Here is a 57,158-nt window from a genome sequence, read left to right as displayed (position 1 = left end):
CCCCGGGCATGTCGCCGGATGGCGTTGAAGAGGAATTGTTCGGGCGGGAAAACGAGGACGGGAGCGTCAAGCATGTCGGTCTGCTGGAACGCGCGCATGGGGGCACGCTCTTTCTTGACGAGATCGCCGATATGCCGCGCGATACCCAGAGCAAGCTCCTGCGCCTTTTGGTCGAGCAACGCTTTCGCCGGATCGGCGGTGCGGCAGATGTCCAGGTCAATGTGCGGGTCATCTCGTCAACGGCCCAGGATCTGGCAAGCCGGATCCAGAGTGGCCTGTTCCGCGAAGACCTCTATCACCGGCTGGCGGTCGTGCCGGTACAGGTGCCGGCTTTGGCGGATCGCCGTGAAGACATCCCGCCGCTGGTCGCCCATTTTGTCGAACGCCTGACGGCTTCGGCCGGCTTGCCGCGACGCAAGTTCGGCGACGACGTCATGGCCGCCCTCCAGGCGCATGGCTGGCCGGGCAATGTCAGGCAGCTGAGGAACAATATCGAACGCCTCCTGATCCTCGCGACAGGTTCGCTCGACGAGCCGATTACGCTGGAATCCCTGCCGTCCGAAGTTGTCACGCGGGACAATCAGGATGTCGGCTATGATGCCGAGAAAATGATCGCCTTGTCCTTGCGCGAAGCCCGTGAAAACTTTGAACGGGAGTATTTGAAGGCACAGATCGACCGGTTTGGCGGCAATATCTCCCGCACGGCGGCGTTCATCGGCATGGAACGCTCCGCCTTGCATCGGAAACTCAAATCGCTCGGGGTCGGAAGTCCCCAACGCGAAGGCGCGGCCTAGCGCTCAACGGATGGATCGAACATGAAAGCGATAGTCTGCGGAGCAGGGCAGGTCGGCGTCGGGATCGCGCGGGCCCTCGCACGTGAGGGCAATGCGGTCACGGTCGTCGACTGGTCGACCGAGTTGATCGACAATGTGGTCACGGATCTCGACGTGCAGGGTGTGGTCGGTCACGGCTCGCACCCCGATGTGCTGGAGCGAGCAGGCGCGCGTCAGGCCGACCTGCTGGTCGCTGTCACACACTCGGACGAGACCAACATGGTCGCCTGCCAGGTGGCCCATTCGCTGTTCCATACGCCGACACGGATCGCGCGGGTGAGGGCGCAGAATTACCTCGACCCGGCCTGGGGTGACCTGTTCTCGACCGGGAACATGCCGGTCGACGTGGTCATTTCGCCGGAGCTTGAAGTGGGGCGGGCCATCCTGCAACGGGTCGAGACGCCCGGCGCCTTCAATACCGCGGTGTTTTCCGGCGGCCGGGTCCAGTTGCTCGGATTGCGGCTGGACGAGAACTCTCCCGTCGCCGGATCAACCACCGAGCAGGTGATGGAATTGTTTCCGGACCTTCGACTGGCGGTGGTCGGCGTCCAGCGAGAACAGACCCTTTTCATCCCCAAAATGCACGACCCGCTGCTCGCTGGCGACGATGTCTATGTTGTCACGGAAAGCCGGCAGGTCCGCCGGATTCTGGACATTTTCGGCCGCAGTTCGGAGCAGATTCGCCGGGTGGTCGTCGTTGGCGCGGGCAATATCGGGGTTTATGTGGCCCGGGCACTGGAGCGGGCTGGCGGGGTCAAGGTCCGACTGATCGAGGCCGACAAGACACGCGCCGAGGCGGCTGCAGAAAGCCTCAAGAAAACGGTCGTTCTTCATGGCGACGGGCTCGACGCCAAGCTGATGCATGAAGCCGGCGTCCGTGAGGCTGAACTGGTGGTTTGTGTGACCAATGACGACAAGGTCAACATGCTGTCGGCTGTGATGGCCAAGCGGGAAGGGGCGGAACGCGCCCTTTCGTTGATCAATGATCGCGGGTTTGAAGGATTGCGGGACGCATTGGGGATCGACGTGTTGATCGACCCGCGGGCGACCACGGTCTCCACCATCCTCCAGCATATCCGTCGCGGCCGGATCACCGGACTTCAGAGCCTGGGTGGCGGCCAGGCCGAGGCCCTTGAAGGGATTGCCCTGTCGACCTCACCGCTGGTCGGCAAGACCCTGGACGAGCTGGAATTGCCCGACGGCGTGGCGCTGGGCGCCGTGGTCCGCGGGGACAGGGTCATCCTGCCCTGTGACGAAGGTCGCATCCGGGAGAATGACCGGGTCCTGTTGTTCTGCAACACCGCCTTGATCCCGAAGGTTGAACACCTTTTCCGCGTCAGCCTCGAATATTTCTGATCCATGACGCCTGTCGCCTTCCTCCGGCCGCTTGGCGCCTTGTGGGTCCTTCTGGCCGGCGTGGCGCTGATTGCGGCCTTCGTCGCCGCCGCGATCGGAGAGCCCCATCTGGCGCCGCTGTTCGGGACAACGGCGCTGGTGGCCTTCATTCCTGGCATCTTCATTCTATCGGCAACACGCGGCTTGCGTTCCAAAGCGAGTGCGCTCGACGCCTTGGGACTGGCTTTGCTCTCCTGGATCACGGCGCCTGCCATGGCCGCCCTGCCGTTCTGGCTGACAGGCTATTTCGCTCCGATCGATGCCGTCTTCGAAGCCTATTCCGCAGTCACGACGACCGGCGCGACCCTTCTGCCGGCTGATGACCTGCCACGCTCGCTGATCTTCTGGCGCGCCATCCTTGCCTGGTTGGGCGGCTACGCGACGCTGCTGTTGGCGATCGGAATTTTTGCGGCCCTGGACAGGGACGTGCCGGCAATCCGCAAATCCGCCCTGCTGACCCTGCAATCCGACGATGTTTTCTCGCACCTTCCGCTGGCCGCCAAACGGGTCGGAATCATCTACGCCACCCTGACATCCCTGATCTGGCTGGGGCTGTTGTTCGCCGGCAACGGGCTGTTTGCGTCGACCGTCCTGTCGATGAGCGCAATATCGACCAGCGGCTACACGGTCGCCGACGGCGGGCTGTTGGCGACTATCGGCCCGATATCCACCCTCTGGATCGTGGTGGGGTGCCTGATCGGCTCGCTGAACATCGCCCTGTTCTGGGACGTATTGCGTGACCGGACGGTGCTTCGCGACCCGGACATTGCCGGGATTGGCGCATTGATTATCGGACTGGCGGCATTCTTCGTCCTGGGGCGGCCGGGCACACCGTTTTCAGATGTTATTGATGCCGCCTTCATCGTCTCGACCAGCGGCTTCTCAGCCGGCGGAGGCGTCATCCCGGCGCTTGCCGCAACCATTTTCGTAGTCCTGATCGGCGGTTCAGCGGCGTCCACCACCGGCGGGATCAAGGTGTCCCGGATCCTGTTGCTGTGGAAGCGGATGGGGGCGGAGCTGGCGGTCCTGTCCGACCCCCGCAGCGTGGTGCCGGTCAGTTTCCGCGGTCGCCGTGTCCGCGAAACGGCACTTGTCGGTGTCTGGTCTTATGTGTTGGCCTTCGTGGCTGCGATCGGCTTCGGCACCATGGCGCTGACCGCGACAGGCCTGGATTTCGAAACGGCCTTTCTGGCCATGGCGGCATCCCTCGCCAATATCGGTCCCTTGCTCGACCAGTCCGCTCCACTCGCCAGCTGGACCCAATTGCCAGACCAGTCGAAGCCCATTCTTATTTCGGCCATGATCTTGGGGCGATTGGAGGTTCTCGCGGCGGTCGCAGCCGTCTGGGCCCTCTTTATCCGGAAGTAACAATTCACCATGCGCTATGCCTATGTAAACGGTCATTATTGTCGACACGGCGACGCTGCCGTTCATGTTGAGGACCGGGGCTTCCAGTTTGCCGACGCGGTTTATGAAGTCTGGGGCGTGCGCTATGGCGGTCTACTGGACGCGGAGGGCCATTTTCAGCGCCTCGCCAGATCATTGCAGGAATTGCGGATCGAGCCGCCCTGTACACGGCCAGCGCTGATGCGGATCATCACCGAATTGCTGCGCCGGAACCGGGTCCGCCACGGGCTGGTCTACCTTCAGATTTCCCGTGGCCAGGCGCGCCGTGACCATGCCTTTCCCAAAAAGCCCGTGCCGCCGACCATCGTGCTGACCTGCAAACGGCTTGACTTCGCGGCGGCGGATACGCGCGCCGAGCACGGAATTGCGGTCATCACGGTCCCGGACCAGCGTTGGGGCCGTTGTGACATCAAAACAGTGAACCTGTTGCCCAATGTCCTCGCCAAGCAGGCCGCGCAGGATGCGGGCGCGACAGAAGCGTGGCTTGTCGACGACAACGGGTATGTCACAGAAGGCAGTTCGACCAATGCCTGGATCGTCACAAAGGCCGGTAAACTGGTGACGCGGCAGGCCGACAATGCCATTCTCCACGGCATCACCCGAGCCAGAATATTCGAGTGTGCCCAATCACTTGGACTGGAAGTCGAAGAGCGGGCCTTCACCCCGCAGGAGGCGGCCACGGCGCGTGAAGCCTTTTTGACCTCCGCCACCTCCTTCGTCATGCCGGTCGTCGCCATTGACGACAAAACGATCGCCAACGGGAAGCCGGGATCGCTCGCAACATCCCTGCGCCAGACCTATCTCTCGCAAGTCTATGTGAGCGGGCCAGCTTCCCACGCAAAATGAAGAGGTTGCAGGGCATGGCCGGGCCTGTATACCCTATCTACGAATCGCTGATCAAAGCGACGCATGCGGAGCCGACATGTCGCACGATAAAAAACAAAATCTCCAGGATGTCTTCCTGAATTCTGTGCGTAAGACCAAGACGCCCCTGACCATTTTCCTCGTCAACGGGGTCAAGTTGCAGGGCGTTGTCACCTGGTTCGACAATTTCTGTGTCCTGTTGCGCCGGGACGGCCTGTCCCAGCTCGTCTACAAACACGCCATCTCGACCATCATGCCGGCAGCGCCGGTTTCATTGTTCGAGGATGACAAGGCGGACGAGGACGCAGTCGAAGAGAGCGCCACCGATTGATAGAGCGCGAGGCGCCGGTTTCGCGCGCCCTTGTCATCCATCCTGCCAGCCGCGCTGATCTGAGCCGCGCCAACGCGCGCCTGGAAGAAGCCACCGGACTGGCTGAAGCCCTCGACCTTGAAGTCGGGGACGCCTTCATCGTGCAGACCCGCAAGATTGATAGCGGCCGCTATTTCGGACGTGGCAAGCTGGATGAGCTTGGCGCGATGATGACTGATCTCGAGGTCAATGTTGCCGTCATCGACACGGCATTGTCCCCGATCCAGCAACGCAATCTGGAAAAGACCTGGAATGTGAAGGTGATCGACCGGACCGGTCTGATCCTGGAAATATTCGGCCAGCGGGCGCGCACCAAGGAAGGCGTGCTGCAGGTCGAACTGGCCCGACTGGCCTATGAGCGGTCACGGCTCGTGCGCACCTGGACCCACCTGGAGCGTCAGCGCGGCGGCCGCGGATTTCTGGCCGGGCCAGGCGAAACCCAGATCGAGACCGACCGCCGCCTCCTCAACGAGAAAATGTCCAAGCTGCGTCGACAGCTCGACGAGGTCCGCCGGACCCGGTCGCTGCACCGCTCCCAGCGCCAGGACGTGCCATTTCCAACAGTTGCCCTGGTGGGTTACACCAATGCCGGAAAATCAACATTATTCAATAAGTTGACTGGAGCCGGCGTGTTCGCTCAGGACATGCCGTTTGCAACACTCGACCCGACGGTGAGGGCGGTCGACCTGCCTGGCGGGACCCGCATACTTCTGTCGGATACCGTTGGTTTCATTACCGATTTGCCGACCGAGCTGATCGCCGCCTTCCGGGCCACGCTGGAAGAAGTCCGCGAGGCGGATCTACTGGTTCACATCATTGACGCCTCGGATCCGGACCGGGATGGGCGTATCCAGGATGTGGAGAGCGTGCTCGACGCCATCGAGGCGGGGCCGTCGCACGAGCAGGCAATGATTGAGGCGTGGAACAAGTCAGACCGACTGGACGATGAAGCCACGGAAGATCTCGCCATCACCGTGCAAATGGCCAATCTGAAGGCCGGCAAGCCGGTCAAACTGCCCGTGTCTGCCGTGACCGGGCAGGGCGTCGATATCCTGATTGATGCCATCGAACGCGCCTTGTCGAGTGAAAACGAGCGCCTCGAGATCCTCATTCCACCGCAGGATGCCCGGGCCCTGGCCTGGTTGCACGCCCATGGCGACGTCCTGGCCAGCACAATCGACACGGCCACTGGCGCAACGACCCTGCAAGTCCGGCTTCATCCGGTCGAGGCCGGTCGCTTCCGGTCGCAGTTTCCTGACTTGGCCATCCCGCAGGGAATTGGTGAAGTTGAAGACGATGACGGGTTCTGATCAGACCGGCTGACGCGCCGCCTTTTCGAGTGTCTTGGCCTCGTCCCACAAGCCTTCCATTTCAGCGAGCGACGTGTCTGCAAACTTGCGCCCCCCGGCAGCAAGTGAAACCTCTATATGCCTGAAACGACGCTCGAACTTGGTGTTGGCAGCGCGTGTCGCGGCCTCCACATCGACTTTCATCTTCCGCCCCAGATTGGTAGACACAAAGACGAGATCACCGATTTCCTCGGCCACGGCGTCGATGTCACCGGACGCCATCGCTTCCCGGACTTCTGCAAGCTCCTCATCGACCTTGTCGAGCACCTGTTCCGCCGTTGGCCAGTCAAAGCCGACGGTGGCGGCGCGTTTTTGAAGCTTTTGGGCACGTTTGATAGCGGGCAGGGCGACAGGAACGTCATCGAGCAGGCTCTCGCCCTTGTCCGACGCCTTGCGTTCGGCCGCCTTGATCGCCTCCCACTCAAGGGTCTGCGTGTCCGCGTCGCGGCTTGAGGCATCACCAAACACATGCGGGTGTCGGCGGATCATCTTGTCATTGATCGCTTGAACCACATCGTCAAAGTCAAACAATTCGGCTTCTTGCGCCATCTGGCTGTGAAAGATGACCTGAAGCAGGAGATCGCCGAGCTCGTCTTTCAGCTCGTCATAACGCTCGCGCTCGATGGCGTCCGCGACTTCATACGCTTCTTCGATCGTGTAGGGCGCGATGCTCCGAAAATCCTGTTCAAGATCCCAGGGGCACCCGCCGTTTGGATCGCGGAGCTTCGCCATGATCGCGCGCAAGCGCTCGATCGGGGAGGTGTTTTCGGATGGGTCAGACATGACAGCTCCACAAAACCGGCGGGACAGATTCGCTGCGACCATAAGCTGATTTCAGCGGCACCGTGCGTTGAGCGGATACTTAAAGCAGCAAGAAAAATCCGACATCTCATACCACGTGAACTAAGACGCACTTACAGCATCGGGTGATGAGGGTGATATATAGCCCTGAAAAGCCGAGCATATTTTCTGCGACACCTATTGGGGGCGAGGCCCTGATTGCTCAAGAGCGAAGCATTATAACTCGCATAATAAATATTATGAGAAGGAACGTGCAAGATCATGGATGGGCACAAGACGGCACGCCGATCAGACGAGGACGGTCAGGTCAGCCGATTTGCTCAATCGTCCCGTCATCGGACGCCAGGATTCGCAAACCATCGAACCCAGCCTTCACGCCTTCTGGAAGCCGCGCCGAAAGCGCGGCGTGGTCGAGCGTGATATGGAGATTGGTCAGGACACCGCTGGCAGCTTTGACACGAGCCAGTGCCGCCAGCGCGTCATCCACATTGAAATGGGTTGGATGCGGCTCATCGCGCAACGCGTCGACGACCCAACAACTCACCCTGTCCAGGATACTGGCGCTTTCATCGGGCAATCCGTTGATGTCGGCAGAGTAGGCAAGCTGTCCGATCCGGAAGCCGACAGACCGGATGCGGCCATGCTCCTGGTCGAACGGCGCAATGCTCACACAGCCGCCCGGCCCGTCAATTTCAAGCACGTCGCCAAAATCCGGCATCACCTTTTGATCAAGGATCGGCGGATAGCCGGATCCGGGAGGCGCGGCAAACGTGTAGCCGAACCGGACCGTCAGGGTTTGCCGTGTCGCCACATCCATCCAGACCGGTATGCGTTGACGCTGCAGGTAGGCAAACGCCCGCAGATCATCAATGCCATGGGTCTGGTCGGCATGGTCATGGGTCAGCAGGACCGCATCAATCCGCCTGACTTGCGCCGACAGCATCTGTTCGCGAAAATCCGGCGACGTATCGATTACCACCCGGGTAACGGCCTGCCCGTCCGACAACGCGGCCCGCGATCGGGCCCGCTCGATCAAGGCGGAACAGCGACGGCGCCGGTTTTTGGGGTTGGCCGGGTCGCAGTCGCCCCAATCGCCATTGGCCCTGGGAACACCGCCGGACGAGCCGGTGCCCAAGAGCGTCAATCGGGTGACGGCGCTCACGGTCGGTCGACCTTGTCAAACAGACGGAAGAAGTTCCGCGTTGTGATCTCGGCACACATTTCGTCGCTCCAGCCCTTCACCTCGGCGAGCCCGTGCGCGACGTCCGGCAGGAAGGACGGCTCACACCGACGGCCGCGATGCGGTACCGGCGCCAGATATGGACAATCGGTCTCCACGATCACGCGGTCATCCGCCACCTCATCGCGGAACACCGCGCGGACATCGTCCGCCTTCTTGAAGGTGATGATCCCGGAGGCTGCGAAGTAGGCTCCCAGCTTCGACGCCCGACGGGCCAGACCGGCACCGCCCGTATAGCAATGCAGAAGCGGACGAAAAGCCCCCTTCCCCATTTCCGCTTCGAGCAGGTCGGCCATGGCGTCATCGGCCTCCCGCGTGTGCAGGATCAGCGGCAAGTCAGTGCGCCTGGCGGCATCAACATGCGCCAGAAGTGACCGGAATTGCTCATCTTTCGGCGAGTACCCGTAATGAAAATCCAATCCCGTCTCGCCGATGCCCACGACTTTGGGATGCTGCGCGATCTCGATCAGCTCGTCGGCGGTGATGTCCGGCCTGTCCTTGGCATGATGCGGATGGGCGCCAATCGTGCACCAGATATCGTCATGGCGCTCGGCGATCGCTGAAACAGCCGGGAAATCAGCTAGCTGGCAGCAAATTGTGATCATCCTGCCAACACCGGCGGCGCGCGCCCTGTCAATGACCAGATCGAGATCATCGGCGAATTGCTCGCCATGCAGATTGACGTGACTGTCGACGAACATGGTCAGGCTGCGGCCTTTTCCTTGCGAGCCACATCCCGGACCTGCCCGAGCGCGCTCAAGATTGACTGCCTGGGATCGAGGTAGAGTTCGTTGGCATCACGGACAAGCGCATTGATGCTGCGCCAGCAGTCAAGCCAGGCGGTGCTGTCCTGACCCGCCGCGGCGCGGTCGCGCGCCTGAAGGCGAATGGCATTGCCCAGGACTTCATAAAAAAGGTCCAGCATTTCCTCCTGGCCCTTCCGGCCCAACCGGTCTGCCAGCTTGCGGATATCCGCGTCGCTGGCCGATGCGCCCCGGTCCACCAGCAGATTGACGTCCGCAGCAAGGTCAACGCCGCCGCCCGCGATGAATGCCAGCGCCCGTCCCGGTGCACCGGCCGCCAGTCGCGCCGCAGCCATCGCCGATCCGGCATCCGGCGCACCACCGGTCTGTTCAAGCCATCCAGCCGTGGCCTCGACGTCCGGCGCGCGCAAGGCCAGACGCCGGCAGCGGGACCGGATTGTAGCCGGCAGGCGACCCGGCGTGTGCGTGACAAGAAACAGCACGCCCTGCTTGGGCGGCTCCTCGAGCGTCTTGAGGAGAGCGTTGGCAGCATTGTTGTTCATGTCGTCGGCGCAATCGACGATGCACACACGCCAACCGCCGCCGCCCGAACTCATTTCGAAGAAATGCGGCGCCCGGCGGGCTTCATCGACCGTGATCTCGGCGCGCCAGCGTTTGCGCTTGTCGTTCCAGGGGCGCCGCAGCAGCAGCAGGTCTGGTGTGGCCTGGGCTTCGATGACCTTGCAAACCGGGTCCTGGGATGAAGTCCCCAGAGGCCCCGCTTCCGGCATTGGCCGGGCGCCCAGCACCCGGCGCGCCGCCCGCCAGGCGAAGGTCGCCTTGCCGACGCCTCGCGGGCCGGTAATCATCCAGGCGTGGTGCAGACGGCCCGTGTCCCAGGCTGATGCGAAGGCAGTTTCAGCGGCGTCATGTCCAAACAGGTCGTAGCGCTCACGCGGCGGCAGGCAGCCCGGTTGAACATCGGAGCCGATATCCGGATCGGTGCTCATGCGGCACTGGTCAGGCGATCATCGACGGCCTCAATTGCGGCACGCAGCACTTGCTCTTGCGACTGCGACCCATCGAGGATGACGCAACGCTCCGGCTCTTCGATCGCGATTTCCAGAAAGGCCCGCCGCAATCGCTTGTGGTAGTCAATATCGAATTTCTCGAAACGCGTGATCTTCTCGCCGCGCTTGATTGTCCTTTGACGCCCGGTCACTGGATCAAGATCGACAATGAGCGTCATGTCCGCCCGGAACTCGCCCAGCGCGAAGCTTTCAAGTTTCGCCAGTTCGGGACCACTCAAACCGCCGGCGACGCCTTGATAGGCGCGTGTGGAATCGGCAAACCGGTCACATAACACCCACGCGCCGCGGGCCAGGGCGGGCTTGATGCAACGCTCCACGTGATCGACGCGGGCTGCATACATCAACAAGGCTTCTGTTCGCGCAGACCAGCGTTCCACTTCGCCGTTCAACAGCAGGTCGCGCAGCAATTCCGCGCCGGGTGTCCCGCCAGGTTCGCGGGTGACGACAACATCAATATTGCGGTCGGCGAGTTCGTGGGTCAGGCCCTGGACCAATGTGGTCTTGCCAACCCCCTCGCCGCCTTCCAGCGTAATGAACTTGCCGTTCGCCATCCGCTCAACCCCTCAGCATGTGGGCGAGCGCCGCGCCGATCCGGCCCATCAGACCCTTTTCGGCAACCGATTCCGCGGCGACCAGATCGAAGGACCGGGCTTCATAATCGGGCGCTTCGACAATCAGACTGCCGACAATCTCGCCCTCCTCGATCGGCGCGACCAAGGGGCCGTCATAGCTGACGGTGACGGTCAGGTCGCGGCGGGCCCGGCGGTGCAGACCGGCCGTGACATCCGACGCAACGCGCAGGGCTACCGTTTCGTTCTCGCCCATGAAAACCTCGGCGCGATGGTCAACCGAATCGCCGGCCTCAAACAGGCGGTAAAGGCTGTAGTCGCTCAGCGCAGAGCGCATCATCCGCTCCGCCTCGCTGGCTCGGTCGGCATTGGACTCCATGCCGTTGAACACAATGATCCGGCGCTCGCCATCGCGCTCGGCCGAGCCGACCAGCCCGTAACCACTCTCTTCGGTATGACCGGTCTTGAGGCCATCGGCGCCACTGAACACGCCAAGCAGCGGGTTGCGGTTGTATTGGCGGATGCCGTTATAGGTGAATTCGCGCTCGGCCCAGATGCCGTAATAGTCGGGATGATCCTCGATCAGGATCCGCGCCAGGCGCGCCAGGTCCAGGGCGCTGATGCGATGATCGGGGTGCGGCCAGCCGGTGGCATTGGCGAAGCGGGCGCTGGTCAGTCCGAGTTCCCGGGCGCGATCAGTCATCATGTCGGCGAAGGCCGCCTCACTGCCGCCAATCGCCTCCGCCACGACGATACAAGCGTCATTGCCTGACTGGATCACGATCCCGCGCAGCAGATCATCGACGCGGGCCCGCGAATTGACCTCGAGGAACATGGTCGACGAGCCGGACGCCGCACCGCCCGTGCGCCAGGCATATTCGGACACCGGCAGCTCGTCATCGAGCGACAGCGAGCCGGCCTCGATGGCCTCGATCAACATGAGCACGGTCATCATCTTGCTCATCGAGGCGGGCGGCATCGGCTCGTCAGCATTGCGGGCGAACAGGACTTCACCGGTCTCGGCGTCAAGGATGACCGCATGGCTGGCATCGGTCTGATAGGTGGTTTGCGCCAGAGCGGGCGCACAGATCAGGCATGAAAGAATGAGGGCAATTGCTGAATATACGCGCACGTCGATACGCTCCCTGGCCGGAATCGGTACTGCTTCGAGGCGAGATCAGCATTGAAGCGCGGCAAGACGATGGCGTCCAGCGCCGCGGGCACGATCACGGCAGGGCGCGACAGCGCACCGGTCAGCGAGTGGCCACGATCCGCGAGTCATGGATGCCATGATCGCTCAGCGAGACGCGCGCCGCCTGCGCCGCGGTCCGATCGGTCCAGCGGCCGAAAAAGACACGCCAGACCGGCCCGCCCCCGGACTGGCCAGGCTCGATCCAGATGTCCCCGGCACCGTCGAGGCGGCGCACGAAGGCTTCCGCATTGGCCGGGTCGGAAAATGCGCCAAGCTGGAGCGAATACTGACCGGTTACGGGCACCGCAAGGGATGACCCGACGGTGTTCCCCGACATCGACCCGGCGGGTCGCGTAAGCGGTTCCGGGGCCGATTGCGAGTGCAAGGCCGGCGGTGCCGCCACCGGAGCGACATGGGCAGGCGCGGCTTCCGCCACCTGCACAGGGGCCGGCCGCTGCGCCGGCGCCGGGTCGGCATTGGCATGGTAGACCCGATTGGGCGGAGCACCATCTTCATGGGCCGGCCCGAGGTAACGCACCCGCACCCGGGCCAGGCCGCTGCCGATATAGTCGAGCTCGGTCGCCGCCGCGCGGCTGAGATCGATCAGACGGTCCTCAACGAACGGGCCGCGATCATTCAGGCGAACGATCACCGAGCGACCGTTTTCCAGATTTGTGACTTCCACGATCGAGGGAATTGGCAGCGTCGTGTGCGCCGCCGTCATGGCGTGCTGGTCGAACCTCTCGCCATTGGCGGTCGGACGTCCGTGAAAATTGGGACCGTACCAGGAGGCAATCCCGGTTTCGTCATAGCGGTCATCGCGCCGCGGCCGATAGGTCCGTCCCGCCACCGTGTAGGCGCGGCCGATCTTTTGATGGGCGCTGGAGGCCGCAATCAGGCCGGATGGGTCAGTGGAACCCGACGCCCGCGTTCCGCCGCCCGCTGACGCGGACCATCCCGAGCCGGAGCCACCGGACCGGCCATCGGAATACGACCGCAGATGGCTCGGTGAGGACGAGCAGGCCGCGACGAGACTGATCGCCGCCACGAGGGTGAATAACCGCCAGATGAGCATGCCCGCAGCACTCCATTGCCGAAAACCGGTCAATCCAAAGTCTACCCCGCAATGGTGAAAGGAGCGTAAGCTGCATCTGGTGAGTTGCGCATCACCGGCCAAGCCGTCTAATTGGAGCGACCGGAGGGGTGGCAGAGTGGTCGATTGCGGCGGTCTTGAAAACCGTTGAACCGCGAGGTTCCGGGGGTTCGAATCCCTCCCCCTCCGCCAGTGTCTCCCCCGAAAGTGCTTCCCCGGCAGTGTATTCCCGGCAGGTCTTTGCCAAACTGCTCGTAGACCGTGCACACCTGTGCTAGGCCTCCAGCCAGGGGGAATACATCCAGAATGCATCAACTCCTGAGCGAGCTTCGTCGCCGTAACGTGTTCCGGGTCGCGGCCGCCTATCTGGTCGTTGGCTGGCTTGTCATGCAGGTCATTACCGTGATCTCCGACGCTGCCGGACTGCCGAGCTGGGCGGACAGCCTGGCGCTGATCCTGTTGCTGGCCGGCTTGCCGGTGGCCGTCTTCATCGCCTGGGCGTTCGAACTCACCCCGGCAGGCCTGAAGCCAACCGAGCAGGTTGATCCGGACAAGTCCCTGAGCCGGGCGACCGGCACAACGCTCGACATCGCCATTCTGGCCGGATTGGGCCTGGTGGCAGTACTGGTGTTGACCAGTTGGTTGTGGCCGCGGGACACGCCGCAGGAGGCAAGATCGGAGCAAATTGCGGGACTTGCGGAGCCGCAAAGTGTGCCGGCCACAGTCTCAGCCGACGAAGACAACCTGGTCGCAGGCGCAATTGCGGGCAATGTCGCCGCGGAGGGACCGCCGCCCCTCTCGGTTGCCGTCCTGCCTTTCATGGCCATGTCGTCTGACCCGGAGGACCGCTACTTCGCTGATGGGCTTTCCGAGGAAATCCTCAATTACCTCGCCGCCGTTCCAGATCTGCTGGTGACCTCCCGAACATCGGCCTTCCAGTATCGAGGCGACGATATCCCGTCCGCACCGGAGATCGCGGCGCAGCTGGGTGTCGCCCACATCGTCGAAGGGTCGGTGCGTCGATCCGGTGACCGGGTCCGCGTGACCGCCCAGATCATCCGCGCTGCCGACGATATCCACCTGTGGTCCCAGACCTATGACCGAACCATGGAGAATGTTTTCGCGATCCAGGATGATATCGCGCAAAACATCACCGACGTGTTGGACATCGTGCTCGACGAGGACCAGCGCGCCCGCATGCTTGAGTTCGGGGTGCAGGATGTCGAGGCCTATATCCTGTACCAGCGCGCCGTCGAGATCAGTATCAGCGCACACCACTACCGGGCAAACACGCTTGAAGCCCTCGAGCCTGCGCTGCCACTTTTCGAGGAAGTCTCGCGCCTGGCCCCCGAATTCTCGGCTGCCCACCAGCTACACGCTGATTATTACGCCCATCAGATGGGACAGGCCCAAAGAGAGAATACGGAAGACTCGCTAATCACGCTTGCAACGGCGCGTGACAATTATAACCGATTGCTGGACCTGGCGAAAAACTCGACAAGGGATCCCAATCGTCGCGCCATGATCGATGTAGACCGTCTGTTCATGAATGATAGCTGGGTCGGTGCCCGGGCGATCATTGAACAGGCCAGCCGGACAACGGGTTGCCCCTACTCTGCCTGGCTTCAGGAGCTCACAATGTTGTCCGGGCGGTCGGAAGACTTTGTTCCCTATGCGCAACGCATGACGCAATGCGACCCGCTCAATCGGATCAACTGGCTGGTCCTCACCAGTATTGCCTATGATGCGGGGCATTACGACCTCGCGCACGATGCCGCCATTGCCGGCTTGCGGCTGGACTCCACCGACACCGACTTGATGTGGAGTTCCGCCAACGCCTTGTTTCAGGCCGGTCGCCGTGAGGACGTTGAGGCTTCCATGAATTTCCTCCAGGTGCCCGATTATGTTCGCGGCTTCTATACGGCCCTTTTCGAAGCCCGCGATGGTGACCGTGAGGCGGCCATCGCAGCGCGCACCCTGATGGGCGAGCCGAGCGAAGGCGGGATCAACCCATTTGAATTAAGGCTCCATGCGGTCCTGGGGGAGCGCGACGCGGCAAACCGGATGGCGGCTCAATTGGATGCCTTGCCCCGGTCACATATTGATCTGATCCGGATAACCGCCACCTGTCAGTGTGGCGCGATGTGGGATCTGGAAGCGACCCCAAACTTCGCGCGGATAATCGACGAAGCCGATTTTCCGTGGCCGCCACCTGGCGGAGACGACTACCCGTTCAAGGATTGGTGACTGATCGGGCTCGGGCTTCAGCTGGGGAATAATTGGTGACGGGCACGCGTTAATCCCGATTCTACCAATAAAAGTGGACACGACCGTCCTGGCGGGTGGTCACGCTTTGGTTCTATAATCGGGGCTTGGAGTTGAGCCGCCCCGATGGACCAGCAAGGGAGCGAGACCTTGTGCGATTAATGTGGCCGAACGGAACCCATTGGCCGCCTGCGTGCGGGGCGATGGTCCAATTTGGAGAGCCGTTCGGTCTTGTCTGACAGCGCCCATTGCACGCCTGTTAGCTGAGTTGCGGTCGGGCGGCATGCCTTGCTGCGACGCTGCGGGTGAGGCATGCTGGGGATCCAAGCAAGAAAGGTACAGCCATGAAACGTTTCGTCTCATTCGCCGTTATCGCCCTTGTTGGCGCCAGTCTCGCCGCTTGCAACACCATCCGCGGGGCTGGTCAGGATATCGAACGGGCTGGCGAGGCCGTCCAGGACTCGACCAACTGATCAATCCACCGCGTCGCGCCGGTTGTCGGCTGGGCTTGCGTTCACCGCAGCTGGCGTGGCCGGCGCACTGATGCGCGCTTCAAGCCGGCGCGCAAACCATCCGATGATGGCTTCCCAGAGTCCGTCCTTGAGGACCAGGCCTTCGACATCGCTTTCCAGATTCGGATTGTCGTTGATCTCGATGACGTAGACACCGTCAGGCGTTTCTTTCAGGTCGATGCCGTACAATCCGCGACCGATCAGGCGGGCGGCAGCGAGCGCGGTCTCGATCACGGCGGCAGGCGCCTCGGACACATCGAAGCTGGCGAATCCGCCCTCTCGGGATTTGCCGCCTTCCAGATGTTTGATGATCTGCCAGTGCCCACGCGCCATCTTGTATTGGCAGGCGAACAGCGCCTCTCCATCGAGCACACCGACGCGCCAGTCGAAACTGGTGGGCAAATATTCCTGGGCGATGATCAGCGCCGTATCGTCGAACAACTGGCTGGCGCGATCACGCAACTCGGCTTCGGTCGACACCTTGTGCACCGAACGGGAAAACGAACCGTCCGGGGCCTTGAGCACCACCGGAGTGCCCAACCGGTCCATCAATCCATCCAGCGACTGGGTTTCATCGATGATTTCCGTGCGCGGCGCCGGCACGCCCCCGAGTTCCAGCAATTCCTTGAGGAACACCTTGTTGGTGCAGCGGATCATCGAGGCGGTGTCGTCGATGACCGGCATGCCCTCTTGCTCGGCCCGGCGGGCAAAACGGTAGCTGACATTGTCGATGGCAGTCGTCATCCGGATGAACAGCGCGTCGTACTCGGCCAGGCTGGCGAGGTCATTCGGTCCGATCGGTGTGACTTCGACCCCCATCCGGGCCGCCACGGTCGCCAGTCGCTTCAGCGAGGACGGTTTCGATGGCGGCATCTCTTCGGCGGGATCCGTCAGGACAGCCAGTGACCAGCGTGCCGGGGCCTTCTCCTTGCGGTCCGCCCAACCGCGTTCGGTGTGACGGGCCATCGCATCGAGAAAAAAGGCTCTCGCCTCGCCCTTCAACGCATTGGGGGCCAGGGCGCGAATCCGGTCAATGGTCAGGCCGGACTTTGACAGGGTGACTTCCAGCACCGGGACACGGAACCAGTCAAACAACAGTTTTCCGAAGCGGCCCAACCCGGTCTGATCGACACGTCCGAACGCGACGGTCATGGAGGCCGGCAAGGACGCCCCGTCAGAGTGCGCACGGGCCAGTGCCGCATTCAGTTCGGGCAGCGCCTGTGCGTAGAGCGTCTTGCGCGACAGCTCCACCATCGTCTGGGCACTCGGCGCGATCCGGTGTCCCCGGGCTTCGGCCAGGAGCGAGGCATAATAGCCTTGGGTCTGGTAGCCATAGGAGCGGGCCAGGTTGAGAATATTTGGTCGCCGCTGGGTAAACAGGCCCGGATTGGCGAGATAGTCGCGAATGCGCAGGACCTTGTGCGGGGTCTCGTGCTGGGCGAGATCATTGGGAAATTCAATGAGGATGAGCCAGTCGCTCACGGGGTGTCCTGCTCTGGTATGACGGTCCTGGAAAACCCCTCGACAGAGGCCTCCAGAACCAAGGCCGTTTCGCCATCCTCGTAATAGGCAATTCGCTTGTCATGCAAGCGAAATCCGCGCCCTTCATAAAGTTTCACAGCGGGCCGGTTCGAGGCGCGAACTTCCAGTCGGAGCGCGCGGCAGTTGCGCTTGGCAGCGAACGCGCCGGCGGCATCGAGCAAGGCCTCCGCGACACCCTGACGGCGGGCACCCGGGGCAACAGCGAGGGAGTAAATCCGTGCGATATGGCTGCCGTTCCGGAAACTCACGGCGATATACCCACCCAGCCCCTCGGCCGCCTCGGCCAGCAGAAACCGGGTTCGACCACCCGCGAGCATCCGGGACAGGTTTCGACGCGCAAATCGATCCGCGTCGAAGCTCTCCGCCTCGATCCGGTCGATCCGGTCAAGATCTTGCCGCCCCGCCTCGCGGATGGAGACCGGCATTACCCCTTCCAATCAACCTTGTAGAGGTCAAAGCGACGGTCGCGCAGATTGCGGACCGTGCCCTCCTGGCGGGCCCAGTCGAGATCGGTCAGATCGAGATCGGCAATGGCCACGGTTTCGACGTTCTCGGTACACTCCGCAGCAATTCCGTCGCGGGCAAAGCGGAAGTCACACGGGGTAAGAATGCAGGACTGGGCATACTGGATGTCCATGTTTTCCACGCCGGGCAGATTTCCGACATTGCCGGACATCACGACATAGCACTGGTTTTCGATCGCCCGGGCCTGCGCGCAATAGCGGACCCGCAGATAGCCCTGGCGGTTGTCCGTGCAGAAGGGAACGAAGAGCAGCTTGGCGCCGGCATCGACCAGCTTGCGCGCCAGCTCCGGGAATTCGCTGTCATAACAGATCAACACGCCAATCGGCCCGCAATCGGTCGGGATGGTGATGATCTCGTCGCCGCCGAGAATATTCCACCAGTGCCGCTCGGACGGGGTCGGGTGGATTTTTTCCTGGGCGTGGACCGAGCCGTCCCGCAGGAAGACATAAGCGACATTCTGGATGTCGCCATCATCGGTGCGTGTGGGATGGGAGCCGCCGATGATGTTGATGTTGTAGCTGATCGCCAGCTCGCGCATTTTCTCGACGAAGTGCGGCGTATACTCGGTCAGCCGTTCAATCGACTGCGCCGGCGTCAGGCGGGTTTCCTCAAGCGCGAGAAGCTGCAGGGTGAACAGCTCCGGGAAGACCACGAAGTCGCAGCGATAATCCGACGTCACATCGACGAAGTATTCGATATTGCTGATGAATTCGTCAAAGCTCTCGACCCGGCGCTGCTGGAACTGGACCGTTGCGACGCGGACGATGTCCTTCTGGCCGGGCGGGGCATTGGCGCTGAGCTTTTGTTCCACTGCATAGGGGTTGCGCCAGACCATGTGGCTGGCCCAGCCACGCGAGGCCGAGTCTGACGGCAGATAGCCCTTGAGCACGCCGATCGGCTCAAACCCCATCCGGGACTGGAAGCGGATCACAGGGTCTGCGACTTCCTGGGCCATTACGGCGTCGAGATAGGCCTTGGCGGTGGGGAATTGCTTGCGTTTGCGCTGCCAGTTCGGCATCCGCCCGCCAAAGACAATCCCTTCCAGCTCATAGCGTTCCGCCAGTTCCTTGCGGGCGTCATAGAGGCGCTGCCCGATCCGAAGGCGGCGGCGCTCGGGATCGACACAGACCTCCATGCCGTACAGCCATTCACCCTTGGGATTGTGACGCGAGGCATATCCGCCGCCGGTGATTGAGTCCCAGGTGTGCGGTTTCAGCGCCGTGTCACCATCGATGATGAAACTGGCCGCATAGCCGACGATCTCGCCGTCATACTCGACCAAGACCTGACCATCCGAAAAGATCGAGATCTGGCCCTGCAGCATGGCCACCGAATAGGTGTCCATCGAGGGATAGACCTTGCCGACCAGCGCGATGATGCGCGGGATGTCCTCGAGCGTGGCATTGCGGACATTGAGGGAGGAACGACCGGGTTGGCTGGGCAAGGAAAACCTCTGTGATCTGGATGCCGGGCGCCCCCTAGTGAAGCACCCATTTCAATTGCAGTTGGGGAACGGATTCCGTGACGCCGTCCACGCCGAACTTGTTGTGCCAGTACTGCCATTCAAGGCCCAGAAAGACGCGGCCTGAAGCACCGTGGTGCGCGCCTATATCCCACAACAATCGGGGAACCAATAACTGATTTGCGACGCCGGGCCCCTCGGCCCCGGCAAGATCGGCAAATCCTTCGAACAGGAGGGCCTCCCCACCCAGTTCGAAGGGGCGATTCCAGGCGATCGAAAGTTGCCCCGTTGTCCCGGAGCGCCGCGGATCATCGCGCAGGAAAGCATGGACCCGGAAAAAACGGAAACCCTCGAGATCGAGATCGATTGCCGCGCCGGCGAGGTAACGCTCGACGCCGCCCTCCCCGCGCTCGTAATTGGCGGCCAGCAGAACATCGCTGACCGGACCGGCCTGCCAGTCGCGACCGGTCAGCCGCGACAGGGACAGGCGTGGGGTGATTTCACCATAGACCTGGATAGCCCCATCCGGTTCAAACGTGACATCGGTGAAGACAAAGAGATCCCCGACCGTGGACGCATGGGCATGTTCGAAGGTGATTATCGTGCGCTCCTCGGGGCCGAGCGCATAGTCGACCCCTTTGAGTATCTGGAGATTCTCGCTGTGCCACTGGATGGGCCCATCCGCGAATGCCGGTGGCGTGGCAAGGCTCAGGGCGGGCATTAAAACCGGCAGGCAGGACAGGAGCGTACGCAGCATGAAATCCTCCTCGGCAGTCGCACTCACGATAACATGCTCACCCGCAATCATCACGAAACCGTTGAAGGGGCAGACGATCACGGAAAATGCCCTAGTTTCGTAAAAACAGCAGACACGGATACCGACCCATGTTCAGTCGAAAGCACCGTCCCTGGCAGAGCCGGGAAGCCGACATAACCCCGAAGGGGCTCTACCTGGACCGCCGGGCCATCATGGCCGGTGGCGGCGCGATGGCCCTGGCCGGACTGACCGGTTGTGACGCCCAGTCGAACGCGCTCGCAGGCCAGCAGGCAGGGAGCCGACAACGCCCGGTAAACGGCTCTCTCGATTTCAGCCCGACCGATTACTCAGTCATGGATGACCAGACCCCCTTCCCGGCGGTGACAGGCTACAACAACTTCTATGAGTTCGGGATCGGCAAGGATGACCCGGCTCGTTACGCCTCCGCCCTGACCACAGACCCCTGGTCAATCGACATTGAAGGGCTGGCAGGCCGGACCGGGCGTTTCGCCCTCGAGGATGTGGTTGATTTTACCAGCCTGGAGGAACGCATCTACCGCCTGCGCTGCGTCGAGGCTTGGTCGATGGTCATTCCCTGGATCGGCGTGCCGCTTTCCACCGTGCTGTCGGCCTTCCAGCCATCCACTGATGCGCGTTATGTCCAGTTTGAAACCCATCTGGACCGCGACGAGATGCGCGGCACCCGCTTCCCTGTCCTTGACTGGCCGTATGTGGAAGGGCTGCGCATGGATGAAGCCATGAACGAGCTCGCCTTCCTCGCAGTCGGTCTCTATGGCGAGGTCCTGCCAAACCAGAACGGCGCGCCGGTGCGGCTCGTTGTGCCTTGGAAGTACGGTTACAAGTCGATCAAGTCGATATCCAGGATCCGCTTCGTCAGCGAGCAACCGGTAACCAGCTGGAACCGGTCCGCGCCGCGCGAATACGGCTTCTACTCGAACGTCAATCCGGACCGGGCCCATCCGCGTTGGAGCCAACGATCCGAACGGGTCATTGGCGGCAATGTCTTTGCCCGGCGCGACACCGAGATGTTCAATGGGTATGGCGAACAGGTCGCGCACATGTATGCCGGCATGGACCTGATCGAAAACCACTAGGCCCGCGGACGCGACAAAATCATGGCACGCAATCCGGTCCTCAGGACGTTCAGCCGTCATCTCTTGAAGCCAATTGCCTTCTGGCTTCTGGCCCTGCCGGGCCTGTGGCTCGGCTGGCAATGGGGACTGCTGCTGACCGGTCAGGCCCATGGACTCGGCTTCAACCCGATTGAGACAACCCATCGATTTCTCGGTGATACCGCAATCCGCATCCTGCTTGTCTCGCTGGCGGTGACGCCGGTTCGGGACCTGACGCGGTGGGCCCCGGTCATGATGATCCGGCGGCGCATCGGCCTGGCGGCGTTCTGGTATGCCCTGTTGCACATCCTCGCCTATCTCGGGCTCGACCTTCTCCTGGCTGCCGGGATGAGCGTCACCGGCGCGCTCGCCGGATTATGGCGGGATGTGGCGGAACGGATTTACATCACGCTCGGCATGAGCGCGTTCATCCTGTTGATCCCGCTTGCCCTGACATCGTTCAACCGGATGCAGCGCTGGTTGGGAGCGCGGCGCTGGCAAGGGCTGCACCGCCTTGTTTACCCGCTCGCGGTTCTCGCCGTCCTGCACCATGGCTACATGGTCAAGGGCCAGCAACTCGGCCCCTGGGTCCATGGTGGCATCCTGGCGCTGCTTCTGGCCTATCGCCTGTTCGGGACGATGGCGCGAAACAGGCCGCAGGCCAAGGCAAGCGCCTCCTGACGCTTGATTACCAGCATCGCCACACAGGACAGCCAGACCAGGCATGCCGCCACAAACAGTCCACCGCCGTCCGAATTGGGATCAATCCCCAAAGGGGTGAAGAGATGGAAGCTGATGGCGCCACTCATGATCGCGACGCCCAGTCCGCTCCCGACGATCTGCAAACGCGACAGAGCCGGTATAAATCCAATCAATAGCAATGTAGAAGCAAGGAGTTCTGCCGATCCGATAACGTATTGACTGAAGAGACCGCCATGATCGAAGAGGCCCGCCGCCCCGAGCCCGGCCGCCCAGCTGTCGAGCCGACCGAAGATTTCCTGTGTCTCCGGAGCGTCGGTGAACTTGTAGCGCAACGAGTCCAGAAAGATCGCCGCAACGAAAAGCGGCAATCCGAACCGGACCGCCCGTGAAATCCAGACCATCATCCTGTCATCTCCCGGATAGGGCGCAGACGCGCCGTCGATTGACCGAGCGATATGGTCTATCACCCTGACAAGCGAGTCACCCTTTTGCGAGAACAGCGGAGCAAACCATGGGCCTGCACATCACCGACGCCTTTGACAGTGGCAATATCGAGGTCCTCGACGCCGCCGACCCGGGCCGGATCCGGCTGGAAATCCGCAAGGATAATGGTTCCGACTTCTATCAGTGGTTCCATTTCAGGGTCACCGGTGCGATGGGCGAACAACTGTCCATGGCCATCGAAAACGCCGGCGGGGCCGCCTATCTTGAGGGCTGGCCGGGTTATCAGGCCTGCGCCTCCTATGATCGCGAGACCTGGTTCCGGGTCGACACGGAATATGCCGACGGCACGCTCACCATTCACCACATGCCCGAGGCCGACACGGTCTGGTTTGCCTATTTCGCGCCGTTCTCGATGGAGCGCCACCAGGACCTCATCGCCTGGGCCCAGCTTCACCATGCGGTGGAGCTGGAGGTGCTCGGCGAGACTCTGGACGGGCAGACCATGGACCTTCTCACCGTCGGTGAGCAGGACAGCGCCACCCGAACGATCTGGGTCACCGCTCGCCAGCACCCCGGCGAGACCATGGCGGAGTGGTGGATGGAAGGCTTTCTCGGCCGCCTGCTCGATGATGATGATCCGGTGGCCCGCAAGCTGCGCGAACAAGCCGTTTTCCACATCGTTCCCAACATGAATCCGGACGGCTCCAGGCGCGGGCATCTGCGCACCAATGCCAAGGGCGTCAATCTGAACCGCGAATGGGACAAGGCGTCGGCGGAGAATTCGCCAGAGGTCTTCCATGTCCTGAACCGCATGCGCGAAACCGGGATCGATCTGGCGCTGGACGTTCATGGCGACGAGGCCCTGCCCTACAACTTCATTGCCGGCGGCGAAGGCGCGCCCAATTTCGATGAGCGCGGCCAGGCCCTGCTGGACGGCTACAAGGACGCGCTCTGCCTCGCCAGCCCGGATTTCCAGACCGAACACGGCTATGATGTCGACGCGCCGGGCACCGCCAACCTGTCGGTCTGTACCAATTATCTCGCCAATGAATTCAAGTGCCTGGCGATGACGCTTGAAATGCCGTTCAAGGACAATGCCGACCTGCCGGACCCGGAATTCGGCTGGTCGCCGGAGCGGTGCCGCAAGCTGGGCGCCGCCAATCTGGATGCCATGCTGGCCCTGGTTAGTGAGCTTTGATCCGATGACCATCTATGTCGATGCCGATGCCTGCCCGGTGAAGGACGAGATCATCCGCGTCGGTGAGCGGCACCAGACGGAGATGTTGTTCGTCTGTGATGGTGGGCTGCGGCGGCCGAACTCGCAATGGGCGCGATTGGTCATCGTCGAAGGACGATTGGACGCGGCGGATGACTGGATCGCCGAAAACATCGGCGCCGGGGACGTCTTCGTGACCGCCGACATCCCGCTCGCGGACCGGTGCATCAAGGCTGGCGGTATCGGCATCGATCCACGCGGCAAACTCTGGACCCAGGACAATATCGGCGCTTCCCTTGCGACCCGCAATTTGATGACCGATTTGCGCGAAACCGGAGCAGTGACCAGCGGTGCCAAACCCTTCGGCCCGAAAGACCGCTCGGCGTTTCTGGACGGAATGGAACAGGTGATGCGCGCGGCCGCGGCGAAACGGGTCTGATTGCAAGCGGTATCAGCACACAATCGCGCGCCGTCGCCTTGACGCGCACGACGAGCGCATCAGGATAGAGACAGTTAGCCAATACTGCCCGACGGGCAGACGGGGAGAATGATCCATGAAACGTTTGATGACCGGCGTCGCTTCAGGCGCCCTTCTGGCGGTGCTTGCGGGCTGTAGTGCCCCCAACGAGCCTGCTGCCGGCTCGCAAGCCGCCGCGACCGAAACCGAGGCACCGGTCACGGTGGCCGATGCCGAACAATTCCTCGCCGATGCGACGACGGAATTGCGTGAGTTCAGCGAGTTCGGCGCCCGTACCGCCTGGGTCCAGAACAACTTCATCACCCACGACACCAATTGGTTGCTGGAGCGCATGTCGACCCAAGGCACCGAGATGGCGGTTCGTCTGGCCACCGAAACGGCCCGCTTCAACGAGCTGGAGATGACGACCGAGATGTCGCGGCAGATGAATGTGCTGCGCGCCGGGATCACGCTGCCGGCTCCGGCCGACAGCGCAGCGGCCGCCCGCCTGTCCGAGCTGACCACGCGCATGGGTTCGGCCTACTCGACCGGTCTGATGGAAATCGACGGGGAAATGGTCGACCACAACGAGCTGGAAAACATCATGCGGACCAGCCGCGACCCGGAATTCCTGTCCCATGTCTGGGCGGGCTGGCGTGACAGCTACAATCCCGAGCAGATGTCGACCGACTATGCCGAAATGGTCGAGATCGCCAATGCCGGCGCCCGCGATCTGGGTTTCTCCGATCTCGCCGAGATGTGGCTGTCCAATTACGACATGCCGGCCGACGAGATGGAAGCCGAGGTCGAGCGCCTCTGGGGCCAGGTCGAGCCGCTTTATGAGCAGCTCCATTGCGCCGTCCGCTCGGAGCTGAATGGCCTGTATGGTGATGAAATCCAGGCCGCCGACGGTCCGATCCGGGCGGACCTGCTGGGCAATATGTGGGCCCAGTCCTGGGCATCCCTCGCGGATGTGGCCTCGGTCAGCGATGCCGGTCCGGCCTATGACCTGACCCAGCTTCTGGTCGATGCCGAGTATGACCAGATCCGCATGGTCGAGACCGCCGAGACCTTCTTTACCTCTCTGGGCATGGAAGAGCTTCCGGACACGTTCTGGGAGCGCTCCTTGATCATCCAGCCGCGTGACCGCCAGGTCGCCTGCCACGCCTCGGCCTGGAATCTCGACAGTGTCGACGATCTGCGCATCAAGATGTGTACCCGCGTCAATGCCGATGACTTCGTCACCGTGCACCACGAGCTGGGCCACAACTTCTACCAGCGCGCCTACAACCAGCAGGACTTCCTGTTCCAGGGCGGCGCCCATGACGGCTTCCACGAGGCCATTGGCGATTTCATCGCCCTGTCCGTGACCCCGGACTATCTGGTCCAGATCGGCCTGCTGGATGCGGCCGACGTTCCTGATGCCTCAGCCGATCTCGGCCTGTTGATGGATACCGCCCTCGACAAGATCGCCTTCCTGCCCTTCGCCGTGATGATGGACCAGTGGCGCTGGCGCGTGCTGCGCGGCGAGATCCAGCCGGACAATTACAATGACGCCTGGTGGGAGCTGCGCGAGAGCTATCAGGGCATCGTGCCGCCGGTCGAGCGTGGTGAAAACGCCTTCGATCCGGGCTCGAAATACCACATCGCCAACAATGTCCCCTATCTGCGCTATTTCCTCAGCTTCATCATGCAGTTCCAATTCCATGAAGCGGCCTGTGAGATGGCCGGCTGGGAAGGCCCGCTGCACCGTTGCTCGATCTACGGCAATGAGGAGGTCGGCGCCCGCTTCAACGCGATGATGGAAATGGGTGCGTCGCAGCCCTGGCCGGACGCGCTGGAAGCCTTCACCGGCACCCGCGAAATGGATGGCTCGGCCATCATCGCCTATTTCCAGCCGCTGATGACGCACCTGGAAGCGGAAAATGCTGACCGCGACTGCGGTTGGTAATCAATCCGCCGGATTGAATGAAAGGCGGCTCCCGATCGGGGGCCGCCTTTTTCATGTCTACCCGCCAAGGAAGACGCGCTCGAAAGCCCACCACAGCGCCATCGCGGCGATGGCGCCGGAGGCAATGCGGACCAGCCATGGATACCAGCTCGCCTCGGCGAAACGGTGCAGGACCAGCCAGCAGGCCGCCACGATCGTAAGCTGTCCCGCCTCGACACCGATATTGAAGCTCAACAGCGAGACCAGCAATTGATCCGGCGGCAGGCCGTAATCACTCAGCACGCCGGCAAATCCCAGGCCGTGGAACAGGCCGAAGGCAAACACCACCGCCGGCCGCCAGCGGGTCATGTCCTTGAAGATCAGGTTCTCGATGGCCACGAACGCAATGGAGAGCGCGATGATCGGTTCGACGATGGCCGGGTCCAGAGAGACATAGCCCAGAACGGCGAGTGCCAGGGTCAACGTGTGGGCCAGGGTAAAGGCGGAGACCTGCCAGATCAGCGGCTTGAGGCGCGTGGAAGCGAAAAACAGGGCGAGGACGAACAGGATATGATCAAGGCCGCGGGGCAGGATATGGATATAGCCCTGCTGCAAATAGAGCCTGATCACATCCCAAACGCTTTGCTCGACGGCCGCTTCCATGTGTTTCCCCTTCACAATCTGCGGAAAACTAGGCACGGGACAGGGACGCTTCAAGCGTCTGCTGCGGTTGCCAGTCGCCCCGCTTAACCCCTACACCTCAACGCAACGACGAAGGTGCCAGCGAGTCGTCCGGCTCGCGACCGGAGAACGGGGAGTAACAGGATGAGCGACACATTCTCGTCCCGCGTGGACGTGTCCGGCGAGGACATCCACTGGGACTTCAAGGACGAAATGTCCTATGGCGGATACCTGTCGCTGGACGTCCTGCTGGCAGCGCAGACCCCGTTGACCGATGAGCATGATGAAATGCTGTTCGTCATCATCCATCACGTCGCCGAATTGTGGATGAAGCTGCTCTTGCACGAGACGCGAGCGGCACTCGACGACCTGCAGCACGACAATGCCGGACCGGCCCTGAAAAAATTCGCCCGGGTCAGTCGAATCCAGGAGCAATTGACCCAGGCATGGGAAGTGCTCGCCACCATGACCCCGGCCGACTATCTGGCCTTCCGTGACAAGCTGGGCGCTTCCTCCGGATTCCAGTCCTTCCAGTATCGCACCCTGGAATACCGGCTCGGCAACAAGAATGCCGCCCTCGCTCGCGTCCACGCCAGCAATCCGCCCGCGTTCAAGATGGTCAATGAGGCCCTGCAAAGCCCCAGCTTGTGGGACGAGACGCTGCGCTGGCTGTCGCGCAAGGGCTATGACATCCCCGCCGACCGGCTTGAGCGCGACTGGACCCAGCCCTACGAGGCTTGCGCGAAGGTGGAGGACGTCTGGCGGACCATCTACCGCGACAGCGAAACCCATTGGGAAGCCTATGAGCTGGGCGAGAAGCTGGTCGATCTCGAGCACAAGTTCCAGCAATGGCGCTTCAACCACATGAAAACCGTCGAACGGATCATCGGCTTTCGTCGCGGCACCGGTGGAACCGGCGGCGTGTCCTATCTGGTGAAGGCGCTGGACCTGCGCTTCTTCCCGGAAATCTGGACCGTGCGGACCTCGCTCTGAGCCATGGCAAAAATGTGGGACATATCGCAAACCCTGCGCCCGGACTTGCCGGTCTGGCCCGGCGATACCGTGTTCGATTGCCAGGACGTCTGGACCATCGGACCGGATTGTCCGGTCAAGGTGTCGCGCCTGACCCTGTCGACGCATAGCGGCGCCCATGCGGACGCGCCCAGCCATTACGACCCCGCCGGCGACGACATCGCCGCAACCCCTTTGGACCTCTATATCGGCCCCTGCACTCTGGTCACGGCCTCCGGTGCTGGGGGTCATGTCGGGCCAGCCGATCTGGACTGGTCTGTGATTGACGGCGCCAGGCGCGTTCTGGTCCGCACCTATTCGAGATTTCCATCAGATAATTGGGATCCGCACTTTCGTGCCCTGCACGCTGACACCATCGACCGTCTGGCGGCGTCCGGTTGCCGGCTGATTGGTGTCGACGCGGCGTCGCTGGACCCTCAGACCTCCAAAACCATGGATGCCCATCACGCGGTACGCCGGCACGATATGCGAATCCTCGAAGGCCTCGTGTTCGATCGTATTCCCGATGGCGGCTACGAACTCATTGCCCTGCCCCTCAAGATCGCCGGCGCCGATGCCGCTCCGCTGCGCGCCGTACTGAGAGAACTCCCATGACGACATTCGAGGACGTTCGCCGTCTCGACGCCGCCGACCCGCTGGCCGGGTTTCGCGAGCGCTTTTCCATCCCCGACGGGGTGATCTATCTCGACGGAAACTCGCTCGGCGCCCTGCCCAAGGCCACGTCCGGCCGTGTCGAGGCTGTCGTCCAACGTGAATGGGGTGAAGATCTCATCCGCGCCTGGAACACCCATGACTGGATCAGCGCCCCGCGCCGACTGGGCGACAAAGTCGCCCGACTAATCGGTGCAGCCCCGGACGAAGTGATTGCTGGGGAATCAACATCAGTCAATATTTTCAAGGCCCTGTGCGCTGCTCTGCAACTGGCGCCTGAGCGATCCGTTATCCTTTCGGAAACCGGAAATTTTCCGACCGATGCCTATATGATGGAAGGCTTGGCGGCGCTCTCCGGTGGGCGCATCCGGCAAGTCCTTGTCGAGCGGGACGAGATCGATGCGGCGCTGACCGACGACGTGGCGGCGCTGCTTCTCACCCACACACACTACAAATCGGGCCGATTGCACGACATGAAAGCGGTGACGGCCCGGGCCCAGGCATTGGGCATCCCTGTGATCTGGGACCTCAGCCACAGCGCCGGCGCGATGCCGGTGGCGCTGAATGACTGCAAGGCTGATTTCGCGGTTGGCTGTGGCTACAAGTATCTCAATGGCGGTCCCGGAGCCCCAGCCTTCCTGTTTGTGGCGAAACGCCACCAGGACCAGGTGTTCCCGGTCCTGTCCGGCTGGCTCGGACATGCTCGCCCGTTTGACTTCGATGACCGGTACGAGCCGGCGGCGGGCATTGACCGCTTCCAATGCGGGACCCCGGCCATTCTCGGCATGGCGGCGCTGGAATGCGGCCTCGACATCATGCTGGAGGCTGACATGCAGGCCATCCGGGCCAAGTCGCAAGCTCTGGGTGACCTTTTCATCAATCTGGTCGAGGACCGGCTCGACGGGTTCGAGCTGAGAAGCCCCCGCGATGCCAGTGAACGCGGCTCGCAGGTCTCCTTTGCCCATGAGCACGGCTACGCCATCATGCAGGCCCTGATCGAGCGCGGTGTGATCGGTGATTTTCGGGCGCCGGACATTTTGCGTTTCGGGTTTACACCGCTCTATGTCAGCCATCAGGACGTCTGGACAGCCGTCGGGATTCTCGCCGATGTCATGCAAAGCGGGGTCTGGCAGGAGCCGCGTTTCAACATCCGGTCGGCCGTAACCTGACACCCGTTTTGCCCGCCGGCTACCCGGCAGTCCCCCCGCCGGATCCCCGGCAGTCCCAAGGAGTTTGCCATGCGTCAATTCTACGTCTTCATCAAATGCGAGCTGGGTCACACCTATGACGTGGCTGCCAAGCTGGTCGACAATCTCGACGAGGCGCCGATGGTGCATTCGATCTCCGGCGCCTTTGACCTGCTGGCCCGCTTCACCCTGCAGGACGACACCGATATCGGCCGTTTCGTGAACCAGAAGGTCCAGACGATTGCCGGGATCAAGGACACGCAGACCATCATCTGCTTCAATGCCTTCACCCGGGACCAGGGCCTTGGCGACGGCTGAGCCGGGCTGACCCTGATCCAATTTCCCCTGACAGCGAGCCTGCTCCATGCATTTTGGTGTTTTCGACCTCTTCAAGATCGGCGTCGGCCCGTCCAGCTCTCATACGGTCGGGCCCATGAAGGCCGCCAAGGTCTTTGTCGAGCGTATGCTCGAGGATCCGGCCGCGCCTCCCATCGCCCGATTGCAGACCGAACTTTACGGCTCGCTCGCCCTGACCGGATTGGGCCACGGAACCGACACCGCGGTCTTGCTCGGCCTTGAAGGCAGCGATCCGGCCCGCATCAATCCGGACACGATACCGGCGCGCCTCGCCCGGATACGCGAGGCGCAGACGCTGAAGCTGGCCAATGGCCGCGAAATTTCTTTCGACGAACGTCGTGACCTGGACTTCCGGGGGGATATCCGCCTGCCCTTCCACTCCAACGCATTGAAATTCCGGGCACTAGACGAAAGCGGCGACATCATTCGCGAGGAAATCTGGTACTCGATCGGAGGCGGCTTCGTGATCGATGAACACGAGGCAGGCCGTAATTCCGCCGCCGATGTGAAAGAAGGTGAACCCTATCCCTTCAACTCGGCCGCCGAACTGCTTGAGATTGGCGAACGTACGGGCCTGTCCATCTATCGCATCATGCTGGCCAATGAACGCACCTTCCTTCCCGACGACACGATCCGGGCGGGTATTGAGGGCCTCTGGCGGGCCATGGAGGACTGCATTGACCGCGGCCTGAAGCAGGATGGCGTCCTGCCTGGCGGCCTCAATGTGAAGCGCCGCGCGCCCAAGATGAATCGCGACCTGATCGCCGAGCCGGTCGACCCCAAGAAAGACCCGCTCGCCGCGATGGACTGGATCAATCTGTGGGCGATGGCGGTTAACGAGGAGAATGCCGCTGGCGGGCGTGTCGTGACCGCGCCAACCAATGGCGCTGCTGGCATCATCCCGGCCGTGGCCCGGTATTTCGACAAGTACCATCGGGATCAGGATGACGAGGAAGCCCTGCAACGCTTCTTCCTGACGGCGGCCGCCATCGGGTCGCTTTACAAGAAGAATGCCTCGATCTCCGGTGCTGAGGCGGGGTGTCAGGGTGAGGTTGGCGTCGCTTGTTCCATGGCTGCTGCGGCGCTGGCCGCCGCGATGGGCGCCAACAACGCCCAGATCGAGGACGCCGCCGAGATCGGCATGGAGCACAATCTGGGCCTGACCTGCGATCCGGTCGGCGGCCTTGTCCAGATTCCCTGTATCGAACGCAACGCCATTGGTGCGATCAAGGCGATCGACGCCGCCCGGTTGGCGCTGCGGGCGACCTCGGCGGACATGAAAGTCTCACTGGATCAGGTCATCGAGACGATGCGTCAGACCGGCGTCGACATGCAGGAAAAGTACAAGGAAACCAGCCAGGGCGGTCTCGCCGTGAATGTGGTGGCCTGCTGAGGTCAGGCGTCTTCGCCCAGCTCGGTGACGGTTCGTCCGTCGGACAGGGTTTCCGCGCCGGAGACGACAACTCGCTGGCCGGCTTCGATGTCGCCGGAAATCGCGACGAAACCGTCGCTGCGGACACCGGGAACAACCGCGACCTGGTGGGCCACGTCGTCATCGTCGACGACAAAAACGAAATTGCCGTTGGCGCGCAGAATGACAGCATCATACGGGGCGGCAAGCTGGGTCCGCGGGGTTTCGGTGGGCAGGGCGACACGAGCCGCCGAGCCGACGATCCAGTCCGAGCCTTCCAGATCGATGCGGACTTCGAAGGTGCGGGAGACGGCATCGCCGACCGGAATGATGGCACGGATCGGCGCGCGCACGGTCTGCTCATCGCCGAGAGACAGTGACACGTCCATGCCGACGCTGAGGAATGGCGCCACCGCGACCGGCACCTGAGCGACGGCTTCCTTGTGTTCGATATCGACCAGACGTGCGATATCGCGTCCCGGCGATGACAATTCACCCACCTGGATCAGGCGCACGGCGACCCGTCCCGCGAAAGGCGCCCGGATCTGCGTGCGTTCCAGGGCCAGCTCAGCGCGATCAAGCGCCGAGCGAGCTTCGCGTGCATCCTGGACGGCGAGGTCACGGGCGAGTTCGACTTCGCGTCGGCGGGTGACCGGCACCGTGCCGTTTTCCGCCAATTGTTGATAACGCGTCGCCTCGGCATTCTGGTAATTGGCGTTGGCGGTTGCACGGGCATGACGCGCCCGTGCCTCTTCAAGCTGGATGCGGGCCTGCCGGTCATCCATCTGGGCGATCAGTCCACCCTCGTCGATCTCGTCGCCCGGCTCGGCGATGAAGGTGATCCGACCGGACGCCTCGGCGGCGATCTGGGCATCATTGCGGGACATTACACTGGCCGGTGTCGTCAGCGTCCGGGCCATGTCCAGCGAGATGATCTCGGACGTCCTGACCACTGCCGGCGGCGGAGGCCCCGGTTGCACGGCCAGCGCCGCGCCCGTCAGACCTGAAAGGAGAACGGCAAGTGCCAGTTTGAAAAATCGAGCCATCATGGGGGTCTCCGAAGACAGGTCTATTCGGCCGAAACGGCTGAGGATGTATGCGCAATGCGCTGACGGGCGCCCTCGCCCAGCCGCAACAAGCAAGGAATGAGAACGAGTGTGAAGACCAGGCTGATGCTCATGCCACCGACAATTGCCGCTGCGAGGCCGCGATAGATCGCGCTGCCCACACCGGGAACCAGAAGAAGCGGAAGCATGCCGAGAAGACTGGTCATCGTCGACATGAAGATCGGCCGCAAGCGCATGCGCAGCGCCTGCTCCACCGCCTCGCGGCGCCCCAGGCCATCGCGCTCGCCCTGACGGGTCTGGTCGACCAGCAGGATGGCGTTGTTGATGACCAGGCCGAGCAGGATGACGAAGCCCATCATGGTCAAGAGGTCCAGCGGCTGGGTCACGAACAGGTTGAGGATCTGCAACATGGCGACGCCGCCGACCCCGGCCAGCGGGATCGAGACCAGAACCAGAACCGCATCCCGCAAGGAACGGAACATGCCGGCCAGGATCAGAAACAGGATCACCATCGCCATGCCCATATTCATCAGCATCGTATTGACCGCCCGGTCGAGACTGTCCGCGCTGCCGCCATAGACAACGGTGCCGTCCGGTGGCAGTTCGGCCCGGATTGCCGGTTCCACTTCCTGCTGGACGACCGTCAGTATTTCCTCCAGCGACACGCCTTCGGGCTGGTTGATATTGATGGTCACCGTGCGGCGGCGATTGAGGCGCTGGATGCCCCCGACACCCACTTCTTCGCGAACCTGGACGAGGTCGCCCAAGGGCACGACCGCGCCGCTGGGGGTGGCGATGGGAAGACCGGCCAGCTGGTCCGGCGTGTCCCAGCCTTCGGAGCGCAGAATGATGTTCATCCGGCTCTCGCCGTCGAAATACTCGCCGATGAACTGGCCATCGCCCAGCATGGCGATCATGCCGGCCACATTGCGGCGGGCCCAGCCGGCTTCCTGGATGCGCCGGTCGTTGGGCACAAGCGTCAGCCGCGGCTGGGTCGATTGCGGTGGTGGATTGGCATTGATGTTCACGCCGGGAAAGCGCTCGCGCAGCAGCTGCAGGCCGACTTCGGTGGCGCGCGCGCGCGCGACTTCGTCCGACGACTGGATATTGACCTGGATGTTGCCGCCCTGGGCAAAGCCGCCGAACAGATTGCCCTGCTGGGCAAAGCCGATCACATCGGGAATGCCGGTGATGATTTCCTCGCGGACGATCCGCTCCAGCTCGCCCACGCGGGACTGGTCCTGTACCCGGATGCCTGCCGTTGCGCCGCCACCGCCCGGGAAGGTGCCGAAATAGTAATTGCGCAGGGCCGGCTCGCGCTCACCACTCATATAGGGTTCGAGACGCTCGATGATGGTCGCCGCGACTTCTTCCTCGACCCAGTCGAGATTGGAGCCGGGCGGGAACATGAAGAAGGCGTCCACGGCATCCCGCTTGACGGGCGGCAGGTAATCCATCGCCGGGCGCGAGAACCAGGTGAAGGCCAGTGGCAGGGCAATCAGCAGGGCCGCGACACCGATCCGGCGACGCGGGCTGTCGCTGACTGCCATGACCCAACCGGCGATACGGTTGAGGATGGGTTGCTGTGTGACGGTGGCCCGGTCGCGAATCCAGTATTTCGCTGCGACGGGCAAAATGGTCACTGCCACGATCATCGAAATGGCCACCCCGACCGCTATGGTCACGGCCAGGTCGGCGAAAATCTGGCCCTCGGCATTCCGCGTGAAGATGATTGGCAGGAAGATGGCAACCGTGGTTGTCGTCGAAGCCAGAAGCGCGCCCCAGACCTGCTGGGCGCCCTTGTCGGAGGCGGTATCGGCGTCCTCACCGGCCTCGCGCCGCCGGATGATGTTTTCCAGCACGATAATCGCCGCATCCATCACCATGCCGGTGGCAAAGGCCAGTCCCGCCAGTGAGATCACGTTCAGCGACCGGCCCAACAGGAAGAGCACGATCAAGGTTGATAGCAGCGAGACCGGGATGGCGAGCGAAATGATCAATGTCGCCCGCGCCCGGCGCAGGAAGAGCCACAGCCCGAAAATCGCCAGGGCCACGCCGAGGACCAGGTTGGTACGCAACAGGTCGATCGCCCGCATGATGAAGATCGAGGCGTCAAAGGACGGTGCCATGACCAGCTGGCGTTCCTCCAGCAGCGTGGCGTTGATTTCCGCGACCTCGGCTTTCACCGCGTCCAGTGCAGACAGGACATTGGCACCGGGCTGCCGCCGGACCTCGATGCCCATAGCCGGGTTGCCGTTCTGATAGGTGAAGTTGTTGCGCTCACCATAATTGACGGAAACGGTCGCGACATCACCAAGCCGGACCGGTGTACCGTCGCGCCAGACAATCACCAACTCGTCCAGTTCCTCGGGCTCGAACTCACCCTCGAAACGCATCTGGTAGGAGCGCCGGCCGATCTCGGCATTGCCGCCGGACACGTCGGAATTGTTGACGATCGCCCCGGATATCTGCGGCAGGGTCACGCCCAGGGCCGCGGCACGATAGGGATCGATCGTGACCTGCAATTCTTCCGGTCGCTGCCCCCAGCCGATCTGGACGCTGGCGACGCCGGGAATCGCTTCAATGCGGGGAATGACCGTGTCATCGACGAACGCGGAATAGTCGTGGATCTCGTTCGGATTGCCCGGCAGGGCCTGCATGAAGAACCAGATCAGACTCTGCTGCGCGTCACCGCCGAAGCCACCGATATTCGGTCCGACCGCATCGCGCGGTAGCGGCGGCAATTGTGACAGGCGGTTCGATATGTCGATCGCCGTCTGGGTCATGTCCGTTTCGAGCGCGAAGGTCAGATTGATGAAGGCCGAGCCCTCACCCACAAACACACGCATTTCCTCGAGACCGGGCAGCCCCGAAAGCAATTGCTCCTGCGGCTCGATGATTTCGCTTTCCATCTCCAGCGGAGACGCAGACCGCCAGAAGGTGGCGATATTGACCTGCGGCCGCGCGGTATCCGGGAAAAGCTGGACGGGGAGACGTGTAAAGGCGACCACGCCCATCAGCACGATCAGTGCAATGCCGACAAAAACAGCAGCCGGATTGTTCAAAGACAGGCGTGTCAGTGGCATGTGAATCTCCCTCGCCTGCCTGTCTTACCCGGACACGCCTGTGTGCGAAGGTGAAACCCGGATTAAACAATGCTAAGGCGGCTCACGCTTTGGTGAACCGCCCTTGCCATTTCCGGTCATTGTACAGGGTCCGACGGCCTTGTCAGGCCGGTTCGTGCTCAACCAGCTTGGCCGCAACCGAGTATTTCGCTTCGGTCTGCTCGGCGACCAGATCGAGCGTCACGCCCGGGGCCAGTTCGATCAGCTCCAGCCCGTCCTCGGCCACATCGAACACGCCCAGCGTGGTGATGATGCGGTGGACACAAGCCTTGCCCGTCAGCGGCAGCGTGCACTCCTTGAGCAGTTTCGGCTCACCCTTCTTGTTGGCATGATCCATGATCACCACCACGCGCTTGACGCCGGCGACCAGGTCCATCGCGCCGCCCATGCCCTTGACCAGCTTGCCGGGGATCATCCAGTTGGCGATATCGCCGTTCTCGGAGATTTCCATTGCGCCCAGGATCGACAGGTCGATATGGCCGCCGCGGATCATGCCGAAACTGTCGGCTGAGGAGAAATAGGAGGTCCGGCGCAGCTCGGTGATGGTCTGTTTGCCGGCATTGATCAGGTCCGGGTCGACATCGTCATCATAGGGAAATGGCCCCATGCCCAGCATGCCGTTTTCCGACTGCAGGGTGACGTCGATATCCTCGGCAATGTGGTTGGCCACCAGGGTCGGGATACCGATACCGAGATTGACGTAGAAACCGTCTTCCAGTTCGCGGGCGGCGCGGGCCGCCATTTCATCACGTGTCCAGGCCATTATGCGACCTCCCTTTCACGAATGGTGCGTTGTTCGATTCGCTTTTCGAAGCTGCCCACAAACAGCCGCTGGACGAAAATGCCCGGCGTGTGGATTTCGTCGGGGTCGAGCGATCCCAGTTCGACGATTTCCTCGACTTCGGCCACGGTGACCTTGCCGGCCGTCGCCATCATCGGATTGAAATTGCGAGCGGTCTTGCGGAATACCAGATTGCCCTGCGGGTCAGCCTTCCAGGCTTTCACGATAGAGACATCGGCCTTCAGGCCCGTTTCCATGATGAAGGTCTCACCGTCGAAATCACGATGTTCCTTGCCCTCGGCGATCAATGTGCCAACGCCGGTCTTGGTGAAGAAGCCGGGAATACCGGCGCCACCGGCGCGGATGCGCTCGGCCAGCGTGCCTTGCGGGTTGAATTCCAGCTCAAGCTCGCCGGACAGGTATTGGCGCTCGAACTCCTTGTTCTCGCCGACATAGGAGGACACCATTTTCCTGATCTGCTTGGCATCGAGCAGAACGCCAAGGCCGAAGCCGTCGACACCGCAATTGTTCGAGATCACCGTCAGATCCCTGACCCCAGACTTGTGCAGGGCGGCGATCGAATTTTCCGGAATGCCACACAGGCCGAACCCGCCGGCCATGATCGTCATCCCGTCGAAGACCAGTCCGTCAAGCGCGGCCTGGGCGTCGGCAAATACCTTTTTCATGCGAACCCCGTCTCGAAGTTGATATTCGGTTCATGTTTATATCGCGACCGCAGCAAATAGCTAGCCCGGGCCTGACATCATCCGGATTCGGACATCATCTCGTCATCGCCGCGCGACGCTCGCACCCGATTGTCGACCTCGATCGCCAGGGCGCCACCAAAAAACACGGCATAGGCAGACCAATAAATCCACAACAGAAAGACGACAAGTGCGCCCAGTGAGCCATAGACGCTAAAATCAATCAGTTCTGCAACATAGGTTGAAAATCCCTTCGACAGGCCAAGCCACAGGGCGGTCGCGGTAATGGCCGCGATGGTGGAGGCCCGCCAGCTGACGGCCTGTTTGCGCTTGCGCATGGTAACCCGGTACAGCAGTTCCAGGGCGATGAACATGAAGCCGGCCGCCACTGTCCATTCATTGGCGGCCGCACCCAGGTCCAGCGCCTCGATCCCCAGGGCCCGGGCCAGGCGAGCCAACAGGACCGGGATCAACAGCACGGCCAGATTGGCGACCGTCAGCAAGGCGCCGCCGACCAGTACGCTCATCATGGCGAGGATGTTGAACTGAACGATATTGCGGATGTCCCGGTCTTCGGCCAGATGGTTGAGGCCGGCGATGATGGCCTTGACCCCACGCGAGGCGGCGAACAGGGCGATCATCAGGGCAATGAAGCCGTTCACGGACAGCGCGGTGATTGGCGCGTCAGCCAGCCGGCCCATCTGGCCGAGCACGAAATCCTGGGCCCCCGGAGGCATGATTTCAGCGAAGCGGGCAATCTGCTGTTCGGCATCCGAAGCCGAGAAAATCAGGCCATAGACCGACATCGCCAGGGCGATGGCCGGAAAAAGCGCCAGCATCCCGAAAAAAGAGGCGCCACCGGCAAACAGCATGACATCACGCGCCATCGTCCGACTGATCGTCGCGATGATGACACTGAAAATGCGGACCAGCAGATGAGGCTGGCGCGGGGTCGGGTTGAGTGGTTCGTCCATGTCCTGTCGAATGCAATTCACGCGCCGGTGAGTCTATCAGATCACCGGGCCTTGCAGCACCGGGATTCGGGAAGACATCATGTCCTTTGGCAAAGCGGTTGATCTGTTGCGCCTGGCCCGCATGGCCAGCAATTATGGCGGCGTGTCGCTGACCGAGATCGAGCGCGAGTTCGGCTGCGTCCGGCGCACCGCCCAACGCATGACACAGGCCCTCGAGCAAGTGTTCACCGACACCGAGGATCACGTCGATGGCGAGGGAATCAAACGCTGGCGGGTTCCGCGCCGACGGGTCGGCGAGTTCTTTGCCCCCCAGGCCGACGAGGTCGCTGCGCTCGAGCTGGCGGTCACGACGCTCGAGCGTGAGGGGTTGACGCGCGAAGCCGTGCAGCTGCGCAGCCTCCGATCCAAGATCGATCTTCTGATGCCCGATCGCGGCCGCGCCCGTGTGGAGGCCGACGAGGAAGCCTTGCTGGAAGCCATGGGTCATGCAGCCCGACCCGGCCCCCAGCCAGCGTCGGACCCGGCCGTCGATGCGGCCATAGCCGAGGCACTCAAGGGGCCCTTCGTCCTGAAAATCCGCTATCGCGGCCGGCGCGACGAGATCGCCCGCGAGCGACGGATCGAACCCTATGGCTTGTTGCTGGGCGCCCGGCGCTATCTGGTCGGGCGGGACCGTGACCGTCCGGATACCCATATGCGCCACTTCCGGGTCGAGGATATCGAAATCGCCGAGGCAACCGATGACTGGTTCGCCCGCGCCGACGGCTTCGATTTCGAGGCTTACGCCAACCGCGCCTTCGGTGTGTTCCAGGACGATCGGGAATATGGCGAGGTCGTCTGGCGCTTCTCCGCCACGGCGGCCCCGCACGCCGCGCGATACCGTTTCCACCCCGGCCAGAGCAGCGCAATCGATGAAGACGGCCGGCTGACCGTAAGGTTCAACGCCTGTGGCTGGCTGGAAATGTGCTGGCATCTCTATGCCTGGGGTGACCAGGTCGAGGTGCTGGCACCGGCCGAACTCGCCGACATGGTAAAGGGCCATCGCCGCAGCGATTTCCCGGGCCTGCCCTAGGATTGGCCGCGCCCTGAACGGATCGCCCCCCGGATCGCGCCATTGGCGGTTCAATCCGGGATAATCGCGTCGGCCTCGAGTTCGACGAGCCATTCCGGATTCACGAACCGGTCGATGGCCATGATGGTGTCCACCGGTCGAACGTCCTTGAAAAATTCCTTCCGCACATCGATCGCGGCTTTCCAGTTGTCGATGTCGGTCAGGATGACTCGCGTCCGCACGACATGGTGAAGACCGGAACCGGCTTGTTCCAGAGAAGCCTTCATTATTTCAATGCACTGCCGGGTTTGGGCGGCCACGTCGCCCACACCAACGGTCTTGCCGTCCGGCCCAACCGGGGCTGTACCACCAATTGAGATGAACGGGCCAACCCGCACCGCACGACTGAAACCGACGATCGCTTCCATCGAATTGCCATTGGAGATCAGCTGCCTGTCGAATTTCATGCTCCGCCCCTTCTCGCACTTTCGGGATCGAACCTAACCGAACCGGCAGAGTCGGACCATTGCGCGATCGAGCGCGGGAAGGCGCCAACGACCTACCGTCGCGAGCGGTCCGAACCGGCCAGAAGAGGGCAGTGCTGGAGTGCTGTGTGTGCAGGCAGCGCCTAGTGCTCGGGCGTAAAGTCCAGTGTCACCTCGACGGGGAGCATAAGATCGTGAACCAGATCTCCGCGTCTGCGTGACCAGACCACCTCGACATCCATCAGGCGGGCCCCGTCGAAAAACCCGGTCCATCTGACCGGCTCACCGCTCGGCAGGGTATAGTCTGCCATAAAGGCGACGCGGCCATCCCGGGCCCGGACGACATAGGGACCGCGGTCGGTCTCGCCCTGCGCGGTCCAGACGAGGTCCCCGTTCGCAAACCCCAGTGTGCCGCTGACCCGCATCAAGCCGATCAGGCCCCGGGCGCGGATGGTTCCCTCAAATTCAAGGGTATCAAGCGGGTCGGTGGGGTGACCCGGGTCGATCATGACCGCCCGATCCGCGCTCTGGTCGACGGGCGCGTCGAGATCTGGGCCTTCGGCAAACCCGCACACCAGACAAAACGTCAGCAGGACGAGATTCATGGTGACCTCCCAAGCATCTGCTCCCAGTGTTTCGGTGAATACCATTCAGTCAATGGCTGCGTGTGAGGCGGCACTGGATTGAAATCGGCCTGATTTCGTCCGCGTCAGCGGATCGCGATCCGCACCGTGTCGGCCGGCAGCCAGGACGGCATGGAATGCCCTTCCGACGTGCTCATCGCCAGCCGATAGCCCTTGTTGAGATAGCGGCAGACCGAGCGCAGGTCTTCGACATGCAGGCAATCAATGTCATCGCCCGGGCGTTGCATGCGGTAAAAGCCGTCGCGAAACCGATGCGGGACCATGTTGCGCAGTCCGCTGACGCCGTCGACATATGCATTGATTGCGATTGCCATTGTGATCTCTCCATCGCGCTTTCGCTTCGTTGAGGATCACTATGCCAAGGCGTCAGGACAAAACCTGTCGCCCCTCTCAATCCCTGCCCTGACAGGCCTTTACCACGAAGAAACGCCGGTCATTGGGGGTGACCGGCGTTTCGGGGGTTATCTTTACGATACCGAGCTCAACGAACGAGCGAGGGACTGAAAAAGGTGTCCGCTGATCTCGATACTGAAGATGGCGCAGCAGCCCTGAACCCGACATGAACACTTTCTTGAACAAGTTGCGGTGGTCTATCCTGTGCCACCTGTTTGCTCGCAAACCCTCTGCCTGACTGGACCGCCACGCTTTGCACAACACTGCCCCCTCCCCGATCGACCAGCGCGATCTCGACCGGATTTGCGAGGCTCACGAGCGCCTGCTCGCCGGTCAGGCGGATGGTTGCCTCGCCGCCTTGGTGGACATGGACGTGCGAGGCCTGTCCTTTGCCGGTCGTGACCTGCGCGATGCCGACCTGCGTGGCTGTTTGATGACCGGGTGCAATCTGGAAGGCGCGGACCTGCGCGGCGCCCGGCTCGCCGGCGCCAGTCTGGACCAGGCCCGATTGACGGCATGCCAGCTCGACCGGGCGGATTTGCGCGGATGTGATCTGTCCGGCGCCGAGATGACGGCAGCCCGGTGCGTCGGCGCGGACTTTCGTGAGCTCGCCGCGCCTCCCGGAGACGGATCGGCGGCCGCCACCCGGTCTCAGCCGACCAAGCTGGACGCAGCGGTCCTGTGCGGCGCGGTCCTCGACCAGGCCCGTTTGGCCGGTGCCAGCGCTGTCGGGGCCCGCTTCGCAGAGACCAGCCTCGCCGGCGCCCGTTTCAATCGCGCCAATCTGACCGGCGCGGCCTTTTGCAACGCCCTGTTCAAGGGAACATCCTTTTCCGGTGCCGACCTGACCGATGCCGATTTTCGCAACACCAGCGACGACCAGGGGGATCGCTCCATGGCCGTGACCAAAGGACTTCTGACCGGCGCGCTGCCCGACGATCCGGACCTGCCAGAGCTTCCCGTTGACACTGACAGCCGCACTGCCCAGCAACGCATTGACGACCACATCAAGCGCGTCAGAACCGGTGGCCAGGAGGGCGAGCCGGCCCGTCTCGACGGGCTGGACCTGCGCGATGTGACAGACACGTCCGGAGCGCTGCTCACGGCCCTTCAGGCTGCGCGCGCAAACCTGTCAGGTCTCGACTTGAGGGGCGCTGAATTGCAGGGCGCCCGCCTTGGCCACGCCGATCTTCGCGGTTGCGACCTGCGCGATAGCGACCTGCGGGGTGCCGACCTGTCCGGTGCCAACCTGTCTCATGCAGACCTGCGCGGCGCCCGTCTGGACCCGCTCGCCTTGGGCGGCGGACGCGCCGTCCCCACCAATCTGGGCGGAGCAAACCTGCGATTTGCCGAGTTGCGCGACTGTCGCCTGGCCGGAGCGATCACCGACGGCGCAGACCTCTCCCATGCGCGCGGCGCCCCGGGCTGATCCGCTCCGAATTCCGCCTTGGGACTCCCTGATCAATCAGCCAGCCAGTCGGCCAGGACAGCCTCCCGATCGGCTCCGGGTTTCGACGCACTTGCCTGGATTGCGCCAGGCGTACGCGAAAAACGCGGTGCCGGTGCTGCCTGTCGCACCCCGTCGATCTCGACATAGACTCCGCGCGCCTTCATGTGCGGATGGCGCGCTGATTCCTCGTAGGTCAGGACCGGAGCAAAGCAGGCGTCTGTTCCCTCCAGCAGGTCGCACCAATGCTGACGCGGCTGGGATCTGAACAGGTCAGCCAGGGCCGCCTTGGCTGCCGACCATCCCTTGCCGGACCAGTCAGCTGGCCAAGCCTGGCCGTCAAATCCGGTTCTCTCGCACAGCAAGGTATAAAACTCGGGCTCCAGTGGACCAACCGAAACGAATTCACCATCAGCGCATTCATAGACCGAATAAAAATGGGCGGCTCCATCCAGCAGGTTGGTGCCCCGCTCCGAGGACCACAGGCCCAGGGCCGCGAGCTGGTGCTGCGAGGCCATCAGGGAGGCCGCGCCGTCAACAATCGCCGCATCGACCACCTGGCCTTCTCCGGTTGTACGGGCATGATGCAAGGCCGCCAGCACGCCAAATGCGAGATACATGGCACCGCCACCGAAATCGCCGACGAGATTGAGCGGGATGGCGGGCTTGTCCTGATCACCGATCGCGCCGAGCGCACCGGTCAGGGCAATGTAGTTGAGATCATGTCCGGCTGCGTGGGCCAGCGGTCCGAACTGTCCCCACCCGGTCATGCGGCCATAGACCAGCGCCGGATTGCGCGCGAGTGCCATGTCCGGCCCCAGACCCAACCGTTCCATCACGCCGGGTCGATAGCCTTCCAGCAGGATATCAGCCGCCGCAATCAAGCGGCGCGCCGTTTCCAGCTCCTGCTCGTCCTTGAGATCAAGCCCGACCGACCGGCGGCCGCGGGCCAGGACATCCGCCGGGCCAAGCCCGTGTGCACCGGGGCGGTCAATACGCACGACATCGGCGCCCATGTCGGACAACATCATGGCACAGAATGGCGCCGGCCCCAGGCCGACAAACTCCAGCACCTTAACCCCTTTTAGAGGACCTTGCGCTTTCATGGGGCATCACCTCGCGAATCATTCGTTTTGGAAGCGTGGCACTTGTGACAAACTCACGAAACACCGGAGGACCGGGGACGATGGCAGGGGGACGCATGGGACGCACGCTGGACGTGCTGGTCTTTGGCATGTCCGACAGTGCGGAAGCCCTGTCCGGCAAGCTCGGACGGCTGGCGATGAACTGTCGCACCGTCCGTGCGGACAGCCCGCCAGCGCGCCGCCATCACTATTGGGCCGTCGGCATCATTCTCGCCGAGTGTGACCGGGATGTCGAAGACGGGCTGAAGGCGTTCGAGCGTTTTGCACCGGGTGACCGACCGATCCTGGTGGTCGGCCCCGAGAGTTTCGGGTCGGCAGACAAGGTCGATGCCTGGATCCGCGAACCGGCTGCTCCCGTCCAGATCGCCGCCCGCGTACGCGCCCTGTTCCGCCTGCACACCATGGAAATCATCGCCCGTCGCCGCACCGAGGTGAGCGCGCTTTACGGGCAAAAGCCCGGCCTGGTTGAGCGACAGGACCAGCCGCCCTGCATCCTTTATGTCGGCGACGCATCGCCTCGCTTCATGGCACTCCAGCACACGCTCGCATCCGTTGATGCGGAGGTGGTTGCGGCTTTCTCTTCCTATTCCGCCTTTGACTATCTTCACGAGCGCGCCTTTGACGCGGTTGTGCTCAATGCCGAAGGCAAGCGCGACATCGCCTTCACGATTTCCTCGGCGATGCGTCGCAATGCCCGCCTCTATCACACACCGGTCCTGCTGCTCACCGACGATGTTGATTCCACGGCGTCCGAAGAGGCGTTCGCCCGCGGTGTTTCCGACCTCTTGCCGCCGCGCACGGACGATGCCGAACTGCGCGAGCGGGTTCTGACACTCACCTCGGAGCGCCGTCGTCGCCGCGAGGCCAAGGCTGTTCTGGAAGCCTGCAGGGACACCCGTTCACTCGATATCGAAACCGGGCTGTTTCATCCGTCATTCCTGACCTCGCACGTCGAGGACCTGCTTCAGGCCAGTGCCACAGACACGCTTCACTTCTCGATGATCGCGCTCCAGGTCCTGCTGCCGGACGGCGCTGAAAGGCCGGACGATGTCTCGGCCGAAAAGGCTCGCCGTCAGTTTGCTGCCATGCTGCGTCATTTGCTGCGAACCGAGGATGCTGCGGCCCGGTTTGACGAGGACATCTTCCTCGCTGTCCTTCCGTTCACCGACACGATCGGGATCGATTGCGTGGCCTCACGTGTGGCCGCGATTGCCGAATGCACCGCCTTTGAAAGCGATGACCCCCTGCGTCCCTTCCGGCTCAGTGTCCGGGCAGCGCCGGTTCCGACCCGACCGGGCGAGACCGCGGACATGCTGATCGACCGCGCCCGTCGCGGGCTGATCCGGCCCAACCCGGTTATCGCCAGCGCCTGATCCGGAACCGGCGGTTCAGACGTCTGCCTGCCGGGCCTTCACCGCCATGTCGGCCAAAGGCGCTATGGCGCGTTCGATGGCCCGCAATCGATCCTCTGGCTCATCCCACTCGGCACGCAGCACCAGTTTGAGATCGGGCCTGACCTTGAACAGGGCCGGATTGGCCGAGATATGGGCCACCAGTCCGGCCGGGTCGGCAAATCGATCATTGCGAAGATGGATCACGGCTCCCTTGGGACCGGCATCGACCTTTTCAATCCCGGCCTTCTTGCAAAGCGCCTTCACAGCCACAACCCGCAACAGGGTTTCGACTTCCTTGGGCAGCGGGCCAAAACGATCGATCAGCTCGGCGGCATAGCCTTCCCGCTCGGTCTTGTTGTCGAGGGAGGACAGGCGCCGATACAGCTGCAGGCGCACATCCAGGTCAGGCACGTAATAGTCCGGAATCAACACGGCGCCGCCGGCATTGATCTGCGGCGACCAGTCCCCCTCCTCCAGCTCGTCACCGCCGGACCGCAGCGACGCGACCGCTTCCTCGAGCATGGCTTGGTAGAGCTCCACGCCGACATCGCGAATATGGCCCGATTGTTCCTCACCCAGCAGATTGCCGCCGCCGCGCAGATCGAGATCGTGGGAGGCCAGAGTGAAGCCGGCGCCCAGCGAGTCGAGTGACTGCATGACCTTCAGGCGTTTCTCGGCGCTCTCGGTGATCTTCTGGCGCATCGGCGTGGTCAGATAGGCATAGGCGCGCGTCTTGGAACGCCCGACACGGCCACGCAGCTGATAGAGCTGGGACAGGCCGAACCGGTCGGCCCGGTGGATGATCAGCGTGTTGGCGGTCGGGATATCAATCCCGGACTCCACGATTGTGGTCGACAGGAGCACGTCATACCGGCCTTCATAGAAGGCAGTCATGATGTCTTCCAGTTGCGAGGCCGCCATCTGGCCATGGGCGGAGACGAAACTCACTTCCGGCACGCTTTCGCGCAGGAAGCGCACGGTTTCCTCCAGGTCGGTGATCCGTGGAACGACAAAGAAGGCCTGCCCGCCCCGGTATTTCTCCCGCAACAGGGCTTCGCGCACGCTGACCGGGTCGAAGGGCGCAACATAGGTTCGCACGGCCAGGCGATCGACCGGCGGGGTTGCGATGATCGACAGGTCACGAATGCCGGTCAGCGCCAGTTGCAAAGTACGCGGAATGGGTGTGGCGGTCAGGGTCAGCACATGGACATCGGAGCGCAGCTCCTTGAGGCGTTCTTTGTGCTTGACCCCGAAATGCTGCTCCTCGTCGACGACCAGGAGCCCGAGATCGCGGAATTTTACAGTCTTTGCCAGCAAGGCGTGGGTGCCGATCACGATCTCCACCTGGCCGGCTGCCAACTCGTCGCGGGTCGCCTTGGCCTCTTTCGCCGTCACCAGGCGTGACAGCAATCGGACCTTGACCGGCCATCCTCGAAAACGATCGCTGAAAGTCTTGAAGTGCTGGCGCGCCAGCAGGGTTGTCGGGGCCACCACCGCAACCTGCTGCCCGCTCAAGGCGACCACGAATGCAGCCCGCAGCGCGACCTCGGTCTTGCCGAAACCGACATCCCCGCAGATCAGGCGATCCATCGGGCGGCCCCGACCCAGATCGGTCAGGACATCATCGATCGCATTCAGCTGGTCATCGGTCTCCGGATAGGGAAAGGCCGAGCAGAACTCGTCGAAGGCGCCGCTGGAGGTCTCGATCGGCTCAGCCTTGCGGGCCAGGCGCTCCGCCGCGATCTTGATCAGCTGATCCGCCATGTCTCGCAGGCGCTTCTTGGCCTTCGCCTTGCGGGCCTGCCAGGCGACACCCCCCAGCTTGTCGAGCTGGGCGGTCTCGGAGTCGGCTCCATAACGGGACAGGAGCTCGATATTCTCGACCGGCAGGTAGAGCTTCGCCTGACCGGAATATTCCAGTTCGATGCAATCGTGCGGCGCGTCCTGAACGGGCAGGGTTTTCAGGCCGATGAAACGACCAAGACCATGATCGGCATGGATAACCAGATCGCCGGGCGAAAGGGACCCGGCCTCAACAATGATATCGGCAGACTTGCGCTTTTTGCGCGGGCGGGCCAGCCGGTCACCCAGAATGTCCTGCTCGGACAGCACGGCCAATGTCTCGGTTTCAAAACCCCGCTCCAGCGGCAAAACGGCACGGCAAACGCCGCCCTTTCCGGCAGCGGGAACATCGCCCCACCGCTCGAGCAAAGGAATGCCGGCGATGCCGTGATCGCCCAGCACGCTCGCCAGGCGTTCCGATGCGCCGGTGGTCCAGGAGGCCAGCATCACCGACTTGCCCGCGGCGGACAACGTCTTGATGTGCGCCGCAACAGCGTCAAAAACATTGGTGTTTTCGGCGGCTCGTTCGGCCGCGAAACCGCGCCCCTGCTTGCCCGCAACATCAATGGTCTGCGGCCCGGGCTCCCGGAAGGCCGTATATCGGCGAACCGGTCGATCGCGCAGGGCCGTTTCCCATTCGCCCGGGGCAAAATAGAGCGCATCGGCTGGCAGCGCACGATAGGTCGGGGCCGACAGGGCCGATTCATGCCGGGTTTCGCCGGCAGCGATCCGGGACTCATAATAATCGGCGATCTGACTCAAGCGTTCATCCAACGCTTCGTGGGCCAGATGATCGACCGCGATCAGGGTTTGATCCGGCAGGTAATCAAACGGGGTATCCAGCGCGTCATAAAAGAGCGGCATCCAGTGTTCGACGCCCGCCGGCCGCGCACCGGCGCTGACGGCCTCATACACCGGGTCGCTGCCACGCGAGGCCCCGAAGGTTTTCACGAAACCGGCCCGGAAGCGCGAAACGCTGGCCTCGTCGAGCAGGACTTCGCTGACCGGTGTGAACTCGATCGATTTGATCTGCCTCAGCGAGCGCTGGGTCTCCGGATCAAAGGCCCGGACCGATTCAAGCGTGTCGCCGAAGAAATCGAGGCGGACCGGCTCGGCCGCGCCAGGCGGATAGACATCGACCACCCCGCCTCGCACCGCAAAGTCGCCGGGCTCCATCACTGTTGCGGCCCGCGCATATCCATTAGTGGTGAAATGGCGGACCAACCCGTCGACATCAACACTGGCGCCAGGCCGGATCGACAGGCCGGAGCCTTGCAGCACTGATCGCGGCGGGCAACGTTGCGCCATGGCATTGACGGTCGTGACAACCAGGGTGGCCGGACCCAATTGCCCCGAAGCCAGCTTGGCAAGGGTTGCGGCGCGCCGGGCTGCAACGCGCGGGCTCGGCGAAATCCGGTCATAGGGCTGACAGTCCCAGGCCGGCAGGCGCAGCAATTCGATATCCGGCGCGAAAAACTGCAATGCCGAAACAAAGGCCGCGGCCCGTGAATCATCGCGCGCGATGAACACATTGACGCCGCCACGCAGGCGCGCCGTGTCCGCAAAGACCAGAGCATCGAGACCTCCCGGCGCCCCACAGACCGTCGCAGTCCCAAGGACGGCGGCGATCATCTCGATTTCCGAAACTCCGCTTATTGTCTCAGCTGTCACAGGGCCTATTCCTTCGGACCATCACCGAAAGCGGCGTCCGCATCGACGCGAAAGCCTTTCAGCGCATCCATAACCGGCCCCTCGAAACGCTCGGGCGTTTCTTCCTTGCCAATGATCCAGGCGTAGATATCGGCATCATTTTCATCGAGCAGACGCTCGAAGGCATCCACTTCGGCCGGTGACAAACCATCAAGGCGCGCATCGGCGAAACGGCCCAGAATGAGGTCGGCTTCCTTGAACCCGCGCCGCCAGGCCCGGATCCGCAGCTTCTTGCGCTGGATTTCAGTGTCATCGGTCATGCCCGCGCATATAGTCCGCCGGATCGCCGACGTCGACCGGTGGCAGCGGCGCAACTTGCCGATAAGGTGCATGTCATGCGCCCCGAGATTCTCTTTCCCCTGTTCCAGGACGTCACCAAACTGCCCGGCATCGGCCCCCGATTGGCGACGCTGGTCGAGAAGGTTTGCGGCGGCCGGATACGCGATGTGCTGTTCACGCCGCCGACCGGACTGATTGACCGGACCCGCCGCGTCACCATTACCGACGCGCCGACCGGCGAGATCGTCACACTGACCGCGACGGTGGAGACCCATATTCCGGCTCAGCGTCAGGGCCAGCCCTACAAGGTCCGTTTGCGGGACGAGACCGGCTTTTTGCATCTGATCTTTTTCCACGCCCGGCGTGACTATCTGACCAAGCTTCTCCCCGAGGGAGAGACGCGCGTTATCTCCGGCAAGGCGGAGCGGTTCGGCTCCGAGATCCAGATCGTGCATCCGGACCTCGTTATCACAGAGGACGAGGCCGCAGAAATGGCACTGGTCGAGCCGGTCTATCCGCTCACGGCTGGTCTCACCGCAAAAGTCATGCGCAAGGCCGTTTCAGCCTCCCTGACATTTGTCCCGGAACTGCCCGAATGGATCCCGGGGGACCTGAGGGGCAGCCATGGCTGGCCGTCGTTCAAGCCCGCCCTCAAAGCGGTCCATGCGCCGCAGGCTGCCAGTGGGCTGGACGCTGGAGCACCGGAACGCGAGCGGCTCGCCTTTGACGAGATCTTTGCCCGTCAGCTGGCGCTCCAGATTGTCCGGGCTCACCGCCGGGCACAAGCCGGCCGTGCCCTGTGCGGTCCGGGTGAGGCTGTCGACGCAGTCCTCGCGGCCGCACCCTTCCAGCCGACCGGAGCGCAGGTCAGGGCCTTCGAGGAAATCCGGGCGGACATGCAATCCGACGCCCGCATGACCCGCCTGCTGCACGGTGATGTCGGCGCCGGCAAGACCTTCGTGGCGGCCCTCGCCGCTGCCCATGCGGCCGGCGCCGGGGTTCAGACAGCGATCATGGCCCCAACCGAAATTCTGGCGAGGCAGCACGAGAAGACACTCTCTCAAATGCTGGAACCAGCAGGATTATCCGTTGTCGCGTTGACGGGCCGCGACAAGGGCAAGGCACGCGCTGCAATCCTCGACCGAATGGTCCGCGGCGATGTCGACGTGGTGTGCGGCACCCACGCCCTGTTCCAGGACGGGATCGAGTTTGCCGATCTCGGTCTGGTCGTCATTGACGAGCAGCACCGGTTCGGGGTCTCCGACCGCATGCGTCTGACATCCAAGGGTCGCCGCCCCGACACGCTGGTCATGACCGCGACGCCGATCCCGCGCACACTGTCGCTCGCGGTTTATGGCGACCTGGATGTGTCGCGGCTCGACGAGAAGCCGGCCGGACGCATCCCGCCGGACACGCGCCTGGTGTCGATGGAGCGTCTGGACGAAGTGGTTGAAGGGGTGCGCCGGGCGATCGGGCGGGGGGACCGGGTCTATTGGGTTTGCCCGCTTGTCGAAGAGAGCGAGATGTCCGAGCTGTCAGCCGCCGAGGATCGCTGGCGCCATCTGCGCGCAGTCCTCGGGGATGAGCGCGTCGGACTGCTGCACGGACGCATGAAACCGGCTGAAAAGGAAGAGATTGCGACCCGGTTCCGGGCTGGCGACATGGACGTGCTGGTTGCCACCACGGTGATTGAGGTCGGGGTCGATGCACCGGACGCGACCGTCATGATCATCGAGCACGCCGAACGCTTCGGCCTCGCGCAATTGCACCAGCTTCGAGGCCGGGTCGGCCGCGGCGAAAAGGCGTCGTCCTGTCTGTTGCTGTACAAGGCCCCGCTGGGCGAAACGGCCCGGGCGCGCCTCGAAATGATGCGAGAAACAGATGATGGCTTCAAAATCGCCGAGGAAGACTGGCGATTGCGCGGTGCCGGCGATCCGCTGGGCCTGCGCCAAAGCGGACTGCCGCAATTCCGCCTGGCCGATCTCGAACAACACGCAGAGCTGATCGAGCTGGCCAATGACCATGCCCGACTGATCGTCCATCAGGACCCGGACCTCAATGGCGTGGCCGGAGACGCGTTGCGGACGCTCCTATACCTGTTCGATCACGACCAGGGGGTGCGTTTCCTGCGTTCCGGCTAGTCTGGCGGCGGGACCGGGTCGATCACGTCTCTTGGAAGGGTCGCCTTGACCTCGTCCGGCAGTTTGTCCGGTGTCACCATGCCAAAGGAGATGATCAGCTTGGCCGCCTCCTCGACCGACATGTCGACATGGATGGTGTTCGAGCGCGGCGTGTACAACAGGAAGCCCGACGTCGGGTTGGGCGTCGTCGGGACGAACAGCGCGATAACGTCCTCACTGATCTTGTGTTTGAGGTCGCCCTGTCCCTGCGCCGAAACGAACGCGACGACGTAGAGGCCTTTCATCGGATACTCGATCAAGACCACTTCCTTGAAAGAGTTGGCCTTTCCGGAAAATACGGTCTCCATGATCTGCTTCAGGGCGCCGTAGACATTGCGCACAAGGGGCACGCCCTGAAGGATGCGGTCGCCCAGTCCAATCAAGGTCCGTCCGAAAATATTGGCGGCAAGGGCGCCAAGCGCGGTCAGCAAAAGGACGGCGATCAACACGCCCAGACCGGGTATGGTGAAATCGGCGGGCAGATAGGTCTCGGGATTGTATCGGGCCGGGATCAGGGGCTTGACCACATTGTCGACGAAGCCGACGAATGTGACGATCAGATAGAACGTCACGCCGAGGGGTGTGGCAATGACAATGCCGGTCAGGAAGCTGTTGCGAAGCCAGCGAAACATGATGTTCCCATTCAATTGACGCCGCACAGGCGTAAGCACTACCCCCCGGCAGCCGTGTCAGCATAGGGTAAGGCAAATGGGTCGCCAATCGCTTCGCCGGACAACTTGCAGGCGTACGGCCAGACTAGGGTGGAAAAAGCAAATGCTCGCAAGTCCGATCACGATCGCACGCTGGATGATCGTCACCGGGATTGCCGGACTGGTGGTGATCGCCGCCCTGGCAAGCTGGTTCCTGCGCGACCAGATCTACCAGACGTTCCAGGATCCCGGCGAACCCTTTCAGACCTACACCCCGCCGACAGCGGCCGACTATACGCAGGCCGACGCCTGGTACGCCGCCGGGTCGTTTTCCGATCCCGATGAACCGGCTGTCTTTTTCATCCATCCCACGACCTATGCCGGCGGATCGAACTGGAATGCCGATCTGGGCAAGGACAGCGCCAATCGGGCTGTCGTCGAGATCGCCTTGCCGAACTACGCTGCCCCGTTCGCCCGTTCCGGCATCCTGTTCGCACCGCGATACCGGCAGGCCGCGCTCTACGCCTTCATGAACAATCGCGAAGACAGTGTTCAGGCCCGCTTGTTCGCCTATCACGATATCGAGCGGGCCTTTGGGCAATTCCTGACCGAGGCGGGCGACTCCCGCCCGATCATCCTCGCCGGAGTCGGCCAGGGCGGTTTCCACGCGTTGGGCTTGCTGCTCAACCAGATCGCCGACGCGCCGGACGTCCATTCCCGACTGGTCGCGGCCTACATCATCGAGTCACCGGTGCCGCTCGACCTGTTCGCCGACTCTCTGGCTGCCATTCCGCCCTGCGAGACGCCGGAAGATGTGCGCTGTGTCCATGCCTTCTCCCACGCCCGGCCGGATGAGGCCGACCGGATCCGCATCCTCACGGAGCGCACCATGAGCTGGCAGCCGGACGGTGATCTGTCCTTTGTCGAGAGCCGTGGACTGCTTTGTGTCAATCCGGTTTTGGGCGCCCGCACCAGCGAATACGCCTCGGCTCGCCAACATCGGGGCGGCGTGGCGGCCGAAGGTCTGCCGCTGGACACCACACCCGCACCCATTCCCGGCCAGACCGGTGCGCAATGCGCAGACGGTGTCCTGTTTGTGGAGGCGCCGCGGCACCGCGACCTGCAACGTCCGCGGCGACTGGCCGAGGATTTCCGGGAACCGCCCTTCAACCTGTTCTACGAAGATCTGCGTCTGGACGTGGCCCAACGGACCTTCGCGCTGACCAGCATCCTGCAGGAAGAACGCCGCTGGGCTCCGCCGCTTGATCTGATCGAGGATGTCGAGGACGCGCCTGTGGTCCCGATCCCGGATCGCCGGGAATTCTGACGGGTCAGTAGCCCTTGGCGAGGGCGTCAAATTCCAGCAAGCGCTTCACCAGCGCCTCAAATTCACCCAGCGGCACCATGTTGGGACCGTCCGAGGGTGCGTTGTCGGGATCCGGATGGGTCTCGATGAAAACCGCAGCGACGCCGACCGCGACGGCAGCCCGGGCCAGGGTCGGCACAAATTCGCGCTGCCCCCCCGAGGACGTACCCTGCCCACCCGGTTGCTGGACCGAATGGGTGGCGTCAAACACCACCGGCGCACCGAATTGCGCCATGATCGGCAGCGAGCGCATGTCCGAGACCAGCGTGTTGTAACCAAAACTGGCGCCCCGTTCACAGGCCATGATGTCGGGATTGCCGGCCGCAGCGATCTTTTCGATCACATTTTTCATGTCCCAAGGGGCCAGGAATTGTCCCTTTTTCACATTGATCGGCTTGCCGGTTTTGGCAGCCGCGATGAGGAGATCGGTCTGCCGGCACAAAAAGGCCGGAATCTGCAATACATCCACCGCGGTCGCGGCGATCCGCGCCTGCTCCTCACTGTGGACATCCGTCAGTACCGGCAGGCCGCTGGTCTCCCGGATTTCCTCAAACACGGGCAGCGATGCCTCCAGGCCAAGCCCGCGCTGGGCGCTGGCACTGGTCCGGTTCGCCTTGTCGAATGAGGTCTTGTAAATCAGGCCGACATCCAGTCGATCGGCGATCTCGCGCAGCTGCGCAGACACGTCCAGCCCGTGCTGCCGGCTTTCGAGCTGGCATGGTCCGGCGATGATGGAGAGCTTGCGGTCATTGCCGATCTCGATCGGGCTCTGGCCCGGGCGCGGGATGGAAATGACAGAATTGATCTGGCTCACGCGGTGTCTCCTTCATGGGTACGCTCAGTCGTGTCGGTCGCGCGCGATGGGCGGGCAGACACAACCGGACTGATCCGATATCGGGTCCGCGACGTAGACCGACAAGGCCCTTATTCAGTGACAGGACAGGAATGGCAAGTTCAAGCGCCACCGCAGCAGCGCTGGTCTGGTTTCGGCGAGACCTTCGATTACACGACAATCCCGCTCTGTGGGCGGCGGTCCGCAGCGGCCGGCCGCTCATCTGTGTCTTCATTGATGATCCGGATCCCGAGGCGCAGCTGGCGCCAGGTCGCGCGTCACGATGGTGGTTGCACCATTCGCTGACCGCCCTGTCCCGATCGATCCACCAGCGCGGCGGCCAGCTCGTTCTGAAACGGGGCGAAACTGCTGCTGCGCTGACGGCTCTGTGCGAGGAGACGGGGGCGACAGAAGTGTACTGGAACCGCGGCGACAGCCCGACCCGGGCCAATGATGATGCCGCCCTCGCCGCCTCGCTCGCCACTGTCGGCGTGAAGGCGCGGGGCTTCGCGTCCGGCACGCTTTTCAATCCGGCGACCCAGCTCAATGGCAGCGGCAAGCCCTACCGTGTGTTCACACCCTACTGGAAGGCCTGCCTGCGCGCGCCGGAACCGGCCCCGGCCCTGCCCGCTCCACAAAGCCTCACGGCATTCCGCCCCGTCGCCAGTGATGCCCTGGAAGACTGGAAACTGCGCCCCTCCAAGCCAGACTGGGCCGCCGGCTTCAGCAAGGACTGGCAACCCGGCGAGGACGGAGCACGCAAGCGGCTCGAGCACTTCCTGGCCGGCGACCTGGCCGACTATCCGGACATGCGGGACCGACCGGACCGGGACGGCACATCCGGCCTGTCCCCGCATCTGGCCTGGGGCGAAATCTCCCCGAGGGCGATCTGGCACACGGTCCGAAACCACGCCGAGAACGGGGGCAATTTCCAGGGTGCCGAAAAATTCCTGTCCGAACTGGGCTGGCGGGACTTTGCCATCTACCTTGCCCACCATTTCGGCAGCCTGCGCGAGAATAATTTCAACGCCCAGTTCGATCACTTCCCCTGGCGCCGCAATCCCGCCGGCCTGGAGGCGTGGAAGCGCGGCCAGACAGGCGTCCCGATTGTTGACGCCGGCATGCGTCAGTTGTGGTTGACCGGTTGGATGCATAACCGGGTCCGGATGATCACGGCCTCGTTCCTGATCAAGCATCTGGGCGTTCATTGGCGCGAGGGCATGGCCTGGTTTGAGGACACGCTGGTCGATGCCGATCTGAATGTGAATGCGGCGAGCTGGCAATGGGTCGCCGGGTCCGGCGCGGATGCGGCCCCCTATTTCAGGATCTTCAATCCTGTCACCCAGGGTGAGCGGTTCGACCCGCAAGGGGCCTATGTCCACAAATGGGTGCCCGAATTGTCAGGCTTGGCTGGCAAGGCGGTCCACGCGCCGTGGACCCGTCCGGCCCGGGAACTGGCCACTGCCGGCGTGACTCTGGAAGAGACCTACCCCCAGCCTGTCATTGACCTGAAAACCGGTCGGGAGCTGGCGCTGGAAAGCTATCAGGACATGAAGGCCAATGCCGATGCGGCGGTGCAGCCCGCTCTCGGCGGCTAACTCTGCCGCAAGCGATACTCGATGTCCTGACCGCGGATTGAAAACGCGCAGCCCACCCAGCGTCCATCCAGATCGTACCAAAGGTCGACGGCAACAGACCCGACCATCCGGATCCGGCGGGCTTCAACCGGGCCGGTCGCGGTCTGGATGGTCTCGAGGCCCAGCTCCTCAATCTCGACCGGCATCGGTTCACCGGTTTCAGTGTTCAACACCGCCGGGAGCCCGGGCGGATAACCGGACCAATGGCTGGACGGCATCAGCCCGGCCACGGTTTCATAGCGCTCATCGTCGTTCGACAGGCTGAACCGGACCCGCTCACCATCCTTCAGGGTTGATGCTGTCAGGCTGACCAAGTCATCGCCGACCCAGACCTCCTCGGATTCATGCTCGTACCGGAAAACGGTCAGAGGGCCGAAGCCGACGCGCAACTCGATTTCCACCTGCACTTGGAGGGCGCCGTCGGCCTTCTCATCGAAGCTGACGACATGCTCACCAAAGGGTGCGCCGTTGCGATAGACATCAAAGGCGACATCATCAGGTGCATCGGCGCGGGCGACGGGCGCGAAACCAAGGAGGGCCAGGCCGGCCGCTGCCATCAATCGGATATGGGATCTGTATCGGGTCATGCGTCTTGTACGCCCGGACCGATCATCCGGATCGCAGCCCTTGCCATTTCTTTCTTCATCCGCGACACCCAAGTAACCGTCGTCCTTTGCAATTGGGGAGGTCTGCCTCGTGTCTCACGCTGACAGCGTCATCGATCTGATTGGCAACACGCCGCTGCTCCGCCTGCAGGCCGCCTCGCAGGAAACGGGATGCGAAATCCTTGGCAAGGCCGAGTTTCTCAACCCGGGCGGATCGATCAAGGATCGCGCGGCCTTGGGGATCATCCGGGCGGCCGAAGCCAGCGGCGCCCTGCGTCCGGGCGGAACGATTGTCGAGGGCACCGCTGGCAATACCGGGATCGGTCTGGCCCTTGTGGGAGCCGCGTTGGGCTATCGGGTCGTGATTGTCTTCCCGCGTACCCAGTCGCGCGAGAAAAAGGATGCCATCCGCCTGCTCGGCGCCGAACTGATCGAAGTCGATGCCGTGCCCTACGCCAATCCCAATCACTACGCCCGGTATTCGGGGGCACTGGCGGCCGAGCTCGACAAGAGCGAACCCAATGGCGCGATCTGGGCCAACCAATTCGACAATGTCGCCAATCGCGACTTCCATGCGGCGACAACCGCCCGCGAGATCTGGGAACAGACCGACGGCGGGATTGACGGGTTCATTTGTTCTGTCGGCTCGGGCGGCACGCTTGGCGGTGTGTCAAACGGCCTGAAGGCCCGCCGCGAATCCATCCAGATCGGCTTGGCTGACCCGGGCGGCGCGGCCCTGTACGGGTTTTACACCCACGGCGTCCTGCAGGCCGAAGGCAATTCGATCACCGAGGGGATCGGACAGAGCCGGATCACCGGCAATCTCGATGGCATCATCATCGATCGGGCCTATCGCATAGGTGATGATGAAGCCCTGCCAATCATATTTGACCTGGTTCAACACGAAGGCCTGTGCCTTGGAGGCTCGTCCGGCGTCAATATTGCCGGCGCCATGCGGCTGGCGCGCGACCTCGGGCCGGGCCACACCATCGTCACCATCCTTTGCGATCACGGGTCCCGCTATCACTCCAAGCTCTACAATCCGGACTTTCTCCGCGACAAGGGCCTGCCGATACCGGCCTGGCTGAGCTGATGGCGAACGCCCTGGTCTCCGCCGTCGACGCCCTTGCCCGGCTGGGCGCGCCCGACACGGTCTTTGTCGACGGCAGCTGGACATTCCCCGGCGGGCCCCGCGACGGCGCCGAGGGCTGCATTCCGGGCAGTCGGCATTTCGACATCGACCAGGTCCGCGATACGGCCAATCCCCTGCCTCACATGCTGCCCGACGCCGACACATTCACGCGTCATGTCCGCGCGCTCGGTATCAACACCGGCAGTCGCCTGATCATCTATGACCGCTTCGGCCTGTTCAGTGCCGCTCGCGTCTGGTGGATGTTCAAGACCATGGGGCATGACGACACGCAGGTACTCGACGGCGGATTGCCGGCCTGGATCGCCGCAGGTGGTGCCATCGCCAGCAACCATGCAAGCGACGACGGGCCCGGTGATTTTGTGGCCGCCTTCAGACCGGATCTGGTTGTTGACCTGGCCGGTGTCGAGACGGCGATCCGGGATGGCTCTGCCCTCATTCTGGACGCTCGCGGCAAGGCCCGCTTCACCGCACGGGTGGCGGAAC

53 protein-coding genes and 1 tRNA gene (2 of these 54 cut by a window edge) are annotated in these 57,158 nt (G+C 62.9%); 27 read left to right on the top strand and 27 right to left on the bottom strand.

What is annotated here, in order from left to right; all coding sequences use genetic code 11:
• From VOI18_RS04695 to hflX, 6 genes are all read left to right on the top strand, one after another.
• Nucleotides 1-794 carry the 3' portion of a sigma-54 dependent transcriptional regulator gene (locus VOI18_RS04695; protein WP_323761252.1) on the top strand. 595 nt of this gene lie to the left of the window's left edge, so 794 of the gene's 1,389 nt are visible here — the last part of the coding sequence; the start codon falls outside the window, past its left edge; its stop codon occupies nt 792-794.
• A 21-nt stretch (nt 795-815) separates the two neighbouring features.
• Nucleotides 816-2,189, top strand: a complete 1,374-nt coding sequence (gene trkA, locus VOI18_RS04690) for a Trk system potassium transporter TrkA (RefSeq protein WP_323761251.1) — start codon at nt 816-818, stop codon at nt 2,187-2,189.
• 3 nt (nt 2,190-2,192) lie between these two features.
• Entirely contained in the window at nt 2,193-3,596 is a 1,404-nt protein-coding gene (locus tag VOI18_RS04685; RefSeq protein WP_323761250.1) for a TrkH family potassium uptake protein, read from the top strand.
• 9 nt (nt 3,597-3,605) lie between these two features.
• Nucleotides 3,606-4,481, top strand: coding sequence for a D-amino-acid transaminase (locus tag VOI18_RS04680; RefSeq protein ID WP_323761249.1), 876 nt, complete (start codon nt 3,606-3,608; stop codon nt 4,479-4,481).
• A gap of 76 nt (nt 4,482-4,557) precedes the next feature.
• A complete protein-coding gene (hfq, locus tag VOI18_RS04675; protein WP_323761248.1) occupies nt 4,558-4,830 on the top strand; it encodes an RNA chaperone Hfq in 273 nt (90 codons plus the stop codon).
• Entirely contained in the window at nt 4,827-6,179 is a 1,353-nt protein-coding gene (gene hflX, locus VOI18_RS04670; RefSeq protein WP_323761247.1) for a GTPase HflX, read from the top strand. Before hfq ends, hflX begins: the two co-directional genes overlap by 4 nt.
• Here hflX and mazG read toward each other — a convergent pair whose 3' ends face one another.
• The 7 genes from mazG to VOI18_RS04635 form a co-directional block, all read right to left on the bottom strand.
• Nucleotides 6,180-7,001 (bottom strand): nucleoside triphosphate pyrophosphohydrolase, encoded by an 822-nt coding sequence (gene mazG, locus VOI18_RS04665; protein ID WP_323761246.1) that lies wholly within the window; start codon nt 6,999-7,001, stop codon nt 6,180-6,182.
• Between the two features lie 325 nt (nt 7,002-7,326).
• Nucleotides 7,327-8,181: an MBL fold metallo-hydrolase gene (locus tag VOI18_RS04660; protein ID WP_323761245.1), complete on the bottom strand. Its 855-nt coding sequence runs from the start codon at nt 8,179-8,181 to the stop codon at nt 7,327-7,329.
• A complete protein-coding gene (locus VOI18_RS04655; protein WP_323761244.1) occupies nt 8,178-8,960 on the bottom strand; it encodes a TatD family hydrolase in 783 nt (260 codons plus the stop codon). Before VOI18_RS04655 ends, VOI18_RS04660 begins: the two co-directional genes overlap by 4 nt.
• 2 nt (nt 8,961-8,962) lie before the next feature.
• On the bottom strand, nt 8,963-10,012 hold the full coding sequence (locus tag VOI18_RS04650; protein WP_323761243.1) for a DNA polymerase III subunit delta': 1,050 nt from the start codon (nt 10,010-10,012) through the stop codon (nt 8,963-8,965).
• Nucleotides 10,009-10,644, bottom strand: a complete 636-nt coding sequence (gene tmk / locus VOI18_RS04645) for a dTMP kinase (protein ID WP_323761242.1) — start codon at nt 10,642-10,644, stop codon at nt 10,009-10,011. The genes VOI18_RS04650 and tmk overlap by 4 nt, the downstream gene beginning before the upstream one ends.
• 4 nt (nt 10,645-10,648) lie before the next feature.
• Nucleotides 10,649-11,794: a D-alanyl-D-alanine carboxypeptidase family protein gene (locus tag VOI18_RS04640; RefSeq protein ID WP_323761241.1), complete on the bottom strand. Its 1,146-nt coding sequence runs from the start codon at nt 11,792-11,794 to the stop codon at nt 10,649-10,651.
• Between the two features lie 121 nt (nt 11,795-11,915).
• Nucleotides 11,916-12,929, bottom strand: coding sequence for a septal ring lytic transglycosylase RlpA family protein (locus tag VOI18_RS04635; protein ID WP_323761240.1), 1,014 nt, complete (start codon nt 12,927-12,929; stop codon nt 11,916-11,918).
• A gap of 122 nt (nt 12,930-13,051) precedes the next feature.
• Between VOI18_RS04635 and VOI18_RS04630 the strand changes: the two genes are divergently transcribed.
• The 3 genes from VOI18_RS04630 (at nt 13,052) to VOI18_RS04620 (ending at nt 15,685) form a co-directional block, all read left to right on the top strand.
• A tRNA-Ser gene (locus VOI18_RS04630) sits at nt 13,052-13,139 on the top strand.
• Nucleotides 13,140-13,253: 114 nt separating this feature from the next.
• The gene (locus VOI18_RS04625; protein WP_323761239.1) at nt 13,254-15,194 is read left to right on the top strand and encodes a hypothetical protein; all 1,941 of its coding nucleotides are present in this window, start codon (nt 13,254-13,256) and stop codon (nt 15,192-15,194) included.
• Nucleotides 15,195-15,556: 362 nt separating this feature from the next.
• Nucleotides 15,557-15,685, top strand: coding sequence for an entericidin A/B family lipoprotein (locus VOI18_RS04620; RefSeq protein WP_323761238.1), 129 nt, complete (start codon nt 15,557-15,559; stop codon nt 15,683-15,685).
• Here the strand turns inward: VOI18_RS04620 and VOI18_RS04615 are convergent, their stop codons facing one another.
• The 4 genes from VOI18_RS04615 to VOI18_RS04600 are packed head-to-tail and all read right to left on the bottom strand — an operon-like array spanning nt 15,686 to nt 20,010.
• A complete protein-coding gene (locus VOI18_RS04615; protein WP_323761237.1) occupies nt 15,686-17,206 on the bottom strand; it encodes a RimK family protein in 1,521 nt (506 codons plus the stop codon).
• Nucleotides 17,203-17,691 (bottom strand): GNAT family N-acetyltransferase, encoded by a 489-nt coding sequence (locus tag VOI18_RS04610; protein WP_323761236.1) that lies wholly within the window; start codon nt 17,689-17,691, stop codon nt 17,203-17,205. The genes VOI18_RS04615 and VOI18_RS04610 overlap by 4 nt, the downstream gene beginning before the upstream one ends.
• The gene (locus VOI18_RS04605; protein ID WP_323761235.1) at nt 17,691-19,235 is read right to left on the bottom strand and encodes a GNAT family N-acetyltransferase; all 1,545 of its coding nucleotides are present in this window, start codon (nt 19,233-19,235) and stop codon (nt 17,691-17,693) included. Before VOI18_RS04605 ends, VOI18_RS04610 begins: the two co-directional genes overlap by 1 nt.
• A gap of 34 nt (nt 19,236-19,269) precedes the next feature.
• Nucleotides 19,270-20,010, bottom strand: a complete 741-nt coding sequence (locus tag VOI18_RS04600; protein ID WP_323761234.1) for a hypothetical protein — start codon at nt 20,008-20,010, stop codon at nt 19,270-19,272.
• A gap of 128 nt (nt 20,011-20,138) precedes the next feature.
• Here VOI18_RS04600 and msrP point away from each other — a divergent pair, with 128 nt between their 5' ends.
• Nucleotides 20,139-21,125 (top strand): protein-methionine-sulfoxide reductase catalytic subunit MsrP, encoded by a 987-nt coding sequence (gene msrP, locus VOI18_RS04595; protein WP_323761233.1) that lies wholly within the window; start codon nt 20,139-20,141, stop codon nt 21,123-21,125.
• Nucleotides 21,126-21,146: 21 nt separating this feature from the next.
• A complete protein-coding gene (locus VOI18_RS04590) occupies nt 21,147-21,824 on the top strand; it encodes a protein-methionine-sulfoxide reductase heme-binding subunit MsrQ (RefSeq protein WP_323761232.1) in 678 nt (225 codons plus the stop codon).
• Here VOI18_RS04590 and VOI18_RS04585 read toward each other — a convergent pair.
• A complete protein-coding gene (locus VOI18_RS04585; protein ID WP_323761231.1) occupies nt 21,764-22,249 on the bottom strand; it encodes a hypothetical protein in 486 nt (161 codons plus the stop codon). The genes VOI18_RS04590 and VOI18_RS04585 overlap by 61 nt on opposite strands.
• A gap of 113 nt (nt 22,250-22,362) precedes the next feature.
• On the opposite strand from VOI18_RS04585, the gene VOI18_RS04580 reads away from it, so the two are divergent.
• From VOI18_RS04580 to VOI18_RS04570, 3 genes are all read left to right on the top strand, one after another.
• Entirely contained in the window at nt 22,363-23,487 is a 1,125-nt protein-coding gene (locus tag VOI18_RS04580) for a M14-type cytosolic carboxypeptidase (RefSeq protein ID WP_416374862.1), read from the top strand.
• A 4-nt stretch (nt 23,488-23,491) separates the two neighbouring features.
• A complete protein-coding gene (locus VOI18_RS04575; protein WP_323761229.1) occupies nt 23,492-23,944 on the top strand; it encodes a YaiI/YqxD family protein in 453 nt (150 codons plus the stop codon).
• Between the two features lie 115 nt (nt 23,945-24,059).
• Nucleotides 24,060-25,913 (top strand): M2 family metallopeptidase, encoded by a 1,854-nt coding sequence (locus VOI18_RS04570; protein WP_323761228.1) that lies wholly within the window; start codon nt 24,060-24,062, stop codon nt 25,911-25,913.
• A 57-nt stretch (nt 25,914-25,970) separates the two neighbouring features.
• Here the strand turns inward: VOI18_RS04570 and VOI18_RS04565 are convergent, their stop codons facing one another.
• A complete protein-coding gene (locus tag VOI18_RS04565; RefSeq protein WP_323761227.1) occupies nt 25,971-26,555 on the bottom strand; it encodes a HupE/UreJ family protein in 585 nt (194 codons plus the stop codon).
• A 162-nt stretch (nt 26,556-26,717) separates the two neighbouring features.
• Here VOI18_RS04565 and kynA point away from each other — a divergent pair, with 162 nt between their 5' ends.
• From kynA to VOI18_RS04540, 5 genes are all read left to right on the top strand, one after another.
• Nucleotides 26,718-27,566, top strand: a complete 849-nt coding sequence (gene kynA / locus VOI18_RS04560; protein ID WP_323761226.1) for a tryptophan 2,3-dioxygenase — start codon at nt 26,718-26,720, stop codon at nt 27,564-27,566.
• Between the two features lie 3 nt (nt 27,567-27,569).
• The gene (gene kynB / locus VOI18_RS04555; protein WP_416374855.1) at nt 27,570-28,199 is read left to right on the top strand and encodes an arylformamidase; all 630 of its coding nucleotides are present in this window, start codon (nt 27,570-27,572) and stop codon (nt 28,197-28,199) included.
• Entirely contained in the window at nt 28,196-29,425 is a 1,230-nt protein-coding gene (gene kynU / locus VOI18_RS04550; protein ID WP_323761224.1) for a kynureninase, read from the top strand. Before kynB ends, kynU begins: the two co-directional genes overlap by 4 nt.
• Nucleotides 29,426-29,494: 69 nt before the next feature.
• Nucleotides 29,495-29,761, top strand: coding sequence for an Lrp/AsnC ligand binding domain-containing protein (locus VOI18_RS04545; protein ID WP_323761223.1), 267 nt, complete (start codon nt 29,495-29,497; stop codon nt 29,759-29,761).
• A gap of 46 nt (nt 29,762-29,807) precedes the next feature.
• Nucleotides 29,808-31,193: an L-serine ammonia-lyase gene (locus VOI18_RS04540; RefSeq protein ID WP_323761222.1), complete on the top strand. Its 1,386-nt coding sequence runs from the start codon at nt 29,808-29,810 to the stop codon at nt 31,191-31,193.
• A gap of 2 nt (nt 31,194-31,195) precedes the next feature.
• Here VOI18_RS04540 and VOI18_RS04535 read toward each other — a convergent pair whose 3' ends face one another.
• The 5 genes from VOI18_RS04535 to VOI18_RS04515 all read right to left on the bottom strand — a co-directional run bounded on the left by VOI18_RS04535 (nt 31,196) and on the right by VOI18_RS04515 (nt 37,862).
• The gene (locus VOI18_RS04535) at nt 31,196-32,260 is read right to left on the bottom strand and encodes an efflux RND transporter periplasmic adaptor subunit (RefSeq protein WP_323761221.1); all 1,065 of its coding nucleotides are present in this window, start codon (nt 32,258-32,260) and stop codon (nt 31,196-31,198) included.
• Between the two features lie 20 nt (nt 32,261-32,280).
• A complete protein-coding gene (locus VOI18_RS04530) occupies nt 32,281-35,364 on the bottom strand; it encodes an efflux RND transporter permease subunit (RefSeq protein WP_323761220.1) in 3,084 nt (1,027 codons plus the stop codon).
• Between the two features lie 142 nt (nt 35,365-35,506).
• A complete protein-coding gene (locus VOI18_RS04525; RefSeq protein WP_323761219.1) occupies nt 35,507-36,166 on the bottom strand; it encodes a CoA transferase subunit B in 660 nt (219 codons plus the stop codon).
• On the bottom strand, nt 36,166-36,870 hold the full coding sequence (locus VOI18_RS04520) for a CoA transferase subunit A (RefSeq protein ID WP_323761218.1): 705 nt from the start codon (nt 36,868-36,870) through the stop codon (nt 36,166-36,168). Before VOI18_RS04520 ends, VOI18_RS04525 begins: the two co-directional genes overlap by 1 nt.
• A 77-nt stretch (nt 36,871-36,947) precedes the next feature.
• Nucleotides 36,948-37,862: a YihY/virulence factor BrkB family protein gene (locus tag VOI18_RS04515; RefSeq protein ID WP_323761217.1), complete on the bottom strand. Its 915-nt coding sequence runs from the start codon at nt 37,860-37,862 to the stop codon at nt 36,948-36,950.
• Between the two features lie 79 nt (nt 37,863-37,941).
• Here VOI18_RS04515 and VOI18_RS04510 point away from each other — a divergent pair, with 79 nt between their 5' ends.
• The gene (locus tag VOI18_RS04510) at nt 37,942-38,934 is read left to right on the top strand and encodes a WYL domain-containing protein (RefSeq protein WP_323761216.1); all 993 of its coding nucleotides are present in this window, start codon (nt 37,942-37,944) and stop codon (nt 38,932-38,934) included.
• A 50-nt stretch (nt 38,935-38,984) separates the two neighbouring features.
• Here the strand turns inward: VOI18_RS04510 and VOI18_RS04505 are convergent, their stop codons facing one another.
• The 3 genes from VOI18_RS04505 to VOI18_RS04495 all read right to left on the bottom strand — a co-directional run bounded on the left by VOI18_RS04505 (nt 38,985) and on the right by VOI18_RS04495 (nt 40,356).
• Nucleotides 38,985-39,380 (bottom strand): RidA family protein, encoded by a 396-nt coding sequence (locus tag VOI18_RS04505; protein WP_323761215.1) that lies wholly within the window; start codon nt 39,378-39,380, stop codon nt 38,985-38,987.
• A gap of 161 nt (nt 39,381-39,541) precedes the next feature.
• Nucleotides 39,542-40,003: a hypothetical protein gene (locus tag VOI18_RS04500; protein ID WP_323761214.1), complete on the bottom strand. Its 462-nt coding sequence runs from the start codon at nt 40,001-40,003 to the stop codon at nt 39,542-39,544.
• A 104-nt stretch (nt 40,004-40,107) separates the two neighbouring features.
• Nucleotides 40,108-40,356, bottom strand: coding sequence for a hypothetical protein (locus tag VOI18_RS04495; RefSeq protein ID WP_323761213.1), 249 nt, complete (start codon nt 40,354-40,356; stop codon nt 40,108-40,110).
• Between the two features lie 332 nt (nt 40,357-40,688).
• On the opposite strand from VOI18_RS04495, the gene VOI18_RS04490 reads away from it, so the two are divergent.
• Nucleotides 40,689-41,864, top strand: coding sequence for a pentapeptide repeat-containing protein (locus tag VOI18_RS04490; RefSeq protein WP_323761212.1), 1,176 nt, complete (start codon nt 40,689-40,691; stop codon nt 41,862-41,864).
• A gap of 32 nt (nt 41,865-41,896) precedes the next feature.
• Here the strand turns inward: VOI18_RS04490 and VOI18_RS04485 are convergent, their stop codons facing one another.
• Nucleotides 41,897-42,988 carry a CaiB/BaiF CoA-transferase family protein gene (locus VOI18_RS04485; protein WP_323761211.1) on the bottom strand — a complete coding sequence of 364 codons (1,092 nt, stop codon included), beginning with the start codon at nt 42,986-42,988 and terminating at the stop codon, nt 41,897-41,899.
• A gap of 95 nt (nt 42,989-43,083) precedes the next feature.
• Between VOI18_RS04485 and VOI18_RS04480 the strand changes: the two genes are divergently transcribed.
• Complete coding sequence (locus VOI18_RS04480) at nt 43,084-44,400, top strand: hypothetical protein (RefSeq protein WP_323761210.1); 1,317 nt, start codon at nt 43,084-43,086, stop codon at nt 44,398-44,400.
• Between the two features lie 15 nt (nt 44,401-44,415).
• Here VOI18_RS04480 and mfd read toward each other — a convergent pair whose 3' ends face one another.
• Nucleotides 44,416-47,895, bottom strand: coding sequence for a transcription-repair coupling factor (gene mfd, locus VOI18_RS04475; RefSeq protein ID WP_323761209.1), 3,480 nt, complete (start codon nt 47,893-47,895; stop codon nt 44,416-44,418).
• A gap of 44 nt (nt 47,896-47,939) precedes the next feature.
• Nucleotides 47,940-48,233 carry a succinate dehydrogenase assembly factor 2 gene (locus VOI18_RS04470; protein ID WP_323761208.1) on the bottom strand — a complete coding sequence of 98 codons (294 nt, stop codon included), beginning with the start codon at nt 48,231-48,233 and terminating at the stop codon, nt 47,940-47,942.
• A gap of 75 nt (nt 48,234-48,308) precedes the next feature.
• On the opposite strand from VOI18_RS04470, the gene recG reads away from it, so the two are divergent.
• A complete protein-coding gene (recG, locus tag VOI18_RS04465; protein WP_323761207.1) occupies nt 48,309-50,393 on the top strand; it encodes an ATP-dependent DNA helicase RecG in 2,085 nt (694 codons plus the stop codon).
• Here the strand turns inward: recG and VOI18_RS04460 are convergent.
• Nucleotides 50,390-51,064: a DUF502 domain-containing protein gene (locus VOI18_RS04460; RefSeq protein WP_323761206.1), complete on the bottom strand. Its 675-nt coding sequence runs from the start codon at nt 51,062-51,064 to the stop codon at nt 50,390-50,392. The genes recG and VOI18_RS04460 overlap by 4 nt on opposite strands.
• 142 nt (nt 51,065-51,206) lie before the next feature.
• Here VOI18_RS04460 and VOI18_RS04455 point away from each other — a divergent pair, with 142 nt between their 5' ends.
• Entirely contained in the window at nt 51,207-52,409 is a 1,203-nt protein-coding gene (locus VOI18_RS04455) for a DUF3089 domain-containing protein (RefSeq protein WP_323761205.1), read from the top strand.
• Between the two features lie 4 nt (nt 52,410-52,413).
• Here VOI18_RS04455 and kdsA read toward each other — a convergent pair whose 3' ends face one another.
• A complete protein-coding gene (gene kdsA, locus VOI18_RS04450) occupies nt 52,414-53,262 on the bottom strand; it encodes a 3-deoxy-8-phosphooctulonate synthase (protein ID WP_323761204.1) in 849 nt (282 codons plus the stop codon).
• Nucleotides 53,263-53,393: 131 nt separating this feature from the next.
• Between kdsA and VOI18_RS04445 the strand changes: the two genes are divergently transcribed.
• Entirely contained in the window at nt 53,394-54,878 is a 1,485-nt protein-coding gene (locus tag VOI18_RS04445) for a deoxyribodipyrimidine photo-lyase (protein ID WP_323761203.1), read from the top strand.
• On the opposite strand, the gene VOI18_RS04440 is transcribed toward VOI18_RS04445, so the two are convergent.
• Nucleotides 54,875-55,504, bottom strand: coding sequence for a DUF6134 family protein (locus VOI18_RS04440; protein WP_323761202.1), 630 nt, complete (start codon nt 55,502-55,504; stop codon nt 54,875-54,877). The genes VOI18_RS04445 and VOI18_RS04440 overlap by 4 nt on opposite strands.
• 109 nt (nt 55,505-55,613) lie before the next feature.
• On the opposite strand from VOI18_RS04440, the gene VOI18_RS04435 reads away from it, so the two are divergent.
• Both VOI18_RS04435 and VOI18_RS04430 read left to right on the top strand, forming a co-directional pair.
• The gene (locus tag VOI18_RS04435) at nt 55,614-56,615 is read left to right on the top strand and encodes a cysteine synthase A (protein ID WP_323761201.1); all 1,002 of its coding nucleotides are present in this window, start codon (nt 55,614-55,616) and stop codon (nt 56,613-56,615) included.
• A protein-coding gene (locus tag VOI18_RS04430) for a sulfurtransferase (protein WP_323761200.1) crosses the window boundary here: on the top strand, nt 56,615-57,158 show its 5' portion. 287 nt of this gene lie beyond the right edge of the window; the window shows 544 of its 831 coding nt (coding positions 1-544); the start codon lies at nt 56,615-56,617; its stop codon lies off the right edge, out of view. Before VOI18_RS04435 ends, VOI18_RS04430 begins: the two co-directional genes overlap by 1 nt.

The sequence above is a fragment of the Maricaulis sp. genome (assembly GCF_034670125.1).
In the GTDB taxonomy this organism is placed as follows: domain Bacteria; phylum Pseudomonadota; class Alphaproteobacteria; order Caulobacterales; family Maricaulaceae; genus Maricaulis.
The sequence above is the reverse complement of the archived record's forward strand: the minus strand, read 5'-3'. Positions and strand labels throughout refer to the sequence as shown.

Excerpts from the sequence above, each read along its gene's own strand:
- trkA (WP_323761251.1), top strand. The coding sequence starts at position 816 with ATGAAAGCGATAGTCTGCGGAGCAGGGCAGGTCGGCGTCGGGATCGCG.
- VOI18_RS04685 (WP_323761250.1), top strand. The coding sequence starts at position 2,193 with ATGACGCCTGTCGCCTTCCTCCGGCCGCTTGGCGCCTTGTGGGTCCTT.
- VOI18_RS04680 (WP_323761249.1), top strand. The coding sequence starts at position 3,606 with ATGCGCTATGCCTATGTAAACGGTCATTATTGTCGACACGGCGACGCT.
- hfq (WP_323761248.1), top strand. The coding sequence starts at position 4,558 with ATGTCGCACGATAAAAAACAAAATCTCCAGGATGTCTTCCTGAATTCT.
- mazG (WP_323761246.1), bottom strand. The coding sequence starts at position 7,001 with ATGTCTGACCCATCCGAAAACACCTCCCCGATCGAGCGCTTGCGCGCG.
- VOI18_RS04655 (WP_323761244.1), bottom strand. The coding sequence starts at position 8,960 with ATGTTCGTCGACAGTCACGTCAATCTGCATGGCGAGCAATTCGCCGAT.
- VOI18_RS04650 (WP_323761243.1), bottom strand. The coding sequence starts at position 10,012 with ATGAGCACCGATCCGGATATCGGCTCCGATGTTCAACCGGGCTGCCTG.
- tmk (WP_323761242.1), bottom strand. The coding sequence starts at position 10,644 with ATGGCGAACGGCAAGTTCATTACGCTGGAAGGCGGCGAGGGGGTTGGC.
- VOI18_RS04635 (WP_323761240.1), bottom strand. The coding sequence starts at position 12,929 with ATGCTCATCTGGCGGTTATTCACCCTCGTGGCGGCGATCAGTCTCGTC.
- VOI18_RS04625 (WP_323761239.1), top strand. The coding sequence starts at position 13,254 with ATGCATCAACTCCTGAGCGAGCTTCGTCGCCGTAACGTGTTCCGGGTC.
- VOI18_RS04620 (WP_323761238.1), top strand. The coding sequence starts at position 15,557 with ATGAAACGTTTCGTCTCATTCGCCGTTATCGCCCTTGTTGGCGCCAGT.
- VOI18_RS04610 (WP_323761236.1), bottom strand. The coding sequence starts at position 17,691 with ATGCCGGTCTCCATCCGCGAGGCGGGGCGGCAAGATCTTGACCGGATC.
- VOI18_RS04600 (WP_323761234.1), bottom strand. The coding sequence starts at position 20,010 with ATGCTGCGTACGCTCCTGTCCTGCCTGCCGGTTTTAATGCCCGCCCTG.
- msrP (WP_323761233.1), top strand. The coding sequence starts at position 20,139 with ATGTTCAGTCGAAAGCACCGTCCCTGGCAGAGCCGGGAAGCCGACATA.
- VOI18_RS04590 (WP_323761232.1), top strand. The coding sequence starts at position 21,147 with ATGGCACGCAATCCGGTCCTCAGGACGTTCAGCCGTCATCTCTTGAAG.
- VOI18_RS04585 (WP_323761231.1), bottom strand. The coding sequence starts at position 22,249 with ATGATGGTCTGGATTTCACGGGCGGTCCGGTTCGGATTGCCGCTTTTC.
- VOI18_RS04575 (WP_323761229.1), top strand. The coding sequence starts at position 23,492 with ATGACCATCTATGTCGATGCCGATGCCTGCCCGGTGAAGGACGAGATC.
- VOI18_RS04570 (WP_323761228.1), top strand. The coding sequence starts at position 24,060 with ATGAAACGTTTGATGACCGGCGTCGCTTCAGGCGCCCTTCTGGCGGTG.
- VOI18_RS04565 (WP_323761227.1), bottom strand. The coding sequence starts at position 26,555 with ATGGAAGCGGCCGTCGAGCAAAGCGTTTGGGATGTGATCAGGCTCTAT.
- kynA (WP_323761226.1), top strand. The coding sequence starts at position 26,718 with ATGAGCGACACATTCTCGTCCCGCGTGGACGTGTCCGGCGAGGACATC.
- kynB (WP_416374855.1), top strand. The coding sequence starts at position 27,570 with ATGGCAAAAATGTGGGACATATCGCAAACCCTGCGCCCGGACTTGCCG.
- kynU (WP_323761224.1), top strand. The coding sequence starts at position 28,196 with ATGACGACATTCGAGGACGTTCGCCGTCTCGACGCCGCCGACCCGCTG.
- VOI18_RS04545 (WP_323761223.1), top strand. The coding sequence starts at position 29,495 with ATGCGTCAATTCTACGTCTTCATCAAATGCGAGCTGGGTCACACCTAT.
- VOI18_RS04540 (WP_323761222.1), top strand. The coding sequence starts at position 29,808 with ATGCATTTTGGTGTTTTCGACCTCTTCAAGATCGGCGTCGGCCCGTCC.
- VOI18_RS04535 (WP_323761221.1), bottom strand. The coding sequence starts at position 32,260 with ATGATGGCTCGATTTTTCAAACTGGCACTTGCCGTTCTCCTTTCAGGT.
- VOI18_RS04530 (WP_323761220.1), bottom strand. The coding sequence starts at position 35,364 with ATGCCACTGACACGCCTGTCTTTGAACAATCCGGCTGCTGTTTTTGTC.
- VOI18_RS04525 (WP_323761219.1), bottom strand. The coding sequence starts at position 36,166 with ATGGCCTGGACACGTGATGAAATGGCGGCCCGCGCCGCCCGCGAACTG.
- VOI18_RS04520 (WP_323761218.1), bottom strand. The coding sequence starts at position 36,870 with ATGAAAAAGGTATTTGCCGACGCCCAGGCCGCGCTTGACGGACTGGTC.
- VOI18_RS04515 (WP_323761217.1), bottom strand. The coding sequence starts at position 37,862 with ATGGACGAACCACTCAACCCGACCCCGCGCCAGCCTCATCTGCTGGTC.
- VOI18_RS04510 (WP_323761216.1), top strand. The coding sequence starts at position 37,942 with ATGTCCTTTGGCAAAGCGGTTGATCTGTTGCGCCTGGCCCGCATGGCC.
- VOI18_RS04505 (WP_323761215.1), bottom strand. The coding sequence starts at position 39,380 with ATGAAATTCGACAGGCAGCTGATCTCCAATGGCAATTCGATGGAAGCG.
- VOI18_RS04500 (WP_323761214.1), bottom strand. The coding sequence starts at position 40,003 with ATGAATCTCGTCCTGCTGACGTTTTGTCTGGTGTGCGGGTTTGCCGAA.
- VOI18_RS04495 (WP_323761213.1), bottom strand. The coding sequence starts at position 40,356 with ATGGCAATCGCAATCAATGCATATGTCGACGGCGTCAGCGGACTGCGC.
- VOI18_RS04485 (WP_323761211.1), bottom strand. The coding sequence starts at position 42,988 with ATGAAAGCGCAAGGTCCTCTAAAAGGGGTTAAGGTGCTGGAGTTTGTC.
- VOI18_RS04480 (WP_323761210.1), top strand. The coding sequence starts at position 43,084 with ATGGGACGCACGCTGGACGTGCTGGTCTTTGGCATGTCCGACAGTGCG.
- mfd (WP_323761209.1), bottom strand. The coding sequence starts at position 47,895 with ATGATCGCCGCCGTCCTTGGGACTGCGACGGTCTGTGGGGCGCCGGGA.
- VOI18_RS04470 (WP_323761208.1), bottom strand. The coding sequence starts at position 48,233 with ATGACCGATGACACTGAAATCCAGCGCAAGAAGCTGCGGATCCGGGCC.
- recG (WP_323761207.1), top strand. The coding sequence starts at position 48,309 with ATGCGCCCCGAGATTCTCTTTCCCCTGTTCCAGGACGTCACCAAACTG.
- VOI18_RS04460 (WP_323761206.1), bottom strand. The coding sequence starts at position 51,064 with ATGTTTCGCTGGCTTCGCAACAGCTTCCTGACCGGCATTGTCATTGCC.
- VOI18_RS04455 (WP_323761205.1), top strand. The coding sequence starts at position 51,207 with ATGCTCGCAAGTCCGATCACGATCGCACGCTGGATGATCGTCACCGGG.
- VOI18_RS04445 (WP_323761203.1), top strand. The coding sequence starts at position 53,394 with ATGGCAAGTTCAAGCGCCACCGCAGCAGCGCTGGTCTGGTTTCGGCGA.
- VOI18_RS04440 (WP_323761202.1), bottom strand. The coding sequence starts at position 55,504 with ATGACCCGATACAGATCCCATATCCGATTGATGGCAGCGGCCGGCCTG.